The 57,671-nt window shown below is 57.8% G+C and carries 48 protein-coding genes and 2 tRNA genes; 18 read left to right on the forward strand and 32 right to left on the reverse strand.

The window, feature by feature from the left end; genetic code table 11:
* Positions 1-257: 257 nt before the first annotated feature.
* From msrQ to mrcB, 9 genes are all read right to left on the reverse strand, one after another.
* Positions 258-872, reverse strand: a complete 615-nt coding sequence (msrQ, locus tag GHO42_RS03845) for a protein-methionine-sulfoxide reductase heme-binding subunit MsrQ (RefSeq protein ID WP_095018779.1) — start codon at positions 870-872, stop codon at positions 258-260.
* Positions 872-1,885, reverse strand: coding sequence for a protein-methionine-sulfoxide reductase catalytic subunit MsrP (gene msrP, locus GHO42_RS03850; RefSeq protein ID WP_095002582.1), 1,014 nt, complete (start codon positions 1,883-1,885; stop codon positions 872-874). The genes msrQ and msrP overlap by 1 nt, the downstream gene beginning before the upstream one ends.
* A 63-nt stretch (positions 1,886-1,948) precedes the next feature.
* Complete coding sequence (gene pssA, locus GHO42_RS03855) at positions 1,949-2,806, reverse strand: CDP-diacylglycerol--serine O-phosphatidyltransferase (RefSeq protein WP_095002581.1); 858 nt, start codon at positions 2,804-2,806, stop codon at positions 1,949-1,951.
* 144 nt (positions 2,807-2,950) lie between these two features.
* Positions 2,951-3,967: a ketol-acid reductoisomerase gene (ilvC, locus tag GHO42_RS03860; RefSeq protein ID WP_095002580.1), complete on the reverse strand. Its 1,017-nt coding sequence runs from the start codon at positions 3,965-3,967 to the stop codon at positions 2,951-2,953.
* Between the two features lie 49 nt (positions 3,968-4,016).
* Positions 4,017-4,508 carry an acetolactate synthase small subunit gene (gene ilvN / locus GHO42_RS03865; protein ID WP_016783407.1) on the reverse strand — a complete coding sequence of 164 codons (492 nt, stop codon included), beginning with the start codon at positions 4,506-4,508 and terminating at the stop codon, positions 4,017-4,019.
* A 2-nt stretch (positions 4,509-4,510) separates the two neighbouring features.
* A complete protein-coding gene (locus GHO42_RS03870) occupies positions 4,511-6,235 on the reverse strand; it encodes an acetolactate synthase 3 large subunit (protein WP_095020695.1) in 1,725 nt (574 codons plus the stop codon).
* A 409-nt stretch (positions 6,236-6,644) separates the two neighbouring features.
* The gene (locus GHO42_RS03875) at positions 6,645-6,974 is read right to left on the reverse strand and encodes a YqcC family protein (protein WP_095002592.1); all 330 of its coding nucleotides are present in this window, start codon (positions 6,972-6,974) and stop codon (positions 6,645-6,647) included.
* Positions 6,975-6,979: 5 nt separating this feature from the next.
* On the reverse strand, positions 6,980-7,717 hold the full coding sequence (locus GHO42_RS03880) for a M48 family metallopeptidase (protein ID WP_095002579.1): 738 nt from the start codon (positions 7,715-7,717) through the stop codon (positions 6,980-6,982).
* A gap of 16 nt (positions 7,718-7,733) precedes the next feature.
* Positions 7,734-10,058 (reverse strand): penicillin-binding protein 1B, encoded by a 2,325-nt coding sequence (mrcB, locus tag GHO42_RS03885; protein ID WP_095020690.1) that lies wholly within the window; start codon positions 10,056-10,058, stop codon positions 7,734-7,736.
* A 116-nt stretch (positions 10,059-10,174) separates the two neighbouring features.
* Between mrcB and GHO42_RS03890 the strand changes: the two genes are divergently transcribed.
* Positions 10,175-11,731: a bifunctional aminoglycoside phosphotransferase/ATP-binding protein gene (locus GHO42_RS03890; protein ID WP_178126959.1), complete on the forward strand. Its 1,557-nt coding sequence runs from the start codon at positions 10,175-10,177 to the stop codon at positions 11,729-11,731.
* Between the two features lie 312 nt (positions 11,732-12,043).
* Positions 12,044-12,316 carry a TfoX/Sxy family protein gene (locus GHO42_RS03895; protein ID WP_095002576.1) on the forward strand — a complete coding sequence of 91 codons (273 nt, stop codon included), beginning with the start codon at positions 12,044-12,046 and terminating at the stop codon, positions 12,314-12,316.
* 221 nt (positions 12,317-12,537) lie between these two features.
* Here the strand turns inward: GHO42_RS03895 and GHO42_RS03900 are convergent, their stop codons facing one another.
* The 3 genes from GHO42_RS03900 to GHO42_RS03910 are packed head-to-tail and all read right to left on the reverse strand — an operon-like array spanning position 12,538 to position 15,214.
* Positions 12,538-13,305: a heme ABC transporter ATP-binding protein gene (locus tag GHO42_RS03900; protein WP_095002575.1), complete on the reverse strand. Its 768-nt coding sequence runs from the start codon at positions 13,303-13,305 to the stop codon at positions 12,538-12,540.
* Positions 13,305-14,288 carry an iron ABC transporter permease gene (locus GHO42_RS03905; RefSeq protein ID WP_169917069.1) on the reverse strand — a complete coding sequence of 328 codons (984 nt, stop codon included), beginning with the start codon at positions 14,286-14,288 and terminating at the stop codon, positions 13,305-13,307. Before GHO42_RS03905 ends, GHO42_RS03900 begins: the two co-directional genes overlap by 1 nt.
* Positions 14,289-14,338: 50 nt before the next feature.
* Entirely contained in the window at positions 14,339-15,214 is an 876-nt protein-coding gene (locus GHO42_RS03910; RefSeq protein ID WP_138738790.1) for a hemin ABC transporter substrate-binding protein, read from the reverse strand.
* Between the two features lie 166 nt (positions 15,215-15,380).
* Between GHO42_RS03910 and GHO42_RS03915 the strand changes: the two genes are divergently transcribed.
* Positions 15,381-15,719, forward strand: coding sequence for a Rieske 2Fe-2S domain-containing protein (locus tag GHO42_RS03915; protein ID WP_095002572.1), 339 nt, complete (start codon positions 15,381-15,383; stop codon positions 15,717-15,719).
* Here GHO42_RS03915 and sfsA read toward each other — a convergent pair.
* Together sfsA and GHO42_RS03925 are read right to left on the reverse strand one after the other, a co-directional pair.
* On the reverse strand, positions 15,702-16,409 hold the full coding sequence (sfsA, locus tag GHO42_RS03920) for a DNA/RNA nuclease SfsA (protein WP_095002571.1): 708 nt from the start codon (positions 16,407-16,409) through the stop codon (positions 15,702-15,704). The genes GHO42_RS03915 and sfsA overlap by 18 nt on opposite strands.
* A complete protein-coding gene (locus tag GHO42_RS03925; protein ID WP_095002570.1) occupies positions 16,409-17,581 on the reverse strand; it encodes a pyridoxal phosphate-dependent aminotransferase in 1,173 nt (390 codons plus the stop codon). The genes sfsA and GHO42_RS03925 overlap by 1 nt, the downstream gene beginning before the upstream one ends.
* A 322-nt stretch (positions 17,582-17,903) precedes the next feature.
* Here GHO42_RS03925 and dksA point away from each other — a divergent pair, with 322 nt between their 5' ends.
* From dksA to GHO42_RS03995, 14 genes are all read left to right on the forward strand, one after another.
* Positions 17,904-18,344, forward strand: a complete 441-nt coding sequence (gene dksA / locus GHO42_RS03930; RefSeq protein WP_016783419.1) for an RNA polymerase-binding protein DksA — start codon at positions 17,904-17,906, stop codon at positions 18,342-18,344.
* A gap of 169 nt (positions 18,345-18,513) precedes the next feature.
* Positions 18,514-19,401, forward strand: a complete 888-nt coding sequence (gene gluQRS / locus GHO42_RS03935; protein ID WP_095025613.1) for a tRNA glutamyl-Q(34) synthetase GluQRS — start codon at positions 18,514-18,516, stop codon at positions 19,399-19,401.
* Positions 19,402-19,479: 78 nt separating this feature from the next.
* Positions 19,480-19,656, forward strand: coding sequence for a hypothetical protein (locus tag GHO42_RS03940; protein ID WP_003176118.1), 177 nt, complete (start codon positions 19,480-19,482; stop codon positions 19,654-19,656).
* Positions 19,640-22,594 (forward strand): sensor histidine kinase, encoded by a 2,955-nt coding sequence (locus GHO42_RS03945; protein WP_176464293.1) that lies wholly within the window; start codon positions 19,640-19,642, stop codon positions 22,592-22,594. Before GHO42_RS03940 ends, GHO42_RS03945 begins: the two co-directional genes overlap by 17 nt.
* A gap of 22 nt (positions 22,595-22,616) precedes the next feature.
* A complete protein-coding gene (locus GHO42_RS03950) occupies positions 22,617-24,050 on the forward strand; it encodes a sigma-54 dependent transcriptional regulator (RefSeq protein WP_095002567.1) in 1,434 nt (477 codons plus the stop codon).
* A 735-nt stretch (positions 24,051-24,785) separates the two neighbouring features.
* Positions 24,786-26,180, forward strand: a complete 1,395-nt coding sequence (locus tag GHO42_RS03955) for a polynucleotide adenylyltransferase PcnB (protein ID WP_095002566.1) — start codon at positions 24,786-24,788, stop codon at positions 26,178-26,180.
* Between the two features lie 3 nt (positions 26,181-26,183).
* Positions 26,184-26,666 carry a 2-amino-4-hydroxy-6-hydroxymethyldihydropteridine diphosphokinase gene (gene folK / locus GHO42_RS03960; RefSeq protein WP_095024433.1) on the forward strand — a complete coding sequence of 161 codons (483 nt, stop codon included), beginning with the start codon at positions 26,184-26,186 and terminating at the stop codon, positions 26,664-26,666.
* Positions 26,667-26,888: 222 nt separating this feature from the next.
* Complete coding sequence (gene panB / locus GHO42_RS03965) at positions 26,889-27,689, forward strand: 3-methyl-2-oxobutanoate hydroxymethyltransferase (protein WP_095018772.1); 801 nt, start codon at positions 26,889-26,891, stop codon at positions 27,687-27,689.
* The gene (gene panC / locus GHO42_RS03970) at positions 27,686-28,546 is read left to right on the forward strand and encodes a pantoate--beta-alanine ligase (protein ID WP_095002563.1); all 861 of its coding nucleotides are present in this window, start codon (positions 27,686-27,688) and stop codon (positions 28,544-28,546) included. Before panB ends, panC begins: the two co-directional genes overlap by 4 nt.
* Positions 28,547-28,811: 265 nt before the next feature.
* Positions 28,812-30,476 carry a glucose-6-phosphate isomerase gene (gene pgi / locus GHO42_RS03975; protein WP_095024432.1) on the forward strand — a complete coding sequence of 555 codons (1,665 nt, stop codon included), beginning with the start codon at positions 28,812-28,814 and terminating at the stop codon, positions 30,474-30,476.
* 52 nt (positions 30,477-30,528) lie between these two features.
* Positions 30,529-31,398, forward strand: coding sequence for an oxygenase MpaB family protein (locus GHO42_RS03980; protein WP_133144027.1), 870 nt, complete (start codon positions 30,529-30,531; stop codon positions 31,396-31,398).
* Positions 31,399-31,555: 157 nt separating this feature from the next.
* Positions 31,556-32,737 (forward strand): acetyl-CoA C-acetyltransferase, encoded by a 1,182-nt coding sequence (locus GHO42_RS03985; protein ID WP_095002560.1) that lies wholly within the window; start codon positions 31,556-31,558, stop codon positions 32,735-32,737.
* 177 nt (positions 32,738-32,914) lie between these two features.
* Positions 32,915-33,928 carry a class I SAM-dependent rRNA methyltransferase gene (locus GHO42_RS03990; RefSeq protein WP_153327286.1) on the forward strand — a complete coding sequence of 338 codons (1,014 nt, stop codon included), beginning with the start codon at positions 32,915-32,917 and terminating at the stop codon, positions 33,926-33,928.
* A gap of 88 nt (positions 33,929-34,016) precedes the next feature.
* The gene (locus tag GHO42_RS03995; protein WP_153327289.1) at positions 34,017-36,932 is read left to right on the forward strand and encodes a DUF748 domain-containing protein; all 2,916 of its coding nucleotides are present in this window, start codon (positions 34,017-34,019) and stop codon (positions 36,930-36,932) included.
* Between the two features lie 252 nt (positions 36,933-37,184).
* On the opposite strand, the gene GHO42_RS04000 is transcribed toward GHO42_RS03995, so the two are convergent.
* The 16 genes from GHO42_RS04000 to rlmE form a co-directional block, all read right to left on the reverse strand.
* The gene (locus tag GHO42_RS04000; RefSeq protein ID WP_095002557.1) at positions 37,185-37,538 is read right to left on the reverse strand and encodes a BON domain-containing protein; all 354 of its coding nucleotides are present in this window, start codon (positions 37,536-37,538) and stop codon (positions 37,185-37,187) included.
* A gap of 287 nt (positions 37,539-37,825) precedes the next feature.
* The gene (pnp, locus tag GHO42_RS04005; protein ID WP_095002556.1) at positions 37,826-39,931 is read right to left on the reverse strand and encodes a polyribonucleotide nucleotidyltransferase; all 2,106 of its coding nucleotides are present in this window, start codon (positions 39,929-39,931) and stop codon (positions 37,826-37,828) included.
* Positions 39,932-40,155: 224 nt separating this feature from the next.
* Positions 40,156-40,425, reverse strand: coding sequence for a 30S ribosomal protein S15 (gene rpsO, locus GHO42_RS04010; protein WP_016783433.1), 270 nt, complete (start codon positions 40,423-40,425; stop codon positions 40,156-40,158).
* A 161-nt stretch (positions 40,426-40,586) separates the two neighbouring features.
* Positions 40,587-41,504, reverse strand: coding sequence for a tRNA pseudouridine(55) synthase TruB (gene truB, locus GHO42_RS04015; protein WP_095018769.1), 918 nt, complete (start codon positions 41,502-41,504; stop codon positions 40,587-40,589).
* A gap of 3 nt (positions 41,505-41,507) precedes the next feature.
* A complete protein-coding gene (rbfA, locus tag GHO42_RS04020) occupies positions 41,508-41,909 on the reverse strand; it encodes a 30S ribosome-binding factor RbfA (RefSeq protein WP_016783435.1) in 402 nt (133 codons plus the stop codon).
* Positions 41,910-42,067: 158 nt separating this feature from the next.
* Positions 42,068-44,572 (reverse strand): translation initiation factor IF-2, encoded by a 2,505-nt coding sequence (infB, locus tag GHO42_RS04025; protein ID WP_095002554.1) that lies wholly within the window; start codon positions 44,570-44,572, stop codon positions 42,068-42,070.
* A 27-nt stretch (positions 44,573-44,599) separates the two neighbouring features.
* Positions 44,600-46,081, reverse strand: coding sequence for a transcription termination factor NusA (nusA, locus tag GHO42_RS04030; RefSeq protein ID WP_016783437.1), 1,482 nt, complete (start codon positions 46,079-46,081; stop codon positions 44,600-44,602).
* A 47-nt stretch (positions 46,082-46,128) separates the two neighbouring features.
* Positions 46,129-46,587, reverse strand: a complete 459-nt coding sequence (gene rimP, locus GHO42_RS04035; RefSeq protein ID WP_016783438.1) for a ribosome maturation factor RimP — start codon at positions 46,585-46,587, stop codon at positions 46,129-46,131.
* Positions 46,588-46,728: 141 nt separating this feature from the next.
* Positions 46,729-46,805 (reverse strand) — tRNA-Met (locus tag GHO42_RS04040).
* A gap of 96 nt (positions 46,806-46,901) precedes the next feature.
* Positions 46,902-46,987: transfer RNA gene (locus GHO42_RS04045), tRNA-Leu, on the reverse strand.
* A gap of 29 nt (positions 46,988-47,016) precedes the next feature.
* On the reverse strand, positions 47,017-47,400 hold the full coding sequence (secG, locus tag GHO42_RS04050) for a preprotein translocase subunit SecG (protein WP_003439612.1): 384 nt from the start codon (positions 47,398-47,400) through the stop codon (positions 47,017-47,019).
* Positions 47,401-47,402: 2 nt separating this feature from the next.
* On the reverse strand, positions 47,403-48,158 hold the full coding sequence (tpiA, locus tag GHO42_RS04055; RefSeq protein ID WP_095002552.1) for a triose-phosphate isomerase: 756 nt from the start codon (positions 48,156-48,158) through the stop codon (positions 47,403-47,405).
* A 65-nt stretch (positions 48,159-48,223) separates the two neighbouring features.
* Positions 48,224-49,561, reverse strand: coding sequence for a phosphoglucosamine mutase (gene glmM / locus GHO42_RS04060; RefSeq protein ID WP_153327291.1), 1,338 nt, complete (start codon positions 49,559-49,561; stop codon positions 48,224-48,226).
* 16 nt (positions 49,562-49,577) lie between these two features.
* Complete coding sequence (folP, locus tag GHO42_RS04065; RefSeq protein WP_095002550.1) at positions 49,578-50,429, reverse strand: dihydropteroate synthase; 852 nt, start codon at positions 50,427-50,429, stop codon at positions 49,578-49,580.
* Between the two features lie 8 nt (positions 50,430-50,437).
* Positions 50,438-52,345, reverse strand: coding sequence for an ATP-dependent zinc metalloprotease FtsH (gene ftsH / locus GHO42_RS04070; protein ID WP_016783442.1), 1,908 nt, complete (start codon positions 52,343-52,345; stop codon positions 50,438-50,440).
* Between the two features lie 193 nt (positions 52,346-52,538).
* Positions 52,539-53,189 (reverse strand): 23S rRNA (uridine(2552)-2'-O)-methyltransferase RlmE, encoded by a 651-nt coding sequence (gene rlmE / locus GHO42_RS04075; RefSeq protein WP_016783443.1) that lies wholly within the window; start codon positions 53,187-53,189, stop codon positions 52,539-52,541.
* Positions 53,190-53,296: 107 nt separating this feature from the next.
* On the opposite strand from rlmE, the gene yhbY reads away from it, so the two are divergent.
* The gene (yhbY, locus tag GHO42_RS04080) at positions 53,297-53,605 is read left to right on the forward strand and encodes a ribosome assembly RNA-binding protein YhbY (protein WP_003439595.1); all 309 of its coding nucleotides are present in this window, start codon (positions 53,297-53,299) and stop codon (positions 53,603-53,605) included.
* A gap of 279 nt (positions 53,606-53,884) precedes the next feature.
* Here the strand turns inward: yhbY and greA are convergent, their stop codons facing one another.
* Both greA and carB read right to left on the reverse strand, forming a co-directional pair.
* Complete coding sequence (gene greA, locus GHO42_RS04085; protein ID WP_016783444.1) at positions 53,885-54,361, reverse strand: transcription elongation factor GreA; 477 nt, start codon at positions 54,359-54,361, stop codon at positions 53,885-53,887.
* Positions 54,358-57,579 carry a carbamoyl-phosphate synthase large subunit gene (gene carB, locus GHO42_RS04090; RefSeq protein WP_153327295.1) on the reverse strand — a complete coding sequence of 1,074 codons (3,222 nt, stop codon included), beginning with the start codon at positions 57,577-57,579 and terminating at the stop codon, positions 54,358-54,360. The genes greA and carB overlap by 4 nt, the downstream gene beginning before the upstream one ends.
* Positions 57,580-57,671 lie beyond the last annotated feature (92 nt).

Consider the following 57,671-nt stretch of genomic DNA (forward strand, 5'->3'; position numbering starts at 1 on the left):
GCGGTTATTTTAAGATGTTTTCAAAGTTTCCTCTGTAACATCAACCACTTGCGCTTTCGATCTCTCGTTAGCGGGAGTCGAATTCTACAGCGTTACACGCTGCTGTCAACACCTCATTTCCTGCTTCGATGACTTGAAGCTGACACCGCGGAAAACCGTCCAACTCATTGAAACTCAAGGAGTTTTCCGTTTCGACTGCGCCGGAAGTGGGGCGAATTATAGGCCGTTTGAATCTAGGGTCAAGCACTAATTTGAACTTAAATCGCAGAAGCTGATTTCTTCTTATATAGACGCGGAATCCGGCTCTTCACCATCGGTATGCGCAGTGCCAGCAGACCTACACCTATACAGGCATAAATCGACCATTCCTTGAGGTCCGCCCGCACTATCCAGAGCATATGCAGCAACCCCAAGCCCACTACCACATACACCAGACGATGGAGCTTCTTCCAGCGCGTGCCCAAGCGTCGCTGACTGTAGCGATTCGACGTCACCGCCAACGCCAGTAAACACAAGAACCCCAGGCTGCCGACAATAATGTAGGGACGCTTGCTTAGCTCAACACCCAACTGCGACCAGTCAAACCCCAGCACGAAAGTCAGGTAGGCACACAGATGCAGCACCACATAGGCAAAACACCACAAGCCGAGCTGTCGACGCACCGTGACCCAGCCCGACCAGCCCGTCAGTCTATGCATCGGCGTCATGCTCAACGTCACCAACAGCAGTATCAACGTTCCCAGCCCCAGACGATCGACCAACACCTTTCCCGGGTCTGGCCCCAAGGCAAAGATCCAGGCCTCGTACAACCAATACAAAGGCCAGATGGCCACCACGATAAAGACGCCAAGGCGCCAAGGTAGATGCTTCATCAGTAGTTCTTCCGCAGATCCAGGCCTGTATATAAAGAAGCAACCTCATCGGCGTAACCGTTGAACATCTGCGTATCGCGCACATTGGGACTGAACAGACCGCTCGGCAAGCGTCGCTCACGCGCCTGTGTCCAACGCGGATGATCAACTTGCGGATTCACGTTGGCATAGAAGCCGTACTCATCCGCAGCAATGCTTTGCCAGGTGGTTTTTGGCTGATCCTCGACCAGACTGATACGCACGATGGATTTCACGCTTTTGAAACCATACTTCCAGGGCACCACCAACCGTAGCGGCGCGCCATTTTGATTGGGCAATTCGCGGCCATACATGCCCACCGCCAAAATCGCCAACGGATTCATCGCCTCATCCAGCCGTAACCCTTCTACATACGGCCAGTCAATCAATGCAAAACCCGAACGCTGCCCCGGCATGACCTTGGGATCCTGCAATGTTTCAAAACGGATGTACCTGGCTTTGGAGGTTGGCTCCACCTGCTTGAGCAATGCCGAAATGGGAAATCCCATCCACGGGATCACCATCGACCAGGCCTCTACACAACGCAGACGATAAATCCGCTCCTCCAACTGATAAGGCTTCATGAAGTCTTCCAGCGCGTAACGACCCGGTTTGCCCACCTCCCCGTCGACTACCACAGTCCAGGGCTCGGTTTTCAAGGCACCAGCATTTTGCGCCGGATCCCCCTTGTCAGTGCCGAATTCATAGAAGTTGTTGTAGTGGGTCGCATCCTTGAAAGGCGTGATCGCCTCCCCCTTCACCGTGACGGCCTGCCATTTGGTCTGCGCTAGCTTGTCGGCAAACCAGGCTGGAGCCTTGCCCGGTTCAACATCTGCATAGCGCACCGCATCTTCGGCACTGGCCAAGCGTGGAAGCGCGCCCACAGCCAATCCGGCAAGCGAACTGCCCAACAATGCACGACGGGATAAATAGAAGGATTCAGGCGTAACGTCCGACTCTTTGCAGTCGGACGCTTTAGGCAGCTTGATGAGCATGACAACTCCGCAGTATTGGAGGGCTGATGCACCAATAGACTACGGAGTATGGGAGAAATTACATCACTCGGCGTTTTTGTTACGACGCAAACGCAGCAAGTACTGGATCGGCCCCGATGCCGCATATGCCAGGAAGGCCAGCAACAGAATGCGCGGCGGATCGCTGAACACAACCGCGAAGACCAGCACCACAGCCAGAATCGCCACAAAAGGAACACGCCCTTTCAAGTCCAGTTCCTTGAAGCTGTTGTACTTGATATTGCTGACCATCAGCATGCCGGCAGCCGCTACGAGCAAGGCAACCAGGAACGACATTTTCGACCCCTGAATACCGTAATCACTGAATGCCCATACGATACCCGCCACCACACCAGCCGCCGCCGGGCTGGCCAGGCCGATAAAGTAGCGTTTGTCCGCTGTACCTACCTGGGTATTGAAACGCGCCAGACGCAACGCCGCGCCCGCAACATAGATGAAGGCAACCATCCAGCCGACCTTGCCCATGTCCCCCAGTGCCCAGCCAAAAGCCAGCAACGCAGGGGCAACACCAAAGGCAACCATGTCCGACAAGGAATCGTACTCGGCACCAAAGGCACTTTCGGTATTGGTCATGCGGGCTACACGGCCATCAAGGCCGTCGAGCACCATGGCGACAAAAATGGCGATGGCTGCAAAGGCAAAGTATTTGCTGGCCCCAGCAGTATCACCCGCACTCATGGCACTTTGCGCACTCATGGAACTGATGATGGAGTAAAAACCGGCGAACAGGTTCGCAGTGGTGAAAAGGTTCGGCAGCAGATAGATACCACGATGCCGGACTTTTCGGCCTTCGGCGTCATGCCCTTCTTCGACATGCTCATCGATAGGCAGCAGGCTATCGGCGTCTGAAGCCGCTTTTGGCTCTTCGGGACGTTCGCTCATGGACATTACCTTGCAACGATATGGAAAGTTTCGGTAGAAGCTTGGGGCCAACACGCACCCGCAAACGATCCTGCTTTATACCAGAAGCCGCCGCTTAAACGAAAAAACGCGGCCTAGGCCGCGTTTTCTCTACAGGCTGGGAACTTAGTTCTTTGCCTGGTCAACGATTTTGTTGGCGCCGATCCAAGGCATCATCGAGCGCAGTTGCCCGCCAATGACTTCGATACCGTGAGCGGCGTTGTTGCGACGCTTGGCAGTCATCGAAGGGTAGCCGGTAGCACCCTCGCTGATGAACATTTTCGCGTATTCACCGTCCTGGATGCGTTTCAGAGCGTTACGCATTGCCTGACGGGATTCAGCGTTGATGACCTCAGGGCCAGTCACGTACTCGCCGTATTCGGCGTTGTTGGAGATCGAGTAGTTCATGTTGGCGATACCGCCTTCGTACATGAGGTCAACGATCAACTTCAATTCGTGCAGGCACTCGAAGTAAGCCATTTCTGGCGCGTAACCGGCTTCAACCAGAGTTTCAAAGCCAGCCTTAACCAATTCAACAGTACCGCCACACAGAACTGCCTGCTCGCCGAACAGGTCGGTTTCGGTTTCGTCCTTGAACGTGGTTTCGATGATGCCGGTACGACCGCCGCCTACGCCCGAAGCATAAGACAGGGCCAGGTTCTTGGCGTTGCCCGACGCATCCTGGTAGATAGCGATCAGGTCAGGGATACCACCGCCACGTACGAACTCGGAACGAACGGTGTGACCTGGCGCTTTTGGCGCGATCATGATCACGTCGAGGTCGGCACGCGGCACAACCTGGTTGTAGTGAATCGCGAAACCGTGGGAGAAGGCCAGGGTGGCGCCCTTCTTGATGTTCGGTTCGATTTCATTTTTGTACAGCGCGGACTGGAACTCGTCCGGGGTCAGAATCATGACCAGGTCCGCAGCGGCAACAGCGCTGGCAACGTCAGTTACTTTCAGGCCATGAGCTTCAGCCTTGGCGACAGTGGCCGAACCCTTGCGCAGGCCAACGGTAACGTCAACGCCGGAATCTTTCAGGTTGCAGGCTTGAGCGTGACCCTGGGAGCCGTAACCGATGATGGCTACTTTTTTGCCCTGGATGATCGAAAGGTCGCAGTCTTTGTCGTAATAAACTTTCATGATTTTCCCTTATATCCAGGCCATTCAGGCCAATTAGCACTTGTTAGTTTTAGATGCTGAGTACTTTGTCGCCACGGGCAATCCCGGTGACGCCACTGCGAACTGTTTCCAGGATCGAGGCGGTTCCAATCGACTGAATGAAACTGTCGAGCTTCTCACTGGTGCCTGTCAACTGCACGGTATACACACTGGCGCTGACATCAACGATCTGCCCACGGAAAATATCCGTGGTGCGTTTGATTTCTGCACGCTGTGCACCCGTTGCCTTGACCTTGACCAACATCAGTTCGCGCTCGATGTGAGCGCTTTCCGACAGATCCACCAGCTTGACCACTTCGATCAGCTTGTTCAGGTTTTTGGTGATCTGCTCGATCACTTCATCATGCCCCACCGTGGTCAGGGTCAGACGCGACAGGGTCGGGTCTTCTGTTGGTGCCACGGTCAGGCTTTCGATGTTGTAGTTGCGTTGCGAAAAAAGCCCGACAACGCGAGACAATGCGCCCGGTTCGTTTTCAAGAAGCAAGGAAATAATGTGCCGCATGATTAAGTACGCTCCGTCTTGCTCAGCCACATGTCGCGCATGGAGCCATCTTTGATCTGCATCGGATAAACGTGCTCACTGGTATCAACCTGAATATCCAGGAACACCAGGCGATCCTTCATGGCAAAGGCTTCTTCCATTTTCGGCTTGAGGTCTTTCAGATCGGTGATCCGGATACCTACATGCCCGTAAGCTTCAGCCAGCTTGACGAAATCAGGCAGCGATTCCATATACGAATGGGAGTGACGACTGCCGTAGTTCATGTCCTGCCACTGACGCACCATCCCCAGCACTCCGTTGTTGAGGCTGACGATTTTGACGGGCAAGCCGTACTGCAGACAGGTGGACAATTCCTGAATGTTCATCTGAATACTGCCCTCGCCTGTCACGCAGGCAACGTCAGCATCAGGGAAGCTCAGTTTTACCCCCATCGCAGCCGGGAAACCGAAGCCCATGGTGCCCAGGCCTCCGGAGTTGATCCAGCGGTTGGGCTTATTGAAGCGGTAGTACTGGGCCGCGAACATCTGGTGCTGCCCCACATCGGACGTTACATAGGCATCGCCCTTGGTCACTTCGCAGAGCATCTCGATAACAGCCTGAGGCTTGATCTGGCTGCCGTCACCCTTGTTGTAAGGGAACAGGTCACCGTCTCCGCGCCACTCGTCGATTTGCTTCCACCAGTTGGCAACCGCTTCCGGGTTTGGCTTGTCGCCGATGTCCTTGAGGATGGCGACCATTTCGGTCAGCACGCTCTCAACAGGGCCTACGATCGGCACGTCCGCCTTGATGGTTTTGGAGATGGACGCCGGGTCGATATCGATATGGATGATCTTGGCATTCGGGCAGAACTTGGACGGGCCGTTGATGACCCGGTCATCGAAGCGCGCACCTACCGCAAGGATCACGTCTGCGTTGTGCATCGCCATGTTGGCCGTGAAGCTGCCATGCATGCCAAGCATGCCGATAAACTGACGGTCGGTGCCAGGGTATGCACCCAGACCCATCAGCGTATTGGTCACGGGCACGTTGAGCATTTTTGCCAGCTCGGTCAGTGGCTCCGAGCCACCGCCCAAAATAACCCCGCCGCCTGCGTAAAGCACAGGGCGCCTGGCCGCCAGCAGCATCTCTGCCGCCTTGCGGATCTGGCCGGAGTGGCCACGCAAGGCCGGGCTGTAGGAGCGCAGCTTGGCTTTTTTCGGGAAAACGTATTCGAATTTTTCGGCCGGGTTGGTCATGTCTTTCGGGATATCGACCACGACCGGACCAGGACGGCCGGATTGCGCCAGGTAGAACGCCTTTTTCATGACTTCCGGGATTTCCGAAGCATGCTTGATCATGAAGCTGTGCTTCACGATGGGCCGGGAGATACCGATCATGTCGGTTTCCTGGAAGGCATCAGTTCCGACCATGGTACTAGGCACCTGGCCCGAAATGATCACCATCGGAATGGAGTCCATGTAGGCAGTGGCAATACCGGTGATGGCGTTGGTAGCACCCGGCCCGGAAGTCACCAGTACTACACCGGCTTTACCGGTGGCACGGGCGTAGCCGTCAGCCATATGGGTTGCAGCTTGTTCATGACGAACCAGGATGTGGGTAACTTCCGGCTCTTTGAACAGTGCGTCGTAGACATGCAGGAGAGCACCACCTGGGTACCCGTAGATATATTTGACACCTTCGTCGCGCAAAAAGCGGACGAGCATCTCACCACCAGACAAAAGCTCCACGTTGTTCACCTCTAAAACGCCAGAATACCGTCCACAAAAATACGAACGGGTCTTAATAGGTTTACTTTTCAGCAGAGCATGAGCGACGGTGGTCGCCGACTACGTCAGCACTGACTGAGCAAGTATTGGGAACTCCCCAAGTATTGCGGGGGTTTCCCACCCAGCGCGAGGTAACGCGTTGCGGGTGTAACAGGTCGGCGCGGGTGTGCGCCTCATGATCTGCTGAGAGAGCCTGCTTCTGGCAGCCCCTCTACAGCGGGAGTTCGATTCTTGTCATTAGGCCTGTCCAAGTCAAGCCATCAATTCAATTTATTTGCATAAATCGACAGGAACGCACAAAAAAACGCGCAAAATGACAGAAGCCAACAAGAAAATGGATGGCTGCCAGTAAAAACTGGCAGCCATGACCTCAGGAGGCAGGGCTGATCAGGTGGTCAAAGTCTTGGAAATGCTTGAGCAAGGGTTTCCAGTTGCCACGACGCTGGGCAAACACATGCTCAGCCATATGCCAAATACCCGAGACACTGGGCAGAGGCTGCCCCCGTTCGACGATGGTTTTCATCTTCGGCAGGAAGATCCACTGCACCCATTGCTCAAAATCCAGGCGATCGACACTGAACGGCTCCAGGCTGGAAAGGTCGTGTTCGGTCGGGACCTTGTCACTCCACAAGCCCTGGGTGCGCATTTCGTGTTCGATCAGCAGCAGGAACCCGGCAACTTCAGATGTGCGTGCATCCATGACCATCAGAGGCTCACCTTGGCTTTTTGACGGGCCAATGCAGCGCCAGCGGCATCACCTTGTTTCTCACGGGCCTGGGCAATCAAACCCCACAAGCTCGCCTGCAAATCCGGACGACCGCTGGCGAACGTCAAACCACGGCGGGCAAACTGCTCAGCCTGGGCGGCATCGCCCTGGGCCATACGCACCTGAGCCAGACGATAAAGCACCTGAGGCTCACGAGGGGCCACGCGCTGGGCACGTTCAAGGCTCGATGAAGCGCCGTTCAAGTCGCCGCTCGCCTGTTGTTGCTGAGCGGTGGTAAGCAGCGCCAGCACCGGGCCATCCAGTTGCTCGTCGGCAGCCAGGCCGCCGCTGTTCGACGGAATGCCGCTGGGGGTAATGGCCGTCGGGGCACTGTAGGCCGCGCCCGGTGTGTAGCTACCCGTGCTGATGGGGGCTGCGGCAGGGCCGGGGGTGATCGGCCCCGGCGTAAATGGCTGGGTGCTGATCGGCGTCGACACGCTGGCAGCGCCGCCCGGAATCATCACCACAACCCCCGAGTCCTCGGTAATCGTACGTGCCTGAGCGGCACGCGGCGCAGTGGCCTGTGGATAATTCCCCGCCGTACGCTGGGCCGAAACACGCTCGTTATTCGACACCGCAACACCAGAATCGACCACAGGGATGGACCCCTGCGGCACGCTGGCACAACCATTGAGCAAAGCCAGGGCTGAAACAGCCGCAATCCACAACTTATTCACGTCATACCCTCTTTGCTTAATTCAACCAGCCCTTGACCCAATCCATCACGGCTTCACCGGTGGCGGGCTCTTGCCCACCACAACTGGCACCAGCTGGCGGTTCACTGCCGCGAATATACGGCATCTGTACCGCGCCAGGGCAGCCGGCATCCGATCCTTGACCGGTATGCGGATCAATCCAGGCCTGCACAATGTTATCGGGCTGAGGCATGTCGAGCGGCAGCGGGTCAGCCTTCTTCATAAAGCTGGTCCACACCTGCAAGGCACCGGTTGCCCCCGTGAACGGGGTTTTGCCGTTGTCATCGCGCCCCAGCCAGACCACTGCCAGCAAGTCCTGGCTAAAGCCGGCAAACCAGCTGTCACGAGAATCGTTACTGGTGCCGGTCTTGCCCGCCAACGCGAGACTCTTGGGCAGCACGTTATAAACCGAGCGCCCCGTACCTTCGCGCATCACATGCTGCATGGCGTTCTGGATCAGAAAGATCGAGCCCGGATCAAAGCGTTGCTGGATCTGGAACGGGTAACGTTTGAGCGGCTCGCCTTCGGCTGTCAGCACGCTGCGAATGCCGCGCATCGGCGTATTGAAGCCGCCGTTGGCCAAGGTCTGGTACATGGTCGCCACTTCCATCGGGCTCAAGGCACCAGCCCCCAGCAACATGGACGGGAATGCCGGAAACTCGCGCTCCACACCCAGTCGCGCCAGGGTCTTGAGTACATTAGGCACGCCGACTTCCTGCCCCAGCCTTACCGTACCGAGGTTGTAGGAGTTCATCATGGACTGATAGAGGAAAATCGTACCGTGAGAGCGGCGGTCATAGTTCTGAGGCTTCCAGATCTGACCATCAGCGCCTTTGATCGACAATGGCTCATCCGACAGCCAACTGGTCAGCGTGTACTTGCTCGGCCGCTCAAGTGCTGTGAGATAGACCGCAGGCTTGATCAGCGAGCCAATCGGTCGCACCGCATCCAGTGCACGGTTGAAACCTGCGTAGCCTGGCGCACGACTGCCGATCAGTGCCTGGACTTCGCCGGTTTCAGGGTTGGTCACCACCATGGCGGCTTCCACTTCATCCGCGCCCTTGCGCCCGGCCAGACGCTTGAAGGTCTCGCCCACCGCAGCTTCGGACTTCATCTGCAGGATCGGGTCGAAGCTGGTGAAGATTCGCAGCCCTTCTTCGGTCAAGTCTTCGTCGCGGTAGTCTTCACGCAGCTGACGCTTGACCAGATCCAGGAACCCCGGGAACGAGCTGTCTGCCAGACTGCCGCGCTTGGTCACGCCCAAAGGCATTTTTTTCGCTGCAGCCACTTGCTCGGGCGTTGCAACACCTTGCTGCTCGAGCAGGTCGAGCACCAGATTACGTCGTACAAGCGCACGCTCGGGGTAACGCCGCGGGTTATAGGCCGAGGGCCCTTTAACCATACCGACCAGCAGTGCTACCTGGTGCAACTTGAGCTCGGCCAGCGGCTGGCTGAAGAAGAACTGGCTGGCCAGACCGAAACCGTGCACCGCGCGTTGACCGTCCTGGCCGACAAACACCTCGTTGAGGTACGCCTCAAGGATTTCGCGCTTGTCATAGTGCAACTCAAGCAGCAGCGCCATCATTGCTTCGGTCAGCTTGCGGCTCAGGCTGCGTTCGTTGGTCAGGTAGAAGTTCTTGACCAGTTGCTGGGTCAAGGTACTGCCGCCCTGGCGCATTTGCCCGGCCGAGGTATTGACCCACATGGCGCGTGCAATCGACTTGGGCGACACCCCGAAATGGTGATAGAAGTCCCTGTCCTCGACGGTGACCAGGGTTTCCAGCAGAAACGGCGGTACCTGATCAATATTGATCAGGATCCGGTCTTCAAGGTTTTTCGGGTACATGCCGCCAATCAGCAGCGGCTCAAGGCGCACCACCGGCAGTTTGGAACCATTGGTCGAGGAAAGCTCGGCAACATAGTCGCCAGAAAATCTTACCCGCACCGGCTGCGCCTGCTCGGCACCTTCATAAAACTGAAAGCCACGGGTATTGAGGTCAACCGTGTTGCCATTGACGGATGCCGCGCCCGGGCCGTTGGCCACGCTTTCACGGCGATAACCCAGCGCATCGAGCTCGGTGAGGAAGTCGTTCTTGCTCAGCTTCTGGCCGACGAACAGCTCCAGCGGGCGCGCATACACCTTGGCCGGGATGGTCCAGCGCTTTCCGGAGAATTTCTCCTGAACGATGGCATCCAGATAGACGGCAAAACCTGCCAGCACCACCAGGCCGACCAGACTGAGCTTGATTGCCCAGCCCAGCCAGGGCCTGAGGCCGCCAGAGGGACGTTTGGAACGGGAACGAGGAGATCGGGTACGAGTCATGGCGCGAGATTATACGCACTTTATTCATGTTCATCATGCGCAGCCCGGCGGTTTGCACTCCCGCTGCCAGCCGCCATAATGGCGCATCGAATATTCCCGACCTTGAAGGATCAACCGTGAGCCAGAACCTGATTGCCGCCCTGCAAAACCCGGACCTCTATCCCCATGAAGTCGAAGGATTTCAGGTTATCGAGACGCATATCTCCTGGGTCATCCTTACCGGGCCGTATGCCTATAAATTGAAGAAACCGGTCAACTTCGGCTTTCTTGACTTCACCGAACTCAGTGGCCGTGAACACTTCTGCAATGAAGAGTTGCGTCTCAACCAGCGCCTGACCGAAGGCCTGTACCTGGACGTGCTGCCGATCACCGGCAGCGCCGACGTACCAGCATTCGGTGGTGAAGGCCCGGCCATTGAATACGCGTTGAAAATGCGCCAGTTCCCGCAAAGCCAGCTGCTGAGCACACTGCAAGCCAATGGCGAACTGAATGCCGGCCATGTCGACGAAATGGCCCAGCAGATCGCCCGCTTCCACATGCAGGCGCCCCATGTGCCTGCTGCACACTACCAGGGCACGCCTGAGGCGGTAATGGACCCGGTTCGTCAGAACTTCGAACAAATTCGCCCGTTCCTTTCGGACAAAGCCGACCTGTTGCAACTGGAAGCACTCCAGGCCTGGGCAGAGGCCAGCTTCACCCGCCTCAAGCCGCTGTTCGAACAGCGCAAGGCCCAAGGCTTCATTCGCGAATGCCACGGTGACATTCACCTGGGCAATGCCACGATGATTGACGGCAAAGTAGTGATTTTCGACTGCATCGAGTTCAACGAACCGTTCCGCTTCACCGACGTCTACGCCGATACCGCCTTCCTGGCGATGGACCTCGAAGACCGCGGCCTGAAATGCCTGGCCCGCCGATTCGTCAGCCAGTACCTGGAACTGACCGGTGATTATCAGGGCCTGGAGCTGCTGAACTTCTACAAGGCCTACCGCGCACTGGTTCGCGCCAAAGTCAGCCTGTTCAGCATGCCTGCCGAAGCCAGCCCGGTGCAGCGCGCAGCCACTCTGCGTCAATACCGCAACTACGCGAACCTGGCAGAGAGCTACAGCACGATTCCTTCGCGTTTTCTGACCATTACGCACGGTGTTTCGGCTGTAGGTAAAAGCTCGGTAGCCATGCGACTGGTTGAAGCTTTGGGGGCGATTCGCCTGCGCTCAGACGTCATCCGCAAGCAACTGTTCGGTCAGCAGACGGCAGAAAACGCAGTCGGCGATGGCATCTACAACGCCGACGCCAGCGCAGCTACCTACAATAAACTGCATGAACTGGCCGGCATCGTCCTGCGTGCGGGCTTCCCGGTGGTGATCGATGCCACCTACCTCAAGCGTGAGCAGCGCGATGCGGCCGCCAAAGTGGCCGAAGCGACAGGTGTTCCTTGCCTGATCCTTGACTGCACCGCCCCGGACGCCGTGATCGAAGGCTGGCTGGCCCATCGCAAGTCCGTGGGTACCGACCCGTCTGACGCCACCCTGGAAGTAGTCAACGCTCAGCAAGCCAGCCGCGAAGCGCTGGGCGCTGATGAAATCCTGCGCAGCAAGCGAGTTGAAACCCACAACAGCAAAAGCCTCGACACTCTGATTGCCGACATTCGCCAGCGCTTGCCGGGCCTGTAAGGTCCATGTTCGCCGTGGAACCGCAACGGTTTCACGGCGTTTACCTGCGTAACATCGCCCGTTAACACAAATACGACATCAGCTCCGGCGCTGGCGTTTCACAGTCGCCAAGGTCGATTGAATGGCCATGGGCGCTCTACCCTCTTGGGTCCAGGGAACTGATTTGCGCCTTACTACTGCACATTCGCTCAATTCCAACTCCGCCTTGTTCCAAAACCGACTAACGGACTACGAATTTCCTACTGAGCGCTACACTCAATAGAGTCAACATACCCCGTAAACGCTGAGCTCACGCCGTCGCAAGGAGAGCTGATGAACGATGAACTCCAGCATTTGAAAAATCTTGGCAAGACCTCTTCACAATGGCTGCACGCTGTTGGCATTCACAGTGCCGCGGACTTGAAGCGCCTGGGCGCAGTGGATGCCTACCGGGCGGTGAAGGCCCGAGGGTTCAGAGCCTCCAAAGTACTTTTATATGCTATCGAAGGTGCCCTGCTGGATGTTCACTGGAACGATATTCCTGCAGAACGCAAAGAGGCCCTCAATCAGCAAGTCGAGCATCTGGCCACACTGAAAAAGGCCTGATACGGCAGGCTGGCAACGAACACGATGAACGGTAAAAAACAGTTGCTGACTTGGTAATGAGAATTGTTATGATTACGCCATCTGGTCGCGAGACCAGTCGATCTTCTGAAAGGCCCTTGGTTCGGACTCTCAGAAAATCTCCTCATCAGGCTAATCACGGTTATTTGACCCGGCTCTTGCCGGGTCTTTTTTTGCCTGTGGAAAAGTGCTTGGGCGGCTGCTCAGCGAGCAATTACCATCGGGCAACCCAGCTCCGGGTGCGGCTGCACTAAAACATCGAGCCCAAACACGGCCTTGAGTTCATCCGGCTGCAATACCGCTTGCGGGCAATCCAGAGCCCGTGGGCGCCCCTGTTCCAGCAAGAGCAAGCGGTCACAGTAACGCGCCGCCAGGTTAAGGTCATGCAGGATGATCAACACCGCAGCGCCGCGATCAGCAAATGCCCGAATGGCCTTGAGCGTGGTGTGCTGATGCAAGGGGTCGAGCATTGAAGTGGGTTCATCAAGCAACAGGGTCTGCCCGTTTTGCCCCGGCCATAATTGCGCCAGTACCCGTGCCAGATGCACACGCTGACGCTCGCCCCCCGATAAGGCCAGGTAACTGCGCCCCGCAAGATGCTCAACATCGGCGGCCTGCAATGCCTCATGGATTATTTCGGCGTCGCGAGTGCGACCCGTCTGATGAGGCAGTCGGCCCATGCCCACCACTTCTTCAACGCGAAAGGCAAAATCCAGGGTCGAGGTTTGCGGCAGGACAGCGAGGCGTTGTGCCCGCTGCGCGCCCTTCCAGTGGCTCAAGGCCAGCTCATCCAGCCAGACCTGCCCGCCACTCGGCGCCAGCTCCCCGCACAAGGCCGCCAGCAGGGTACTTTTACCCGCGCCATTGGGGCCGAGCACACCCAGTACTTCCCCCGGGCGTACATCAAGGGTGACATCCGCCAGCACGATTTTCTGATCGCGACGGATCTGCAGGTTTTCCGTACGCAGCATCAGTGGCGTCCTCGCATCAGCAAATACAGGAAGAAAGGTGCACCGAGAAACGCAGTAACAATCCCGATGGGCAGTTCGGCTGGCGCCAGCGCGAGGCGAGCGATCAAGTCGGCAAACAGCAACAAGGTGGCCCCCGCCAGTACCGAAGCAGGCAACAGCACCCGGTGATCAGGCCCCGCCAGCAGTCGTACCAGATGCGGCACCACCAGCCCGATAAAGCCAATCATGCCTGCCGCTGCCACAGCGGCCCCCACCCCCAGGGCCGTGCAGAACACCAGTTCGCGCTTCAGGCCTTCAACGTCGATGCCCAGGTGATTGGCTTCGGATTCCCCCAACAGCAGTGCATTGAGCGCGTTCGCCCGCCGGGGCAGCCACAGTGCGACCCCCACCGTCACAATCAACAGTGGCCACAGCCGTGCATAGCTGGCGCCATTGAGACTGCCCAGGTTCCAGAATGTCAGGGTGCGCAAGGTCGCGTCATCGGCGAGATAGGTAAACAAACCCACAGCAGAACCAGCCAAGGCTGTCAGGGCAATGCCCGCAAGCAACATCACCGCCACATTGGTCTGACCGTTGCGCCGGCCCAACCGATACACCAGCGCCGTCACCCCCAAACCACCGATAAACGCACACAGCGACAGCAAGTACGGGCCCATCACTTCCGGCAACCCGCCAAAAGCAGCCCCGCCGACAATCGCGATCGCCGCCCCGAGGGCTGCGCCACTGGATACGCCGACCAACCCCGGATCGGCCAGCGGGTTGCGAAACAACCCCTGCATGGCTACACCTGAGAGCGCCAGCACGCCACCCACCGCCAGCCCCAACAAGGTTCGCGGCAAGCGGATCTGCCCCAGGATCAATTCGGCCTGCTCCAGGCCTTCACCCGCAATCGGCACCCCGATCAGGCGCAGTGCCGCGCGCAAGGTGTCAAACAACGGCAGGCTCACCGGCCCCAGTGCCAGCGACAGCCAGATCGACAACAGGCACAACGCGCTCAAACCTGTAAACAGGGCCCGGGGTTTAACCAACGTCCTCATTGGCTGACCGGAGCCGCGGGATAGAACTCAGCCGTCAGTTGCTTCAGACGTTCCGGCAGACGCGGCCCCAGGCCACCCACCAGCAGCGTCGGGTCCAGCTCATAGACACGGCCATTTTTAGCGGCGCGTATAGATGCCAATACCGGGTTTTCTTTCATAAGCGCTTTGCGCGCCGCCTCACCGGTCAGGCTGCGATCGGCAAATACCAGCACTTCAGGGTTGAGCCCCGCCAGCGCTTCCACAGAAAACGGCTTGTAACCGCTGTGGGTCGCCAAGTTATGTCCCCCCGCTTGCGTCAGCAGCCAGTCCGCCGCCGTATCTTTGCCAGCAATCATCGGTTTACCACCGGCATGGCCCAACAGTAGCAATACCCCGGGTGCCTGATGACTGGCTTGTGCGGCCTTGACCTGCTGTTGATGCTCTTCCAGTTGCTGCTGGTAGTCCTTGAACACTTGCGCTGCCTGCGCCTCATCCCCCAGCAGGCGCCCCAAATGCTGCAAGGTGCCCTCAAGGCTGGCAAGGTCTGCCTGGGCCGAAAACATCTCCACCGGCACACCGGCACCGCGAATCTGCAACAACACCGCGGCCGGGCCCATTTCTTCAGTGCCGATCAGCACATCCGGCTTCAGGCTCAGGACACCTTCTGCCGAGAGTTGGCGCTGATAGCCGATACTGGGCAGCGACTTGAGTGATTCAGGATGCTGGCTGGTGGTATCGACCCCAACCAATTTAGACTCCGCACCCAATACGCTGACCCACTCCGAAAGCGCTCCTCCGGCGCTGACCCAACGTTGTGGCAACTCGCCAGCCAGGCTGACATGACTGATCATAAGGCCTGCACAGAACGTAATCAGGCGGGTACTCAGGCGCATACAGAGGCTTTCCTTGAATAAAGAGGGCTCACAATTTCCACGCTGTGAAAACAGCACATGCAGAGCAAGCCGCCATTTGATAATTGTTTGCATTTGCACGTCAACCTGTTAACCCGCTCAGAAACGCGTCATCGACTCAACCGTTTAGCTGTTATTAAGGATTGTCATGAAGTTTTTATGCTCATCGCACGCACTGAGCGAAGGTACCAGCCGTGGCTTTGAGCTGGATGAAGTGCGGCTGCTGATCACTCGCCGGGAGGGCCGGGTGTATGCCTACAAAAACCGCTGTCCCCATCGCGGGGTGGCACTGGAATGGCAACCCGACCAGTTTCTCGACCCCAGCGCCAGCCTGATCCAGTGTTCAACCCACGCAGCATTGTTCCTGATCGAAAGCGGGGAATGCGTGGCCGGGCCCTGCGCGGGACAATTTCTGACAGCCCTCGACTGCCGTGAAGACAGCCAAGGGATCTGGATTACACCGCAAGCCTCAGAGGATGACGTCTAGACGGCGATCAACCACTACAGCATCCGATGTCAGGCTGACCCCATATGCCAGCACCTGCACCCCGGCCGCCACAGCCTCGCGCAGGGCAGCGGCATAACCCGGGTCGATTTCTTCAGCCGGACGCACCGCATCGATCCCCGTCAGGTTGACGCAATACAACTGCACTGCACGCACGCCTTCCTTCGCCAGTGTCGCCAGCTCGCGCAGATGCTTGGCGCCACGCTGGGTCACGGCATCCGGAAATGCCGCGACACGGGAACCGTCAAACCCCAGGGTGACACTCTTGACCTCGACATAGGCAAAGCCCTGCGGGTACTCAAGGCGAAAATCGATGCGACTTTTTTCCTGCCCGTAAGGGACCTCGCGCTTGAGCGCGGTAAAACCCTCCAGCTCGGTAATCACCCCGGCCAGCAGCGCCTCTTCGATCAAGTGATTGGCGCGCCCGGTGTTCACGCACGCCAGCCTTCCTTGCGGGGTTTGGCTGATTTCCCAGGTACCCGGCAACTTGCGCTTGGGGTCGTTGGAACGACTGAACCACACCTGACCACCCTCGACCATGCAATTGAGCATGGAACCGGTGTTCGGGCAGTGGATGGTCATCAACTCGCCGGCGCTGGTTTCGATATCCGCCAAAAAGCGCTTATAGCGCTTGATCAGGCGCCCTTCTTCCAGTTCAGGTGAAAAACGCATCAGCCCTTCCAGCTCTTGAGGCCACGGGCAATCCGCTCAACAGCTTCCTGCAGGCGTGGCAAATTTTGGGTATAGGCAAAGCGTACGTGATGCCCGGATTTGTAACGGCCGAAATCCAGGCCTGGGGTAAAGGCGATGTGCTGGGTTTCCAGAAAATGCTGACAAAACGCGAAGGCATCACCGCCAAACGCGCTGATGTCGGCATACAGGTAAAACGCACCTTCAGGCTCAACCGCAATGCCAAAGCCCAGCTCGCGCAAGGCCGGCAACAGGAAATCGCGACGACGGCCAAACTCGGCCCGACGCTCTTCCAGAATCGCCAGGGTCTGCGGTTCGAAGCAGGCCAATGCTGCGTACTGGGCCATGCTTGGCGCGCTGATATAGAGATTCTGTGCGAGTTTCTCCAGGTCGGCCACTGCCTCAGGCGGCGCCACCAGCCAGCCCAGGCGCCAGCCGGTCATGCCGAAATACTTGGAAAAACTATTAAGCACAAACGCGCTGTCATCAACTTCCAGCACACTCGCCGCATCACAGCCATAGGTCAGGCCGTGATAGATCTCATCCACCACCAGATGCCCATTGCGGGCCTTGACCGCTGCAGACAGGGCTGCCAGTTCGTCACGACTCAACAGTGTGCCGGTCGGATTGGCCGGGGACGCCACCAACGCGCCTACGCTGTCCTGGTTCCAGTGGCGTTCGACCAGTTCGGCTGTGAGTTGATAGCGCACATCGGGACCTACAGGCACCAGTTGGGCCGCCCCCTCTACCAAACGCAGGAAATGTCGGTTACATGGGTAGCCTGGGTCTGCTAGCAACCAGTGTTTACCCGGATCAACCAGCAGGCTGGAAGCCAGTAACAGGGCACCAGAACCACCGGGCGTTATAAGAATTCGCCCGGGGTCGATATTCAAGCCATAGCGCTGCCGGTAAAACCCGCTGATCGCTTCACGCAGTTCCGGCAGGCCACGGGCGGCGGTATAACGGGTTTTGCCGGCGGCCAGGGCAGCCTGGCCGGCAGCAATGATCGGCTCGGCCGTGGTGAAGTCCGGCTCGCCGATTTCCAGGTGAATCACATCGTGCCCGGCAGCCTGCAACTCATTGGCCCGCGCCAACAACGCCATCACGTGGAACGGTTCGATTGCGCGGCTGCGCGCACTGTATGACTGAGCCATGAGCCTGCCTTCCTGGGTAAGCAAAAAGCCGATTCTACCCAAGCAGTGCTATAAGAGAGAGCTAATTACGGTCTTAGCCCACTTGCCGATAGAACCAAACAACCCGGCCTTTAGTCATAGCTCGACTAAAATTATTAATTAGCCACTAATCTCAAGCACCACAGGCTCTGCACACATACCCTGAGAACGGGCTGGACATGCGGGAGTAGCGCAGCCCGATTTGATCTGGTAAGTTCGCCCGCTTGCAGCCGCAGGGCCGGCAGGTGTCGGTGATGTTGCAATCCTGCGCAATGGATTAGAAGAATGAGAGGCGGTCCATTTCATGCCCACACAAGCAAAGCAACAGAATACTCAACTTAGCGGCTTCGAACCCTACGTTGAAAAGAAGGGTGAAGAGTACATGGGCGAGCCCATGCGTAAACACTTCACCAAGATTCTGCAAAAGTGGAAACAGGACTTGATGCAGGAAGTCGACCGCACCGTTGATCATATGAAAGACGAAGCGGCAAACTTTCCTGACCCATCCGACCGCGCGAGCCAGGAAGAAGAATTCAGCCTGGAACTGCGCGCCCGCGATCGCGAGCGCAAGCTGATCAAGAAAATCGACAAGACGCTGCAACTGATTGAAGACGAAGAATATGGCTGGTGCGAATCCTGCGGCGTCGAAATCGGTATCCGTCGACTCGAGGCCCGCCCTACTGCCGACATGTGCGTAGACTGCAAGACCTTGGCTGAAATCAAGGAAAAACAAGTCGGCAAGTAATCGCCAACTTGACCAGATGGGGCGTGCGAACGCCCCATTTTTGTTTGTGAAATTTCAGTGCCCTGCGTGGGAGCGGGCTTGCTCGCGATAGCATCACCGCGCCAAAGGTTCAAAACCGGGTTGCCCCATCGCGAGCAAACCCGCTCCCACAAGAAATCGGCCCACGTCCATGACTGCACCCTCCTATATCGGGCGCTTCGCCCCAACGCCCAGTGGCCATCTGCATTTTGGCTCGTTGGTCGCCGCCCTTGCGTCATACCTCGATGCCCGCTCCGTAGGTGGCCGCTGGTTGCTGCGCATGGAAGATCTCGATCCGCCGCGGGAAATGCCCGGCGCCCAGGCCGCGATTCTCGATGCCCTTGAGCGCTACGGTTTTGAATGGGACGGCGAACTGGTCCGTCAAAGCGAGCGCCACGAAGCCTATGCGCACGTGCTAAACCGACTGTTCAGCATGGGCCTGGCCTACGCCTGCACCTGTTCACGCAAACAGCTGGAAGGTTACAACGGCATTTACCCCGGCTTTTGCCGCAATGCCGGGCACTCAATGGATAACGCAGCCATCCGCATTCGCGTCCCTGAGCTGGAATATGCCTTCACCGACCGGGTTCAGGGCGAGTTCCGCCAGCACCTGGGGCGCGATGTCGGTGATTTCGTGATTCGTCGCCGCGACGGACTCTATGCCTACCAATTGGCGGTGGTGCTCGATGATGCCGCCCAGGGTGTGACCGATATCGTGCGTGGCGCCGACCTGCTCGACTCCACCCCGCGCCAACTTTACCTGCAAGAGTTGCTGGGTTTGTCACAACCGCGCTATCTGCATGTGCCGCTGATCGTGCAGCCTGATGGCCACAAACTCGGCAAATCCTATCGCTCACCGCCCCTGACCCCGGAGCAGGCCACCCCGCTGCTGCTGCGGGCCTTGCGTGCTCTGGGTCAGAAAACAGAGCAACACTTGAACGACGCAACCCCGCGTGAGGTGCTGGATTGGGGCATTGCCCACTGGAACGCCGCCAATATCCCACGCACACTGACCCTCGCCGAGGCGCAATTACGCTGACAGCCCTTGCAGGTTGCCAGCCATCCGTTACCATCGCCGCACGTTTTTGGGCATGCGGCCTGTAAAAGTGAGGGCGGGATGTATATCTATCGATTGGTCCTGTTGCTGGTTGTCGGGATCTACCTGTTTTCTCCCGCCATCATGGATTGGTGGATCGATGCGACAGGCGCCTGGTACCGGCCCTATCTGCTCTGGCTGATTCTGATCGTTGTGACCTTTATTCTGCAGAGCCAAAAAGATGCCGATGAGCTTTAGCCTGACCCAGATGATCCTGATCAGCGCCGCCTACCTGCTGGTGCTGTTTGGCGTGGCCTGGATCAGTGAACGCGGCATGATCCCGCGCGCAATCATTCGTCACCCGCTGACCTACACCCTGTCTTTGGGCGTTTACGCCAGTGCCTGGGCGTTCTACGGCACAGTGGGGCTGGCTTACGAATATGGCTACGGCTTTTTGTCCAGCTACCTTGGGGTTTCCGGGGCTTTTCTGCTGGCGCCTGTGTTGCTTTACCCCATTCTAAAAATCACCCGCACCTACCAGCTCTCATCGCTGGCCGACCTGTTCGCCTTTCGCTTCCGCAGCACCTGGGCCGGAGCTCTGACCACGATTTTCATGCTGATAGGCGTGTTACCGCTATTGGCCCTGCAAATCCAGGCCGTGGCCGACTCCATCAGCATCCTCACCCGCGAGCCGGTGCAACACCGCGTAGCCCTAAGCTTCTGCGCACTGATCACCCTGTTTACGATCTTCTTCGGCTCTCGGCATATAGCCACCCGTGAGAAACACGAAGGCCTGGTATTCGCCATTGCCTTTGAGTCGGTGATCAAGCTGATCGCCATTGGCGGTGTGGGTCTTTACGCGCTTTATGGCGTGTTCGATGGCCCGCAACAGCTGGAAGTCTGGCTGCTGCAAAACCAGACCGCCCTCGCCGCACTGCACACACCACTTCAAGAAGGGCCATGGCGCACCCTGCTGCTGGTATTTTTCGCCTCGGCCATTGTGATGCCGCACATGTATCACATGACCTTCACCGAGAACCTCAACCCGCGCGGGCTGGTCAGCGCCAGCTGGGGCCTGCCGTTGTTCCTGTTGCTGATGAGCCTGGCCGTGCCGCTGATCCTGTGGGCCGGCCTCAAGCTGGGCGCCACCACCAATCCGGAATACTTCACACTCGGTATCGGTATTGCCGCCAACAGCAAACCCCTGGCGCTGCTGGCTTATGTGGGCGGGCTTTCGGCCTCCAGCGGGCTGATTATCGTCACCACCCTGGCGCTTTCGGGCATGGCCCTCAACCACCTGGTGCTGCCGCTTTATCAACCGCCCGCCGAAGGTAATATCTACCGCTGGCTGAAGTGGACCCGCCGCGCCCTGATCGTTGCCATTATCATGGCCGGCTACGGCTTCTACCTGCTGCTGGGCGCCGAGCAGGATCTGGCCAACCTCGGCATCGTGGCCTTTGTCGCCACGTTGCAGTTTTTGCCGGGCGTGCTCTCGGTACTGTACTGGCCGACGGCCAACCGACGTGGCTTTATTGCCGGTCTGCTGGCCGGGATACTGGTGTGGATGGCGAGCATGCTGTTCCCGCTGATCGGCAACTTCCAGGGCTTCTATATCCCGTGGTTGAACATGATCTATGTGCTGGACGATACCAGCTGGCACATGGCAGCCATCGCCTCGCTGGCGGCCAACGTGCTGATGTTCACCCTGATTTCCCTGTTCACCAACGCCAGCCCTGAAGAAGCCAGTGCCGCCGAAGCCTGTGCTGTGGATAACGTACGCCGCCCGCAACGTCGCGAGCTGCACGCGGCCTCCCCGCAGGAGTTCGCTACTCAGCTGGCCAAACCTCTGGGCGCCAAAGCGGCGCAAAAAGAAGTCGAACAGGCGCTGCGTGACCTTTTCCTGCCTTTCGATGAACGTCGCCCCTATGCCTTGCGACGCCTGCGCGACAGGATCGAAGCCAACCTTTCCGGCCTGATGGGCCCCAGCGTCGCACAAGATATGGTCGAAACCTTTTTGCCCTACAAGTCCGGCGGCGAAAACTACGTTACCGAGGACATTCACTTTATCGAAAGCCGGCTTGAGGACTACCACTCACGCCTTACCGGGCTGGCAGCCGAGCTCGACGCCTTGCGCCGTTATCACCGCCAGACCCTGCAAGAGTTGCCGATGGGCGTGTGTTCACTGGCCAAGGATCAAGAGATCCTGATGTGGAACAAGGCCATGGAAGAGTTGACCGGCATCCCGGCCCAGCGCGTGGTGGGTTCGCGCCTGGGTACCCTGGGCGATCCATGGCGCGAGTTGCTGCAAGGTTTTATCGACCTGCCGGACGAACACTTACACAAGCAGCACCTGGCCCTTGATGGCCAGACCCGCTGGCTCAACCTGCACAAAGCCGCCATTGACGAGCCGCTGGCACCGGGTAACAGCGGCCTGGTGCTGCTGGTCGAGGACCTGACGGAAACCCAGATGCTCGAAGACAAGCTGGTGCACTCCGAGCGCCTGGCCAGCATCGGGCGGCTGGCGGCAGGGGTGGCTCACGAAATCGGCAACCCGGTCACCGGCATTGCCTGCCTGGCGCAGAACCTGCGCGAGGAACGCGAAGACGATAGCGAACTGACCGAAATCAGCAGCCAGATACTTGAACAGACCAAACGCATCTCACGCATCGTCCAGTCTCTGATGAGCTTCGCCCATGCCGGCAGCCATCAACACAATGACGAGCCCGTCTGTCTGGCCGAAGTAGCCCAGGATGCCATTGGCCTGCTGGCCCTGAACCGACGCAATTTCGAAGTGCAATTCTACAACCTGTGCGACCCGGACCACTGGGTCGACGGCGACCCGCAGCGGCTCGCCCAGGTATTGATCAACCTGCTCTCCAACGCCCGCGACGCGACGCCTGCCGGCAGTGCCGTACGGGTCAAGAGCGAGGCCAGCGAGCACACCGTCGACCTTATCGTGGAAGATGAAGGCACTGGCATTCCGCAGAACATCATGGACCGGTTGTTCGAACCGTTTTTCACCACCAAGGACCCTGGCGAAGGTACAGGTCTGGGCCTTGCACTGGTCTATTCCATCGTTGAAGAGCATTATGGACAAATCACCATCGACAGCCCGGCTGACATTCACAGCCAACGCGGAACCCGTATCCGGGTGACACTACCGCGTCATGTCGAAGCGACGTCCGCTGTGAACTGAGACCGTCGAGAGAACCGAATCAATGCCGCATATTTTGATCGTCGAAGATGAAACCATCATCCGCTCCGCCCTACGCCGCTTACTGGAGCGCAATCAATACCAGGTCAGCGAGGCTGGCTCGGTGCAAGAGGCGCAGGAGCAGTTCAGCATCCCGTCGTTTGACTTGATTGTCAGCGACCTGCGCCTGCCCGGCGCTCCGGGGACCGAGCTGATCAAGCTTGGCCAGGGCAAGCCGGTGCTGATCATGACCAGCTATGCCAGCCTGCGCTCGGCCGTGGACTCGATGAAAATGGGCGCGGTGGACTACATCGCCAAACCTTTTGATCACGACGAAATGCTGCAAGCGGTGGCGCGCATTCTGCGTGACCGGCAAAACACCCAGAGCGCGCCGGCCGAACGCCCTGCCAAAGCAGGCACCGCTGACAAAAACACGGTGGATAACAGCAACGGTGAAATCGGCATCATCGGTTCCTGCCCGCCAATGCTGGACATGTACAGCAAGATTCGCAAAGTAGCGCCCACTGACTCCAATGTGCTGATCCAGGGTGAATCCGGCACAGGTAAAGAGCTGGTAGCCCGCGCCCTGCACAACCTGTCGCGCCGCGCCAAAGCACCGATGATCTCGGTCAACTGCGCGGCCATCCCGGAATCCCTGATCGAGTCCGAACTGTTCGGCCACGAAAAAGGCGCGTTTACCGGCGCCAGCGCTGGCCGTGCCGGTCTGGTTGAAGCGGCCGATGGCGGCACGCTGTTCCTCGATGAAATCGGCGAATTGCCGCTTGAGGCCCAAGCCCGACTGCTGCGCGTGCTGCAGGAAGGCGAGATTCGCCGGGTTGGCTCGGTACAGTCGCAAAAGGTCGATGTTCGCCTGATTGCCGCGACCCACCGCGACCTGAAAAGCCTGGCCAAGGTAGGCCAGTTCCGCGAAGACCTGTACTACCGCCTGCACGTTATCGCGCTCAAGCTGCCTGCGCTGCGTGAACGTGGCGCTGACGTCAACGAAATCGCCAACGCCTTCCTCGCCCGCCAAAGTGCTCGCGTGGGTCGCACCGACCTCAAATTCGCCCCCGATGCCGAACGGGCGATCAGCCATTACTCATGGCCGGGTAACGTGCGCGAGCTGGAAAACGCTGTGGAGCGCGCGGTGATCCTCTGTGAAAGCCCGGAAATCTCGGCTGAACTGCTGGGTATCGATATTGAACTGAGCGACCTGCAAGACGATGACTTCATCGGCCTGGCCCCGCAGCAGAGCATCAGTAATGGTAACACCAGCCTTGATCCCACCGAGGACCTGTCACTGGAAGACTACTTCCAGCACTTCGTCCTTGAGCATCAGGACCATATGACCGAGACCGAACTGGCTCGAAAACTGGGGGTCAGCCGCAAATGCTTGTGGGAGCGACGTCAGCGTCTGGGAATCCCGCGACGCAAAACCGGCGTGCCAAGCGAGGGCTAGGTAACAGCGCCAGAGGTAACCAACTGTTACCTCTGTTAAATCACGTAACAAAAGCCGGGTCTTACGGTAACGATGACCCGGCTTTTTTTTGCCCGGAAAAAGGCCAAAACCCTGAAAACCCCTTATTTTGCTGGGCCGCACAAAAGTTGGCACGCACCCTGCTATATGTATTCGTACAAGAACAATAAGAATCACAGCAGCACACAATAAAAATAAGACGTATCGGCTCACGCATAACAAGAACAACACGGCGGAGGCGCAGCTAACTGATTGTTTTGGAGAGGTGTTGTAAATGGGGCTTGCCCCGCGACCAGGCAGAGAACAACAAAAACTGCACTTAAAGCAGAGCCTGAACTGGTTGGATCATTGATCACATCAACGCAGCGACCAAAGCAATCCGTTTGCTCTTATCTCCCGATTGGGAGGGTTGCACAGGCAAGACCTTTGTAACTAGGGCGATTAACAAAAACAAAAAGCCCGCAATCAATAATAAAAATAGAGCACGCAACTAATTCTGGGGGAGCTTCGGCTCCCCTTGTGGTTTCTGCGATTTAACAAATCCCCTAGCAACCGTCTAAACCGCGCCTCTTACAGCTATTTATGCTTACGGCTTGCAGCTTCGCTCGCAAGAGCGGCTAAGCGTCCTACACCATCCCCTGACTAAATGCTAGAATCCCCGCCCATCATGCGGTCATTCTTCGTTTTGGCCGAACATTCCTTCAAACAGTGCATCCCATGCTGAAGAAGCTGTTCCAGTCATTCCGTTCTCCCAAGCGTCGTACGCAACAACTGCGCAGCACCCCTGAAGTGCTCAACAGCAGCCAACACTCGCTGCAACGTGCCCAGTTCAGCCGCTACGCGGTCAATATCGTCGAACGCCTGCAGAACGCCGGTTACCAGGCCTATCTGGTTGGCGGTTGCGTACGCGACATGCTGCTCAATATCACGCCAAAAGACTTTGACGTCGCCACCAGCGCCACGCCCGAGCAAGTGCGCGCCGAATTTCGCAATGCGCGAATCATCGGTCGTCGTTTCAAGTTGGTGCATATCCACTTTGGCCGCGAAATCATTGAAGTCGCGACCTTCCGTGCCAATCACCCGCAAAACGACGAAGAGGAAGACAGCAACCAGTCCTCGCGTAACGAAAGCGGGCGCATCTTGCGCGACAACGTCTACGGCACCCTTGAAGAAGACGCCCAGCGTCGTGACTTCACGATCAACGCCCTGTACTACGACCCGGTCAGCGAGCGCATCCTCGATTACGCCAATGGCGTACACGATATCCGCAACCGCTTGCTGCGCCTGATCGGCGACCCGCAACAGCGCTACCAGGAAGACCCGGTTCGCATGCTGCGCGCCGTGCGCTTTGCCGCCAAGCTCAACTTTGGTATCGAAAAGCACACCGCCGAACCAATCCGCGAACTGGCGCCGATGCTGCGGGAAATCCCTTCCGCGCGCCTGTTCGAAGAAGTGCTCAAGCTGTTCCTCTCCGGTAACGCTTCCGACACCTTCGAGATGCTGGTTGACCTCGAGTTGTTCGACCCTCTGTTCCCGGCCAGCGCCGAAGCACTGGAGCACAACCCGACCTACACCCACACCCTGATCAGCGAAGCCTTGCGCAACACTGATCTGCGCATCAAACAGGGCAAACCGGTGACCCCGGCCTTCCTGTTTGCCGCCCTGTTGTGGCCCGCGTTGCCTGCACGCGTATTGCGCCTGCAAGATCAAGGCATGCCGCCCATTCCTGCCATGCAGGAAGCCGCCCATGAACTGATCGCCGAGCAATGCCAGCGTATTGCTATTCCCAAGCGCTTCACCATGCCGATTCGCGAGATCTGGGATATGCAGGAGCGCCTGCCGCGTCGCAGCGGCAAACGCGCCGACATGTTGCTCGACAACCCGCGTTTCCGTGCCGGGTATGACTTCTTGCTCTTGCGTGAAAGCGCCGGCGAGCAGACCAATGGCCTGGGCGAATGGTGGACCGACTATCAGGACGCCAATGACAGCGGCCGCCGCGAGATGATCCGCGACCTGAGCAACGCCAAGGATGACGGTACCGGCCCTGCACCGCGCAAACGTCGCCGTACCAGCGGTGCCAAGCGTAAACGCAGCGCCGCAGCGGACGAGTAAGCGATGGAACGCGTCTACATTGGAATGGGCAGCAATCTGGCTGACCCGGCGGATCAATTGCGCAGTGCTGTCCAGGCCCTGGCGCAATTGCCGGACTCCCGATTCATCGGGGTTTCAGCATTTTATCAAAGCGATTCGCTGTTGCCTGGCCAGCCGCGCTACACCAATGCCGTAGCGGCCATCGACAGCTCGCTGGCGCCGCTGGACCTGCTCGATGCCCTGCAGGCCATCGAACTGGACCAGGGACGCGAGCGTCAAGAACGTTGGGGCCCGCGCACTCTGGACCTGGACATCTTGCTATTCGGCGATCGACTGATCGACGAGCCCCGCCTTAAAGTCCCGCACTACCACATGCACGCCCGGCCTTTTGTGCTGTATCCGCTGGCCGAACTGGCGCCTGCATCGCTGAAACTCTCCGATGGCCGCACGCTCGCGCAATTGCTCGATGACTGCCCATTTATCGGGCTTGAGCGAATCCCCTCTTAAGCTGAATCGAATCAATACCCGGGTAACACCATTGCGGTAACACCCGGAATTGACTTCCAGTGCCCTCGTCACGACTATAGGCATCCCGCAGCCATCCACAGGATGGTGCAATGTGAAAAGCAGGCTTTATAAGCGCCCTCTATAAAGGTGTGCCTGTTCATAACGATGAATCACACGCGTTACTCGCAGTGGTTACCACACTGCCTGACGAGGATCCTTTTCATGCCAGCTATTACCCTGACCACCCTGCAAGGCCTTAAGCAAAAAGGTGAAAAAATCACCATGCTGACGTGCTATGACGCCACCTTCGCCCACGCCTGCAATCAGGCCGGTGTTGAAGTGCTATTGGTAGGCGACTCCCTGGGCATGGTTCTACAAGGGCATGACAGTACATTGCCTGTGACGACCGCTGACATGGCCTACCACGTGGCCTGCGTCAAACGCGGTAACCAGGACGCTCTGATCCTGGCGGACATGGCCTTTATGGCCAACGCCACCCTGGAACAAAGCCTCAACAACAGCGCGGTGCTGATGAAGGCCGGCGCGCATATGGTCAAGGTCGAAGGCGCCGTGTGGCTGGCCGAGTCGATCCGGGCCATGACTGAACGCGGCATCCCCGTGTGCGCGCATATGGGCCTGACCCCGCAGACCGTGAACGTGCTGGGGGGTTACAAGGTACAAGGCCGCAACGAAAACCAGGCGCGCCAGATGCGTGCCGATGCCATTGCCCTGGAACAGGCAGGAGCGGCCATGCTGCTGCTCGAATGTGTACCCAGCGAACTGGCAAAAGAGATCACCCACGCGGTCAAGATCCCGGTCATCGGCATCGGCGCCGGCAGTGACACCGACGGCCAAGTCCTGGTGCTGCACGACATGCTGGGCCTTTCACTGACCGGCCGCGTGCCCAAGTTCGTGAAAAACTTCATGAGCGGCCAGCCCGATATCCAGTCCGCCCTGCGCGCCTACGTCACTGAAGTCAAAGCCGTCAGCTTTCCTGCTACCGAACACGGATTCTCTGCATGAACACAGTTAAAACCGTTCGCGAACTGCGCGCCGTCATCGCCCGCGCACGCCGTGAAGGCAAACAGATAGCACTGGTCCCGACCATGGGCAATCTGCACAGTGGCCATGGCGCACTGGTAACCACCGCCGCACAACAAGCCGATTTCGTGGTGGCGAGCATTTTCGTCAACCCGCTGCAGTTTGGCGCCAACGAAGATCTGGATACCTATCCGCGCACCCTGGCAGCCGACCAGGAAAGGCTTCTGCAGGCAGGCTGTGACTTGCTGTTTGCCCCGACCGTTGAAGAAATGTACCCCAACGGCATGGACGGCCTGACCCGTGTTACTGCTGCCAAATTAAGCAATGAACTGTGCGGCAGCCGTCGCCCGGGGCATTTCGATGGTGTGACCACCGTGGTCAGCAAGCTGTTCAACATGGTTCAGCCCGACCTGGCGATTTTTGGGCAAAAAGACTACCAACAGCTGGCAGTCATTCGCGCAATGGTCAACGATCTGAACTTCCCGATCCAGATCATCAGCGAACCCACCGTGCGCGCCGAAGACGGCCTGGCCCTGTCCTCGCGCAATGGTTACCTGAGCGAAGAGCAGCGAGCCCTGGCGCCAGCGCTGTACCGTCACCTGAGTGAAATGGCGCGCGCCATCGAAGCCGGTGAGCGCGACTACCCGGCCCTGGTGCGCCAGCATCTGGCGCAAATCGAAGCCATTGGTTTTCGTCCGGACTACCTGGAAGTGCGCCACGCACAGACCTTGCTACCGGCACAGGCGACTGATCGCGACCTGGTAATTCTGGTTGCGGCCTTCCTGGGTGCCACCCGTTTGATCGACAACGTACATCTTAATCTCGACAGCGCGCTCTGACAGAGTCGCCTGTGCGGAACCGCGGAATGACCCGCACTCCATAAAGAAACACTGAAACGTTTCACCTGCTGTGACGTAACTGTGACAAAAGTTACTTCTCGGTGTCAGACAAAGCCAAGACAGAAGCAGGCGCGAAGGTTACTGTAATCGCCCTGCTTCCAGTTAACGTGCAGAATCAGACCGACCGAACGCCTGAACAAGAAAAACCAGGCGCAGGTGTTTTCAGTGTCCAAAGGCAGTTCAAGCAAAAAGGATATCCGCAGCGATGGCGTACTACCGCACCCCTCACGACGTTACCGCTCTGCCCGCTTGGCAAGCGTTGAAACTTCACCGTGCCAGCATGCAAAACTTCAGCATGCGTGACGCGTTTAACAGCAACCCGAAACGTTTTGAAGAATTCACCCTGAGCAGCTGCGGGCTGTTTCTGGACTACTCGAAAAACCTGATCACCAACGAGACCCGCGATCTGCTGGTCAACCTCGCCAATGAGGTCGACCTCAAAGGCGCAATCAAGTCGTTGTTCAGCGGTGAAATCGTCAACGCCTCTGAAGGTCGCCCGGCCTTGCACACCGCGCTGCGTCGCCCGGTTGCCGACAAACTGTCGGTCAACGGCGTGAACATCATGCCCGAGGTGCATAAAGTCCTGAACCAGATGACCGAGCTGGTCGGCCGGATTCACGACGGTCTGTGGCGCGGTTACACCGAGAAGCCAATCACCGACATCGTCAATATCGGCATCGGCGGCTCGTTCCTCGGCCCTGAGCTGGTTTCTGAAGCGTTGCTGTCCTACGCGCAAAAAGGTGTGCGCTGCCATTACCTGGCGAACATCGACGGCAGTGAGTTCCATGAACTGACCGCAAAACTGCGCGCTGAAACCACCCTATTTATCGTTTCGTCCAAATCATTCAATACCCTCGAAACCCTGAAAAACGCCCAGGCGGCACGAGCCTGGTACCTCGCCCAGGGCGGTTCGGAAGCTGAGCTGCATCGCCACTTTATCGCCGTATCGAGCAACAACGCGGCAGCCGTGGCATTCGGTATTCGAGAAGAAAACATCTTCCCGATGTGGGACTGGGTCGGCGGGCGTTACTCGCTGTGGTCGGCCATCGGTCTGCCAATTGCCCTGGCCATCGGCATGTCCAACTTCAAAGAGCTGCTGTCCGGTGCCTACAGCATGGACCAGCACTTCCAGACTGCTCCGTTCGAGCAGAACATGCCGGTACTGATGGCCGCACTGGGTGTGTGGTATGGCAACTTCTGGGGCGCGCAAAGCCACGCGATCCTGCCGTACGACCACTACCTGCGTAACATCACCAAACACTTGCAACAGCTGGACATGGAATCCAACGGCAAGAGCGTGCGCCAGGACGGCACTCCGGTGTCAACCGATACTGGCCCGGTGATCTGGGGTGGAGTGGGCTGCAACGGTCAGCATGCGTACCACCAATTGCTGCACCAAGGCACCCAACTGATCCCGGCCGACTTTATCGTGCCGATTGTCAGCTTCAACCCGGTGTCCGACCACCATCAATGGCTGTATGCCAACTGCCTGTCGCAAAGCCAGGCGCTGATGCTGGGTAAAACCCGCGCAGAAGCCGAAGCTGAACTGCGCGACAAGGGCATGAGCGAAGAAGAAGTTAAAAAACTGGCGCCGCACAAGGTGATCCCGGGCAACCGCCCGAGCAATACCCTGGTGGTGGAACGCATCAGCCCGCGCCGTCTGGGTGCACTGGTGGCGCTGTACGAACACAAAGTGTTTGTGCAAAGCGTGATCTGGGGCATCAACGCCTTCGACCAATGGGGTGTTGAACTGGGCAAGGAGCTGGGCAAGGGCGTATACAACCGCCTGACCGGTATCCAGGAAGAGCCTGCCGACGATGCGTCGACCCAGGGCCTGATCAACTACTTCCGCGGCCGTCACCGCGGGTGATTGATAGCCAGCCAGTTTTCATCGACTGGCTGGCACCATCGAGAAAGGCATAATGGAATTTATCCGCCGCCCCATCGAGCGCCAGATCATGAGCCTGACCGGGCTTTCCCTCGGCAAGCTCGACCTCGAAAACCCCAAGGGCGACCCCGGCCTGTTCGGCCCGGACTCCATCAGTTGGCAGGTCCACGGTGACTTCACCAGCATGCTGATTGGCGGCATCAGCGCCTTGATGCTGCAAGCCTTGCACCCACTGGCCCTGGCCGGGGTGTGGGACCACTCCAGTTTCCGCGAAGACATGCTGGGTCGGCTACGCCGCACCGGGCAGTTCATTTCAGGTACCACCTTCGGCGCCACTGGCGATGCCAACTGGCTGATCGACAAAGTGCGCACCATCCACCTGCAAGTCAGCGGCACCGGTCTCGATGGCCGCCCCTATGCGGCCAGCGACCCCGAGCTGCTGACCTGGGTGCATGTGGCCGAAGTCAGCAATTTTCTCGCCGCCCACCTGCGCTATCGCAACCCGCATTTATCCGCTGAAGATCAGGACCGCTACTACGACGAAATCGCCATGATCGCTGAACGCCTGGGCGCCACCCACGTACCGCGCTCACGTCAGCAAGTAGCCGATTACCTCGACAGCGTTCGCCCGCAATTGCTTTGCGATGAGCGCAGCCGTGAAGTCATTCGCCTGCTGCTCAACGCCCCTGCCCCCAGCCTGCTGGCCAAACCATTTGGTGCATTGATGATGCAGGCCGGGATCGATTTACTGCCCGACTGGGCCAGCGATCAATTGGAGCTGCATCAAGGCCCGATGGTTCGCAAAGGGGTGCGGGCCGGGGTCAACAGCACCGCGCCAATCCTGCGCTGGGCCGTACGCAACGGTTCGGTACAACGGGCGCGACGGCGCATGGGGCTTGGCTGAAAACCGCTACGTTGGCATCGCGGGCAGGCCCGCACCCACAGGATCTGTGGTGCTCTTGTGGGAGCGGGCCTGCCCGCGATGAACTCAACACCGATTTATGCCACCATGCCCGCCTGAATCCGGACACAACACTCCAAGAATAAAGAGGACTCAAGCAATGCAAGACGTCGTAATCGTTGCGGCTACCCGCACCGCCGTTGGCAGCTTTCAAGGTTCGCTGGCCCATGTACCTGCCGTGGAACTGGGTGCCGCCGTCATTCGCCAATTACTCGCACAAACCGGCCTGGATGGCGCCCAGGTCGACGAAGTGATCATGGGTCAGGTACTGACCGCCGGTGCCGGGCAAAACCCTGCCCGCCAGGCGGCAATCAAGGCCGGCCTGCCGTTTGCGGTACCGGCACTGACCCTGAACAAGGTTTGCGGGTCGGGCCTCAAGGCCCTGCACCTGGGGGCCCAGGCCATTCGATGCGGCGATGCCGAGGTGATCATCGCCGGCGGCCAGGAAAACATGAGCCTGTCCAACTACATCATGCCCGGTGCCCGCACCGGTCTGCGCATGGGCCACAGTCAGATCGTCGACACCATGATCAGCGATGGCCTGTGGGATGCGTTCAACGACTACCACATGGGCATTACCGCCGAAAACCTTGTGGCTAAATACGACATCAGCCGTGAAGCGCAAGACGCCTTCGCTGCCGCCTCACAGCAAAAAGCCACTGCGGCGATTGAAGCCGGGCGCTTTGTCGATGAAATCACCCCCGTCCTGATCCCGCAGCGCAAAGGCGATCCGATCGCATTCACTACCGACGAGCAACCGCGCGCTGGCACCACCGCCGAATCGTTGGCAAAACTGCGTCCCGCATTCAAAAAAGACGGCTCTGTCACCGCAGGTAACGCCTCCTCACTCAATGACGGCGCAGCCGCGGTCATGCTCATGAGCGCCGCCAAGGCCAAGGCCCTGGGCTTGCCGGTGCTGGCCAAAATCGCGGCCTACGCCAATGCCGGCGTGGATCCGGCCATCATGGGCATCGGCCCGGTCAGTGCCACCCAGCGTTGCCTGAGCAAAGCCGGCTGGACTTTGCAGCAACTGGACCTGATCGAAGCCAACGAAGCCTTCGCCGCACAAGCGCTGGCCGTGGGCCAGGAACTGCAATGGGACGCGAGCAAGGTCAACGTCAATGGCGGCGCAATTGCCATTGGCCACCCTATTGGTGCGTCAGGTTGCCGGATCCTGGTGACCCTGCTTCACGAAATGCTCAAGCGCGACGCCAAAAAAGGCCTGGCCACCTTGTGCATCGGCGGTGGTCAGGGCGTAGCGCTGGCGATCGAGCGGGAGTAATGCAAAACGTGTAGATACTCTGTTGCCGGTCAAGCCATCCTGTGGGAGCGAGCCTGCTCGCGAACGACCTTCGCGAGCAGGCTCGCTCCCACAGCGGCTACAAGAGCAACGCAGCAATAATCACCAGCCCTATTCTGCTAAACTGCCGCGCCTTATCTGTCCCCCAAGGCGCAATGCATGTCTTCCTTGAATCAGGCGCTGCGCGCCGCCCTCGATAATCGTCACGACCTGTTGGCCGAGCTGCACGCCCAAGGCACCGACTGCTATCGCCTGTTCCACGGCAGCCAGGAAGGCGCCGGCGGCCTGACCATCGACCGCTACGGCCCGCAACTGCTGGTACAAAGCTTTCATCAACGTCTTGAGCGCGATGATTTGCTGCAACTGCACGAAGCCATCAATCGCCACCTGGGCCTCGACCTGCTGCTGGTCTACAACGACCGCTCCCAGGGCAACTCGCGTATCGACCGCGAAGACACCGTGTACCGCGCCGAAGACGCCGCCCTTGAAGACACCGTCGGCCACGAATGGGGCCTCAAGTACCGGGTGCGCGGCCGCCATGCCGGGCAAGACCCGCTGTTGTTTCTCGACCTGCGCAACGCCCGTGGCTGGGTCAAGCAGCACAGTGCCGGCAAAAGCGTGCTCAACCTGTTCTCCTTCACCTGTGGTGTTGGCCTGAGTGCCGCTGCAGGTGGAGCCAGCGAAGTCTGCAACCTCGATTTCGCCGAAGGCAATCTGGCGGTTGGTCGCGAAAACGGCCTGCTGAACCCTGAACTGCCAAAAATGAAATTCGTACAGTCCGACTATTTCGCGGCCATCCGCCAATTGGCCGGTCTGCCAATCATTCAGCGTCGTCACAAGCTGCCTGCCTACCCGCGCATGGATCAGCGTGAATACGACCTCGTGCTGCTCGACCCGCCTGCCTGGGCCAAGAGTGCCTTCGGCACGGTCGATCTGCTGCGCGACTACCAAAGCCTGCTCAAGCCGGCCGTACTGACCACCGCACCAGACGGCGTACTGATCTGCTGCAACAATCTGGCAAAGGTCAGCATGGACGACTGGCGCGAGCAGGTTTTGCGTTGCGCCGAGAAAGCTGGCCGCCCGGTTCGCGACTGGCAGGTCATGAGTCCGGCCAGCGATTTCCCGTCCCTGGATCAGCAGCCACCGCTGAAAACCCTGATCCTTCAGTTTTAATCCATTCTCCCAATACGGCGTTCGTCTCGGAACCAGAAACGCGTGCCATACTCCAAGGCACTTCCGACTGCTATAGACGACGCCCCACATGCTCAAAGGATTGATCCGCGCCCTTGGCGCCGTGCTGATTGCCATCGCACTTTACAGCGTGCTTGGGTTCCTGATCTTGCCGGGCATCGGCCTGCGCATCATCAACCAGCAACTGGCCAACTACGCCACGGTGCCCGCCAGACTCGACCGGCTGGAGTTCAACCCCTTCAGCCTTGAGCTGACCCTGTGGGGGTTCAGAGTCGGCGAACCGGGCAAGGAACAGGTCGGCTTCGAGCGGCTGTACACCAATCTGCAAGCCGACAGCCTGTGGACAAAAGCCCTGCACCTGGCCGACGTGCAGCTGGATAAACCGAAAACCGAGCTGCTGTTCAACAAGGACGGTACGCTCAACCTGACACAACTGTTCAAGCTGCCCGAGAGCGAGCCCACCCCGGCCGATCCCGAGAGCAAACCGTTCCCGCTGCGTATCGACAACATCAAGCTGGCGGGTGGCTACCTGCACTTCATCGATATGCGTCCCAGCGAGCCCATCGAATTCCTCTATGACTCGATGGACCTGGAGCTGAAAAACCTCAGCACCCTGCCCGATGACAACGCCGATATGACCCTGGTGGCCGCAGGCCCTGCAGGCGGGCGGATCGACTGGACGGGCACCCTGAGCCTGGTACCCATCACCTCGACCGGCAAACTGAAAGTCACCGACGGCAAGATGAAAGTCTGGTGGCCCTATGTGCGCGATGCATTACCGCTGGCCCTGGAAGATGGCGTACTGAATTTCAGCACCGACTACACCCTGAACCTGTCCAAAGAAACCGAAATGCTCCTGAGCAATGCCACGGCCAGCATCGCACCGCTCAAGATCAATGCCCCCGATGGCCGCCCGCTGGTGCGTCTGGAGCGCCTGGATGTCAGCGACACCAGTGTCGACCTGGCCAAACAGGAAGTGGTGGTCGGCAAGATCAACAGCCAGAACCTCGAAACCTGGGCCGCCCGCGAAAAAGACGGCCAGCTTGACTGGCAAAAGCTGTTTGCCAGCCAGCCCGACAAACCATCGACCAAAACCGAAGAAGTGGTGACCGTCGAAGCACCGAAACCGGCCCCGGTGGCGCCGAGCAAACCCTGGGCCGTGCTGCTCAAGGATGTCGACCTGCGTGACTATCGCATCCACCTTGCCGACAAGGAGCCCAAACCCCCGGTGGAGCTGGAGGTCGGCCCGCTGAACCTGAACCTGAAAAACTTCGACAGCCTGAACCGTTCTCCTTTCACCCTCAACCTCGACACCGGCGTGGGCAAGCAAGGCAAACTCACCGCCAGCGGCGACGTCAGCCTGAGCCCGGTAAGCGCCAGACTCAAGGTCAACACCAAAGATATCGACTTGCGTATCGCCCAGGCCTATATCGACCCGTTTATCCGCCTTGAGCTGCGTAGCGGCATGCTTGGCAGCGACCTGGCGGTTGATCTGAAAAGCACCGCCCCCCTGGCCTTTACCGTGGCCGGCCGCGCCCAGATCGATCAACTGCACACATTGGACACCCTGAAAAACCGCGACTTCCTGAAGTGGCAAAAACTGGTGCTGGAGGATCTGAAGTACCAGCACGGCGATAGCCTCTCGCTTGCACGGGTCAATTTCGAAAAGCCCTATGTGCGCTTCATGATCAACGATGACCGCACCACCAATATCGATGACCTGCTGATCCCGCAACCTGCAGGCAGTACGTCGGCCAAAGGCACGGCCAGCAAGGAAAAACCGCTGGGCATTCACATCGGCGCAATTGCGATCAACGATGGTTCAGCGAATTTCGCCGACTTCAGCCTGACACCCAACTTCCAGACCGCGGTTCAACAGCTCAACGGCCTGATTGGCACCATCGACAGCCGTAACCCCAAACCTGCCCCGGTCAATATTGCAGGCAAGGTCGACCGTTATGCGCCGGTGACCATCAAGGGCAGCGTCAACCCGTTTGACCCGATGGCCAGCCTGGATATCGCCACCAGCTTCAAGCGTGTCGAACTGACCACCTTGACCCCCTACTCCGGGAAGTTTGCCGGTTACCGCATCCGCAAGGGTCGTCTCAACCTCGACCTGCATTACCTGATCACCAACGGCCAGCTCAAAGCCGAGAACAAACTCGTGGTCGAACAATTGCAGCTGGGGGAAAAGGTCGACAGCCCGGACGCCGTGGATCTGCCGATCAAACTGGCGATTGCCTTGCTCAAGGACACGGACGGCAAGATATCCATTGAACTGCCCATCAGTGGCGACCTCAACAACCCGCAGTTCAGCGTGATGCCGATTATCTGGCAAACGGTACGCAACCTGGTGCTGCGTGCCGCCCAGGCGCCCTTCAAGTTCATTGGCGGGCTGATCAGCGGTGGTGGAGCCGAGGACCTGGGCACCGTGTCATTCGCCCCAGGATCAAGCGAGCTGAGCCCTGAGGCACAAAAAGCCCTGACCACACTGGCCCAGGCCCTGAAAGAACGCCCGGCTTTACGCCTGGAGATCGAAGGTACGGCCGCACAGAGCAGCGATGGCCCTCTGATCGCCAAGGAACGTCTTGAGCGCGAGTTCCAGTACACCTACTACAAGATCCTCCAGCGTCGTGGCGACAAAGTACCGGCCAGCGCCGGCTTGCTCACCGTGCCGGACGATGAGAAAGGCCCGTTACTTGAAGGTATCTACCGCACGCGTCTCAAGCAGCAACCGCCTGCTGAATGGAAAGACCTGAGCCGTGACGAGCGCGCGGCCAAAATGACCGCGGCACTGATCGACTTCTGGAGCAAAAGCGAAGTGTTGTTGCGTCAGCTGGGGCAAGACCGTGCAAGCAGCATCAAGGACTACCTGGTGGACAAGGGCGGGCTGGCGGATGACCGCGTGTACTTTATCGATGCCACCCTGGGCCAAGCCGAGAGCGACGGCCGGGTAATCTCGCCACTGCATCTGGATAGCGAATAATGCACAACGTCGCTGATTTGTAGCAGCTGCCGAAGGCACGAGGCTGCGTTCGGCAGCTGCTACGCGGATTTTCGTAGCCCCAATCCCAAATAGACCCAATCCCAAATAGAACAGCCCCCGACGCAAGCGCCGGGGGCTGTAATGGCCACATCCGTGTGGCCGTCGCATGAACCTTTTTAACAATGCCTGCAGGCGTACTGCTTCAATCACCTGCCAGAACCTTGTTCCCCCGGTTCTACGAGAAAGGGTGCTTTATTCCGCTTTCAGGCCATCAGCCGATACAGCTTTAACGCCTTTGATCTTTTTGGTGATCGCAACAGCAATCTCTTTTTGCGCTTCAGTCACCGGTACCATCGAGGACAGGGAAACAACGCCTTTGTTGGTTTCTACCTTGATGTCCGTGCCCGGAATGCCTTTTTCAGTGACCAGGTCAGCTTTTACTTTGGTAGTGATCCAGGTATCAGAAGTAGCTTCCTTGGCTTTGGTTACTTCGCCTGCAGCCACCACCATGGGTGCCTGGGTGGTCGCCTGGGCAGCAAATGCAGCATTGGCCATAGTCAGGGTCAGAGCGGTGGCAGTTGCGGCAGCGATAGCGAACTTCTTCATACGAGTAACTCCTGTCTTCTTTAGAATCTGCGCCGTCTTGCAGCAGCAGGGTTATCAGTACTATTGCAGGCCGCGTGCCAACTTTTAAAAACAAATAAACCTATATAAATCAACAACTTACAAAATAGCCAAAATTGCCCCGTCGTGCAAAATGCATGGCGCCGGTTAATTCTGCATGCAAGTTGCGGCTTTCGACTCGTGGCCTATGGCCCTATGGTGCTGACTTTGCTCCAGGCATAAAAAAAGGACCCCGAAGGGTCCTTTTTCAAAGCAGGTGTCGAGAGCGATTAAGCTTCCGAAGCCTTGGCAGCAGCGACGTCCTTGATGGACAGCTTGATACGGCCGCGGTTGTCCACGTCCAGTACCAGTACTTCCACTTCCTGACCTTCTTTCAGAATGTCAGTCACTTTCTCAACGCGAGCATCGCTCAGCATGGAGATGTGAACCAGGCCGTCTTTGCCCGGCAGGATGTTTACGAATGCGCCGAAGTCGACGATACGCTCAACCTTGCCCACGTAGATCTTGCCGATCTCGGCTTCAGCGGTGATGCCCAGAACGCGCTGACGCGCGGCTTCTGCTGCTTCCTTGGACTCGCCGAAGATCTTGATCGAACCGTCGTCTTCGATATCGATCGAAGCCTTGGTTTCTTCACAGATTGCACGGATCGTCGCGCCGCCTTTACCGATAACGTCACGGATTTTGTCGGTGTCGATTTTCATCGCGATCATGGTCGGAGCGTTGGCCGACAGCTCGTTGCGCGATACGGCAATGATCTGGTTCATCTGGCCCAAGATGTTCAGGCGAGCGTCCAGGGCCTGGCCCAGAGCGATCTCCATGATTTCTTCGGTGATGCCCTTGATCTTGATGTCCATCTGCAGCGCGGTAACACCTTTGGCGGTACCGGCTACCTTGAAGTCCATGTCGCCCAGGTGGTCTTCGTCACCCAGGATGTCGGTCAGAACAGCGAACTTCTCGCCTTCTTTAACCAGACCCATGGCGATACCGGCAACCGGCGCCTTCATCGGCACACCGGCATCCATCAGTGCCAGGGAAGCACCGCAAACCGATGCCATCGAGCTGGAACCGTTGGATTCAGTGATTTCCGATACAACACGGATGGTGTACGGGAACACGTCGGCAGCAGGCAGCATGGCTTGAACCGAACGACGGGCCAGACGGCCGTGACCGATTTCGCGACGACCAGCGCCACCCATGCGACCACACTCACCTACCGAGAACGGAGGGAAGTTGTAGTGCAGCATGAACGGGTCTTTTTTCTCGCCTTCCAGGGTGTCCAGCAGTTGCGCGTCACGGGCAGTACCCAGAGTTGCAACAACCAGCGCCTGAGTTTCACCACGGGTGAACAGGGCCGAACCGTGGGTCTTCGGCAGAACGCCAACTTCGATGTTCAGAGGGCGAACAGTCTTGGTGTCACGACCATCGATACGCGGCTTGCCGTTAACGATGTTTTCGCGAACGGTGCGGTATTCGATTTCACCGAATGCAGCTTTAACTTCGCTGGCAGAAGGCTGGCCTTCTTCACCGGACAGCTTGGCAACAACCTGATCCTTCAACTCGCCCAGACGCGCGTAACGGTCTGCCTTGACGGTGATGGTGTAAGCCTGGGAGATCGCTTCGCCGAACTCGGCACGAATAGCGCCCAGCAGTGCGGTCGCTTCCGGGGCAGCAGCCCAGTCCCAAGTTGGCTTGGCAGCTTCGGCAGCCAGCTCTTTGACAGCCTGGATAACCACCTGGAATTCGTCGTGGGCGAACAGTACAGCGCCCAGCATCTGGTCTTCGGTCAGCTCTTTGGCTTCCGATTCAACCATCAATACGGCTTCCGAAGTACCGGCAACAACCATGTCCAGGCTCGAAGCGGCCAGTTGCTCGTAAGTCGGGTTCAGCAGGTAACCGGTGCTTTCGTGGTAAGCAACGCGGGCAGCGCCGATCGGACCATCAAAAGGGATGCCGGAAATGGCCAGGGCAGCCGAAGTACCGATCATCGCAGCGACGTCCGGATCGGTTTTCTTGCTGGTGGACAGAACGGTGCAGACAACCTGCACTTCGTTCATGAAACCTTCTGGGAACAGCGGACGGATCGGACGGTCGATCAGACGCGACGTCAGGGTTTCTTTCTCGGAAGGGCGACCTTCACGCTTGAAGAAACCGCCAGGGATTTTACCCGCGGCGTAGGTTTTTTCCTGGTAGTGAACCGACAGAGGGAAGAAACCCTTGCCTGGATCCGCTTGCTTGGAACCGACCACAGTCACCAACACGCTGACGTCGTCGTCAACGGTGACCAATACTGCGCCGGAAGCCTGACGGGCGATACGGCCAGTCTCGAGAGTAACGGTCGACTGACCGAACTGAAATTTTTTGATAACCGGGTTCACGGTGTCCTACCTTCTTTGTGGCTCTTGGGGAACGGGTTTCTTGCGAAAGTCATATGCAACATCGGGTATTGGCCCGACTCAAGATGCTTACGAAAACAGCCCTATAGGCAAGCTTTCGTAAGAATCCGGGTAGTCCAGATAAAACTTGAGGCTGGAAGCCTGCCATGAGACTGCGGGAAACCCGCAGACACACGATAGACAACCAGCCTCTAGCAACATCGCTATTAGCGACGCAGACCCAGGCGAGCGATCAGCGCTTTGTAACGCTCAACGTTCTTGCCTTTCAGGTAGTCCAGCAGCTTGCGACGCTGGTTTACCATGCGGATCAGACCACGACGGGAGTGGTGATCTTTGCTGTTAGCTTTGAAGTGACCTTGCAGCGTGTTGATGTTAAAGGTCAGCAGTGCAACCTGCACTTCTGGAGAACCTGTATCACCTGGAGCTTGCTGGTAGTCTTTTACGATTTCTGCTTTGTGTTCAACTGTAAGTGCCATTTGGCTTTCCTTTCAATTAGGGCCTGCTTGCGAACAAGACAGATCCAATAGGCCGAGGACAAATCCTCGTATTTAAATGTGAGATGTGACCGTGCCTAATAACAGCCACCCTCATTCCAGTCTGCGCCGGTAATACTACACCCGATGCAGCCTGGTTCCGGTCATTCCGACCGAATCAGTCGACGCGGCGCAATACGCCCGTCTTCGCTCACTTCACCGATACCGATAAAGCGACCGTTGTGATCCTGTACCCGCACCATACCGAACTTCGGAGCATCCGGAGCACGCACCGGTTGGCCATTGAGCCAATAAAACGAGCTGGCTTCCGAGAAGTGCAGCAATGGCCAGTCGAGCAAACCGCTGTCCGATGGCATCAGGAAGCGATCAACCGCTTCATTGCCGCCTTCGGCATGCACCGCCTCCAGCTCTTCCAGGGTAACCGTCTGGGCCAGGCTGAAAGGTCCGGCGTGGGTACGACGCAGTTCTGCAACGTATGCCCCGCACCCCAATTGCTCACCGATATCTTCCACAAGGGTACGGATATAGGTGCCTTTGGTGCAGTCGACGGCCAGGCGCGCAGTGTCGCCTTCGCTGGCCAGTAATTCGAGGCGGGTAATAGTAACAGAACGCGGTTCACGCTCCACCACTTCGCCTGCACGGGCCAGCTTGTAAAGCGGCTGTCCGTCACGCTTGAGCGCAGAGTACATCGGCGGTATCTGGCTGATTTGCCCACGAAAATTGGGTAAAACAGCTTCAATATCGGCGCGACCAACGGTCACCGGGCGAGTCTGCAAAACCTCGCCTTCAGCGTCTGCCGTGGTCGTGGTCTTGCCCAATTGCATCAGGGTTTCATAACCCTTGTCGGAATCGAGCAGGTATTGCGAAAACTTGGTGGCTTCGCCAAAGCACAGCGGCAATACACCGCTGGCCAATGGATCGAGGCTACCGGTGTGCCCTGCCTTCTCGGCATTGAGCAGCCAGCGAACTTTCTGCAGGGCCGCATTGGAAGTAAACCCAAGTGGCTTGTCCAGCAGGATGATGCCGCTGACGTTACGACGGATACGCTTGACCTGAGCCACCGGTTACTCCTTGGTGTCTTCGGGAGCAGTGGTTTCAGGGTGCTGATTGTCTTCAGCCACTGCACGCTCGATCAAGGCGGACAGATGAGCACCACGCACGACGCTTTCATCGTAGTGGAAGTGCAACTGCGGAACGCTGCGCAGCTTCATTTCACGCGCCAGTTGCATGCGCAGGAAACCCGCTGCCGAGTTCAGCACCTTGATGCTCTGGGCGATATCTTCAGCGCTGTCCTGACCCATCACGGTGATGAAGATCTTGGCGTGACCGACGTCACGGCTGACTTCAACAGCAGTAATGGTGACCAGGCCCACGCGCGGGTCTTTGACTTCACGACGGATCAGCTGTGCCAGCTCGCGCTGCATCTGATCGCCAATACGTTGGGTACGGCTATATTCTTTTGCCATGTCTTGTTACCTGTTACTCACCCATGGGAAACCCATGCGGTCTGAAAGCGGCAAACGCCCGGCACGACAGAAGCCGGACCGGGCGTTGCGTTTAGAGTCCAGGCCGAGCGCTGCGCATTTGCATGCGCGGGCTCGTCCTCGCTCTTGAGGCTCGCGAGTTAGAGGCTGCGAGCAACCTGGACCTTCTCGAACACTTCGATCTTGTCACCGACTTTAACGTCGTTGTAGCTCTTGACGCCGATACCGCATTCCATGCCGGCACGCACTTCGGACATGTCATCTTTGAAGCGACGCAGGGATTCCAGCTCGCCTTCGTAGATAACGATGTCTTCACGCAGTACGCGGATTGGACGGTTACGGTGAACAACACCTTCCAGCACCATGCAACCTGCAACCGCGCCGAACTTAGGCGAACGGAACACGTCACGGACTTCAGCGATACCCAGGATGTTCTCCCGAACGTCGCTGCCAAGCATGCCGGTAAGGGCTTTCTTGACGTCTTCGATGATGTCGTAGATGACGTTGTAGTAACGCATGTCCAGGCCTTCCTGCTCGACAATCTTGCGAGCGCCGGCATCGGCACGCACGTTGAAGCCAAACAGTACAGCGTTGGAGGCCAGTGCCAGGTTAGCGTCGCTCTCGGTGATACCACCGACACCGCCGCCCACTACGCGCACTTGCACTTCGTCGTTACCCAGGCCGCTCAGAGCGCCCTGCAGAGCTTCCAACGAACCACGGACGTCAGATTTGAGGACGATGTTAAGCGTCTTCTTCTCTTCCTGGCCCATGTTCTCGAAGATGTTTTCCAGCTTGCCTGCGTGAGCACGCGCCAGTTTCACTTCGCGGAACTTGCCTTGACGGAACAGGGCAACTTCACGTGCCTTCTTCTCGTCGGTCATTACGCTCATCTCGTCGCCAGCATCTGGCGTACCGTCCAGGCCGAGAATCTCGACAGGGATGGATGGACCGGCTTCCTTGATAGGCTTGCCGTTCTCGTCGAGCATGGCGCGGATGCGGCCGTAGTTGGAGCCGACCAGTACCATGTCGCCTTGGCGCAGGGTACCGTCTTGAACCAGAACGGTAGCAACAGGACCGCGGCCTTTGTCCAGACGGGACTCAACCACTACGCCACGGCCAGGAGCCGATGGAGTTGCCTTGAGTTCCAGAACTTCAGCTTGCAGCAGTACGGCTTCGAGCAATTCGTCAACGCCGGTACCCATTTTCGCCGAGACCGAAACAAACGGAGTGTCACCACCCCACTCTTCCGACGTCACGCCGTGAACGGACAGTTCGCTACGAATGCGATCGAGGTCAGCACCTGGCTTGTCGATCTTGTTCACTGCAACAACCAGAGGCACGCCAGCGGCTTTCGCATGCTGAACGGCTTCGATGGTCTGCGGCATTACGCCGTCGTCTGCAGCCACAACCAGAATCACGATGTCAGTCGCCTTGGCACCACGAGCACGCATTGCGGTAAACGCAGCGTGACCCGGGGTATCGAGGAACGTGACCATGCCGCGTTCGGTTTCAACGTGGTACGCACCGATGTGCTGGGTAATACCACCGGCTTCGCCAGCCGCTACCTTGGCACGACGGATGTAGTCGAGCAGGGACGTTTTACCGTGGTCAACGTGGCCCATTACGGTCACAACCGGTGCACGGGAGAACGACTCGCCTTCGAACTTCAGGGACTCGGCCAGGGAATCTTCCAGGGCGTTGTCGCTGACCAGAGTCACTTTGTGGCCCAGTTCTTCAGCAACCAGTTGGGCAGTTTCCTGATCCAGTACCTGGTTGATGGTTGCTGGAGTACCCAGCTTGAACATGAACTTGATGACTTCGGCAGCCTTGACCGACATCTGTGCGGCCAAATCGCCGACAGTGATGGTCTCGCCAATCTGCACGTCACGAACTACAGGGCCGGTTGGGCTCTGGAAACCGTGAGCGTTGCGCTTCTTCAGCTTGCCCTTGCCACGACCACCGCGACGGAAGCTGTCGCTTTCTTCGTCGGAAGTGCGCGGAGCAACACGTGGAGTCGGTGCTTTTTCTTTAACCGAGGCACGATGCGGAGCGTTTTTGCGATCGCCGTCACCACTGCCGCGACGATTGTTATCGTCTGCGCGTGGTTTGTCCGGGCGACGCTGTTCGTCACGCTTGCGTGCATCAGCGGCTGGAGCCGGTGCTGGCGCTGCGGCTTGCACAGGTGCAGGCGCTGCAGCGGCCGGAGCCGGTGCTGCAACAGGAGCAGATGCAGGCTGGCGGCGCGCTTCTTCTTCGGCGCGACGCTTGGACTCTTCTTCAGCCTTTTGACGTGCGGCATTTTCTACTGCACGACGTTCATCCATCTCACGTTTGCGCTCGGCTTCGATTTCTTCCGGGCTTTGCTGTACGAAGACTTTCTTCTTGCGTACTTCAACGCTGATGCTTTTGCTGCCAGCGACACGCAGGGTACTGGTGGTTTTACGCTGCAAAGTGATCTTGCGCGGTTCTTCCACTTTAGCCTTGTGGCTGCTTTTAAGGTGAGTCAGCAGAGCCTGCTTCTCACTATCGGTTACATTCTGCTCGGCGGCGTTGTGCGGCAGACCTGCCTCACGCATCTGCTGCAACAGGCGCTCAACCGGTGTTTTGACCTCATCGGCCAGTTGTTTCACCGTGACTTGCGTCATGCATTTCTCTCCTCAGGCCGCGCCTAATTACTCGAACCAATGGGCTCGGGCGGCCATGATCAACTTGCCGGCACGATCATCGTCAATGCCGTCGATGTCGAGCAGGTCGTCAATAGACTGCTCGGCCAGGTCTTCGCGGGTAATTACGCCGCGCACCGCCAGTTCCATCGCCAAATCCTTGTCCATACCCTCAAGCGAGAGCAGGTCTTCGGCCGGATGGGCGTCTGCCAGCTTTTCCTCAGTAGCGATGGCTTTAGTCAACAGTCGATCCTTGGCGCGAGCGCGAAGCTCGTTGACGGTATCTTCGTCAAAGCCATCGATGTTGAGCATTTCTTCCACCGGTACGTAGGCAATCTCTTCCAGGCTAGTAAAGCCTTCATCAACCAGTACCTGCGCCAGGTCTTCATCAACTTCCAGCTCTTCGATGAAGTTGCGCAGGATATCGCCGGTTTCTGCTTGCTGCTTGGCCTGGATGTCCGATTCGGTCATCACGTTCAGGGTCCAGCCGGTCAACTGGCTGGCCAGACGTACGTTCTGACCGCCGCGACCAATCGCCTGGGCCAGATTGTCTGCGCCAACGGCGATGTCCATTGCATGGGCATCTTCGTCGACGATAATAGCCGCCACTTCTGCTGGCGACATTGCGTTGATCACGAACTGCGCCGGGTTGTCATCCCAAAGGACGATATCCACTCGCTCTCCGCCCAATTCGCCGGACACTGCCTGGACACGCGAACCGCGCATACCAATGCAGGCACCTTGCGGATCAATGCGTTTGTCTTTCGAGCGAACGGCTATTTTAGCGCGTGATCCAGGATCGCGGGAGGCCGCCATCACTTCGATCAGGCCTTCGGAGATTTCTGGCACTTCAATGCGGAACAACTCGATCAGCATCTCTGGCGCTGTACGCGACAGGATCAGCTGAGGACCGCGGTTTTCAGTGCGGATTTCCTTGAGCAATGCGCGAAGGCGTACGCCAACACGGAAAGTCTCACGCGAAATGATGTCTTCACGGGCCAGCAACGCTTCAGCGTTGTTACCCAGGTCAACGATCACATTGTCGCGGGTCACCTTTTTAACGGTGCCGGAAATGATTTCGCCCAGACGCTCACGATAGGCATCGACTACTTGAGCACGCTCGGCTTCGCGAACTTTTTGCACGATGACCTGTTTGGCCGTCTGTGCAGCAATTCGACCGAATTCGATAGAATCGATTTTCTCTTCGATAATATCGCCGGCTTTCGCGCCTGGCTGTTTCGCCTGGGCCTGGTCTACAGCCAACTCGTATGCTGGATCATCCAGATCTTCGTCTTCGACCACAGTCCAGCGACGGAAAGTCTCATAGTTACCGGTGTGGCGATTGATTTCCACACGCAGTTCGACTTCGTCTTCAAAACGCTTTTTAGTAGCGGTGGCCAGAGCCAGCTCCAGCGCTTCAAAAATAACGTTTGCCGGTACGCCCTTTTCATTGGACACCGACTCAACAACCAGCAGTACTTCTTTGCTCATCGTACGCCTCGCCTTTCGCAAGCCATTGGATCCGCGGGATCCGCGTCTCAGTCAAAACTGGGAATAATGTTGGCCTTGTCGATCATATCGATCGGCAACAGGAACTCATGGTCTTCAACCTGCACCACGATGTCCTGCTCTTCTACGCCGCGCAGAAGGCCCTGAAAGTTGCGTCGCCCTTCAAAAGGCGAGCGCAGCTTGATCTTCACTTGCTCACCGACAAATTGGGCAAACTGTTCAAGGGTGAACAGCGGGCGTTCCATGCCAGGAGAAGAAACTTCAAGGGTGTATTCAACAGCGATAGGATCTTCGACATCCAGAACGCCGCTGATCTGACGACTCACGATAGCGCAGTCATCCACCAGTACGCCGCCTTCCTTGTCGATATACACACGCAACATTGAATGGCGGCCTTGAGCCGAAAATTCAATACCCCAGCATTCATAGCCAAGGGCCACGACCACCGGGGCCAACAAGTCCTGCAACTGTTCTAGCTTGCTCGACACCTGAACCCCCTAGTGCATGTTTGTGCATGCTGTGCAAAATGAAAAAATGGGCGAAGCGCCCATCTCTGAAACGTCGTTGAATACCGACGCTATAAAGTGTCCAGCTAACAAAAAGCCCCTGAAAAGGGGCTCCGCTGAAACTGGTTGCGGGAGCCGGATTTGAACCGACGACCTTCGGGTTATGAGCCCGACGAGCTACCAGACTGCTCCATCCCGCGACAAAGCTGGAGCGGAAGTATACGGTTGATCCCGTGACGGGTCAATCCAACCTTCCACATACAAGAAAGCCCGCTACTGCGGGCATTCTTGATAATTGGTACCGAGAAGGGGACTCGAACCCCTACACCCTATGGGCACAACCACCTCAAGGTTGCGTGTCTACCAATTCCACCACCTCGGCAATACAACGTTTACATCATGAAACCCGTTTTACTTTTGCTCTTGAGCTGGAGGTACGTCAGTCGCAGGAGTTGCCGACTTTTGCTCTTGAAGCACCGGAACATCATCTGAAGCCGGCTTTTGCACTGGAACTTCCAACACCGCTGGATTTGGCAAACCTACTTGAGTCAGCTGTTCAGCCTTCTCTTTAGCAAAGTAACCTAACCCCAAGCTGGTTATGAAAAAACCTGCGGCAAGTATAGCAGTAAACTTACTAAGAAAGGTAGAGGAACCTTGGCTTCCGAACACAGTATTTGATGCACCTGCGCCGAAAGATGCTCCAGCATCCGCTCCCTTGCCCTGTTGCAGCAAAACCAGGGCAATTACACCCAATGCTGTCAACAGATGAAACACAGTTACGACGTTATCCAGCATTTTCAGTTTCCTGCGGCACGAATGATCGCACCGAACTCATCTGCATTCAGGGAAGCCCCGCCAATGAGTCCCCCATCGATATCCGGCATGCTGAACAGTTCGACCGCATTGGCCGCCTTCACGCTGCCGCCGTATAGAAGCCGCACACCTTGTGCCACTTCAGAATTCTTTTGCGCCAGCTGTGCGCGAATGGCCGCATGCACATCTTGCGCTTGCTGTGGTGATGCGGTCAGCCCGGTGCCAATGGCCCAGACCGGCTCGTATGCAATCACGGCATTTACAAAAGCATCAATACCAAACTCGTCAATCACGGCATTCAGCTGACGCTCTACCACTTCCAGCGTTTGCCCCGCTTCGCGCTGCTCCAGGGTTTCCCCTATGCACAACACTGGCGTCAAGCCTGAGGCTTGTGCCGCTGCAAACTTGCGATTGAGTGTCTCGTCCTGCTCACCCAGTATCAGGCGGCGTTCGGAGTGCCCCACAAGCACCAGCTTGCAACCTGCGTCGGCCAACTGACTAGAGGAAATCTCGCCAGTCAGCGCGCCCTGCCCCGACTCCACTGCAGCATCCTGAGCACCGACCGAAATCGCTGCGCCTTGCAAGCCATTGATAACACGATCAATAAACAGCTGAGGCGGAAAAACTGCAACATCAACATCGTTTGGCAGGACCAGACCACGCAGACCGTCGATCAGCTCAGCGACGCTGGCGCGGGTACCGTGCATCTTCCAGTTACCAGCTACCATAGTGCGACGCATGCTTTACCTCGTCGGTCAAAGTGGGCGCAGATGTTACCCAACCAAATCAAAGCTGGCAAGCCGAATCAGGCACAAACTTCACTTACCAGTTTTGCCAGCTCTTCGGCGTAGCCGCGAACCATGTTTTCGTCATCGCCTTCGACCATCACGCGCACCAAAGGCTCTGTTCCGGACTTGCGCAACAACACACGACCACGGCCATTCATGGCAGCCGTCACTCGCGCGCACGCCTCCTTCACCGCCGGGTGCTCGACAGGGTCGACGCCACCGGCAAAACGAACATTCAGTAACACTTGCGGGCACTTGCGCAGCGCCTGACGCGACTGGGCCAGGCTTTCATCGCGACGACGCAAGGACAACAACACCTGCAGCGCAGCAATGATCGCATCGCCGGTGGTGGTGTGGTGGAAGCACACGATATGCCCGGAGTTCTCGCCACCTACCAGCCAGTTACGCTCTTGCAGGGCCGCGATAACGTAACGGTCGCCCACATTGGCGCGTACGAACTCGATACCCAGATCAGCCAATGCCAGCTCAAGGCCAAGGTTGCTCATCAGCGTACCGACAACGCCACCCTGCAATTTGCCACGCTCGTGCAGGTCACGGGCAATGATAAACAACAGCTCATCGCCATCGACCACAGCACCGGTATGGTCAACCATCAACACGCGATCGCCGTCGCCATCAAAAGCAATACCCAGGTCCGCACCTTGAGCCACCACGGCAGCCTGCAACTGACCCATATGGGTCGAACCGCAGTTTTCGTTGATGTTCAGGCCATCAGGCTGCGCCGACAGAACAACGACTTGAGCACCCAGCTCCTTGAACACACTTGGCGCAACCTTGTAGGTAGCACCGTGGGCGCAATCGAGAACAATCTTCATACCGCTGAATTTGGTGCTGCTTGGCACGCTGCTTTTACAGAATTCGATATAACGGCCCGGCGCATCATTGATCCGCGAGACCTTGCCGAGCTTGTCGGAATCGACAACGGTCATCGGCGCATCCAGCAACTCTTCGATCATCAGTTCAACGTCGTCAGGCAGCTTGGTGCCCTCGCCGGAAAAGAACTTGATGCCATTATCGTCGTGGGGATTGTGCGAAGCGCTGATCACGATACCCGCTTCCGCATGGAAGGTACGTGTCAGGTAGGCAATGGCCGGTGTCGGCATAGGCCCCAGCAACATCACATCAGCCCCGGCAGCCGACAAGCCCGCTTCAAGAGCCGACTCAAACATGTAACCCGAGATGCGGGTGTCCTTGCCTACCAGGATCCGGCAAGCGCCCTTGCTGCGAAACGCCATGCCCGCTGCCCAACCCAACTTGAGCATAAAGTCAGGGGTAATCGGATAAACGCCGACCCGACCACGAATACCGTCGGTGCCAAAATACTTCTTTGTCATAAGTGCTCCATCATTCTTAGTCGGCGGAATCTACCGCTGCGATCATCCGTACCACATCAACTGTTTCGGCAACATCATGGACGCGCAGAATGCGCGCACCCTTGGTCATCGCCAATGCTGCAAGCGCCAGACTGCCATAGAGACGCCCTGCAACTGGCCGGTTCAGTGTCTGCCCGACCATGCTTTTACGTGACACGCCCACCAGCAAAGGCCGACCCAGCGCATGCAAGGCCTCCATATGCTTGAACAGGCTCAAATTGTGCTGCAATGTCTTGGCAAAACCAAAGCCCGGATCGAGCACGATGCGTTCGGCCCCAATGCCAGCAGCAGCGCAACGCGCCATGCTGTCAGCGAGAAACGTCGACACCTCGCCCACCAGGTCTTCGTAATGCGGGTTGTCCTGCATGTCTCCAGGCTCACCGAGCATATGCATCAGGCATACCGGCAAGCCTGTCGCCGCAGCGGCCTGCAAGGCCCCTTCACGGCGCAGCGAGCGCACATCATTGATCAGCCCTGCTCCCAGGCGCGCAACCTCGGTCATGACGATTGGCGCGGATGTATCGACCGAAATAATCACATCCAGTTCCCGGGCAATTCGCTCGACAACAGGAGCAACCCGGTCGAGCTCTTCCTGCGGCAATACCACAGGAGCTCCGGGGCGCGTTGACTCACCGCCAACATCAATCAGGGTTGCACCCGCCTGCACCATCGCCTCTGCATGGCGCAGAGCTGCATCCAGGGCAGCAAAGCGGCCGCCATCGGAAAAGGAATCAGGGGTGACATTGAGGATGCCCATAACATGCGTATGGGCCAAATCAAGAACCCGGTTGCCGCAAGGCAACCGGGTTGAGGACTGAACAGAAGTCATTTCAAGCCTTATTGATCAGCAGCAGGGCCGCCGATAGGTGTTTCCGGGCGCTCGGTTTTATCCAGCGTAGGGGCAGTCGGGGTACCCGAGTTGCCATCTTCCCAGTCACGCGGCTCACGTGGCGGACGACCCGCCATGATGTCGTCGATCTGATCGGCATCGATCGTTTCGTACTTCATCAACGCGTCAGCCATTGCATCCAGCTTGTCGCGATTTTCGGTCAGGATCTGCTTGGCCGTGTTGTAGCACTGATCAATGATGCTGCGCACTTCCGAGTCGATCAGCTTGGCTGTCTCGCCCGACACGTTTGCAGACTGACCACCGCCACGACCCAGATAGGACTCTTCGTCTTCGGCATACATCAGCGGGCCGAGCTTCTCGGACAAGCCCCACTTGGTCACCATGTTGCGGGCAATCTGGCTGGCTCGCATGATGTCGTTGGAAGCGCCGGTGGTCACACCGTCAAAGCCCAAGGTCATCTCTTCAGCGATACGGCCGCCATACAGCGAGCAGATCTGGCTGATCAGCGCACGCTTGGACAAGCTGTAGCGATCTTCTTCCGGCAGGAACATGGTCACGCCCAGGGCGCGGCCACGAGGAATGATCGACACCTTGTAGACCGGATCATGCTCAGGCACTACGCGACCAACGATAGCGTGACCCGCTTCGTGATAGGCCGTGTTGCGCTTTTCTTTATCGGACATGACCATCGATTTGCGCTCGGCGCCCATCATGATCTTGTCCTTGGCCAGCTCGAACTCTTTCATTTCAACAACACGCTTGCCGGTACGCGCCGCGAACAGGGAAGCTTCGTTGACCAGGTTGGCCAGGTCGGCACCCGAGAAGCCCGGGGTACCACGTGCAATAACAGCCGGCTGGACGTCGTCGCCCATTGGCACTTTACGCATGTGTACTTTGAGAATCTGCTCGCGACCACGGATGTCCGGCAAGCCAACCACCACCTGACGGTCAAAGCGACCTGGACGCAGCAGCGCAGGGTCAAGCACGTCAGGACGGTTGGTGGCGGCAATCACGATGATGCCGTCATTCATCTCAAAGCCGTCCATCTCAACCAGCAACTGGTTAAGGGTCTGCTCGCGCTCGTCATGACCGCCGCCCATACCGTTACCACGGTGACGGCCGACAGCGTCGATCTCATCGATAAAGATGATGCAAGGCGCGTGCTTCTTGGCCTGCTCAAACATGTCACGAACACGGCTTGCACCAACGCCCACGAACATTTCAACAAAGTCGGAACCGGAAATAGTGAAGAACGGTACCTTGGCCTCACCCGCAATCGCCTTGGCGATCAGGGTTTTACCCGTACCTGGCGGACCCACCATCAGTACGCCGCGAGGGATACGCCCGCCCAGACGCTGGAACTTGCCCGGATCGCGCAGGAACTCAACCAGCTCGCCCACTTCTTCCTTGGCTTCATCGCAACCTGCCACGTCAGCCAGGGTCGTCTTGACCTGGTCTTCCGACAGCAGCCGCGCCTTGCTCTTGCCAAAGCTCATCGGGCCGCCTTTACCGCCGGCACCGCCCTGCATCTGGCGCATCATGAACATGAAGACCGCAATAATCACCAGGATCGGGAAGCTCGCAACCAGCAACTGGGTCCAGATGCTTTGTTGCTCAGGCAATTTGCCTTCAACGGTGACGTGGTTATCCACCAGGTCGCCGATCAAACCGTTGTCCTGAATCGCCGGACGGATGGTTTTGAAGGTATCGCCATCGCTGCGTTTGCCGGTAATCACGTAGCCATCCACGGCAACGCGCTCGACCTTGCCATCCTTAACTTGCTGGATGAAGTCGGAATAGTTGAGGGTTTGTGGCTCGTTTGGACTGGAGAAGTTGTTCATCACTGTCACCAGGACAGCGGCGATGATCAACCACAGGATCAGATTCTTTGCCATATCGTTCAATTAGCTACCCTCTGAAGCACAAGCCCCGCTACTGAAGCGTGCTTCGCATGATATTCACCGGCATAACTTACTACATTGCCTACAACCCTTGCAGGCTCCGTCTGTAACCCTTTGTGAAACTTTGCCTACACAATATTCGTTATGCCAGATCTGTAAAGCGATTCAAAAAAATCTATCGCCCTTGTTACAGACGTTCATCACTGGCCGAACCTTCAACACCGCGGAAGCCGCGCCCCAGCAAATACTGCTCGCGGGACCTGTCTCGCGACGAGGACGGCTTGCGCATCTGTACCTTGTCAAACAGCTTGCGAATGTCCTTGTGGTACTGATCGAAGCCTTCCCCCTGGAAAACCTTAATCAGAAAATCACCACCTGGACGCAGGACGCGACCGGCAAGATCCAGTGCCAATTCGCACAGAAACATCGCCCGCGGCATGTCGACAGCTGCCAATCCACTCATATTGGGGGCCATATCTGAAATCACAAGGTCTACTTGTGTATTTCCGACGGCCTCGAGGATCTGAGCAAGCACGGCGTCCTCGGTAAAGTCGCCCTTGATGAAGGTCACATCAGGGATGCTGTCCATGTCCAGGATGTCGGAAGCAATCAAACGCCCCTGACCACCGATCAGACGACTGGTCACCTGCGACCAGCCACCCGGGGCTGCACCCAGGTCGATAACGGTCATACCGGGACGAATCAGCTTGTCGCGCTCCTGGATCTCCAGCAATTTGTAGCTGGCACGGGAGCGATACCCGTCTTTTTGCGCCATTTTGACGTACGGGTCGTTGAAATGTTCTTTCAGCCAGTTAAGGCTAGTCTTGGAACGGGCCACGGGCCACCTCAAAAATTTTAAACGGGTCGTGATTAACTGGGCGGTCTGGGACTCGCTCGGGTAAACTGGCCGCCGCTTTTTACAAGATCAGACACAGGGGTCAGATTATGCCGCTCACTCAAGAGCAGAAGAAACAGTACAAATCCATTGGCCACCATCTGAAACCAGTTTTGACTGTGGCTGACAATGGTTTGACTGAAGGTGTTTTAGCCGAACTCGAACGCGCATTGGGCGATCACGAGCTGATTAAAATCAAAGTCAACATTCTGGATCGCGAATCCCGCCTGGAGGCCATTGCAGAACTGTGCAAGGCCGGCAAAGCGGAACTGGTACAGGTTATCGGCAAAATGGCGCTTCTGTACCGCAAGAACGTCAATGTAAACAAGCAACTGTCGAACATCCACCGTTTCAAGTGATGTAGACAAGGGTCAAGGGTGCGCCTGGCGCGCCCTGAAACTCTTCCAGGGCCAAAGCCCGAGAGTCATGCAAGCACTGCCCGCGCAACGCATCAGGCAGCCAGAGACGCCCAACGCACTACTTCCCCACTTGCTCCATGCCACTTCAACAGCTTCGCTGCCAACCGCATTGCGGCCAGCACCGGCAAACAATTCTGTGTGCAACAACCACAGGCCGCCAACCCGGAACACCCGGGCCGACCGCCAAAAAAGTGCGCCCGCACACGGCGGGCGCTCTTCTTAGATGTGACTTACTTTGACAATTTCGTACTCAATGACGCCGCCCGGTGTTTTCACCGCCACCACATCACCCTCTTCCTTGGCAATCAAGGCACGGGCAAGTGGCGAACCAACGGAGATCTTTCCGAGCTTGAAGTCAGCCTCATCTTCACCAACGATCTGGTAGGTCACGCTTTCGTCAGTTTCAACGTTGGCGATCTCGACCGTGGTACCGAAAATCACTTTACCGGTGTGAGGAATAGTCGTTACATCGATGATCACCGCGTTCTGCATGCGGCCTTCGATGTCACGGATACGCGCCTCAACCATACCCTGCTGCTCACGGGCAGCATGGTATTCAGCGTTTTCTTTAAGGTCGCCCAGCTCACGCGCCGTGCCGATATCCTGGCTCAGCTTGGGACGGACAACCTTGGTCAGATGTGCGTGTTCTTCTTCCAGGGCTTTGGCGCCCTGGACCGTCATTGGGTACTTGATCATGCCTTTAATCCTGCGTGTAGATCCTGCAAGCGACGTACGGTTTTTTCAGGACCGAATTTAAGCGCTTCACAGATCGCTTCGCCAGCAGCAATAGTCGTGGTGCAGTAGATCTTGTGCTGCAGCGCGTTGCGGCGAATGGAATAGGAGTCAGCAATCGACTGACGTCCTTCGGTAGTGTTGATGATCAAGGTTACTTCGTCGTTCTTGATCATGTCGACAACGTGCGGACGACCTTCGGTCACCTTGTTCACACGACGTACTTTCAAGCCTGCTGCTTCGATGAACTTGGCAGTGCCAACGGTCGAAACGATTTCAAAGCCCAGGCTGATCAGGTCGCGGGCAACGCCGGCAACCAGCGGCTTGTCGTCGTCGCGCACGCTGATGAAAGCAGTACCGCCAGTCGGCAGCACTTCGCTTGCACCCATCTGGGCCTTGGCAAACGCTTCGCCGAAGGTATCGCCCACACCCATCACTTCACCGGTGGACTTCATCTCAGGGCCGAGAATCGGGTCAACACCCGGGAATTTGGCGAACGGGAAGACCGCCTCTTTCACGCTGTAGAAGTTAGGAATGATTTCTTTGGTGAAACCGATTTCCTTCAGGGTTTTACCGGCCATTACGCGAGCTGCGATCATCGCCAGGGAAACACCGATGCACTTGGAGACGAAAGGAACGGTACGCGATGCACGCGGGTTCACTTCGATCACGTAGATATCTTCGCCCTGCAGAGCCAATTGCACGTTCATCAGGCCGACAACGCCCAACTCCAGAGCCATTTTCTTGACCTGCTCGCGCATCTCGTCCTGGATGTGCAGCGGCAGCGAGTACGGCGGCAGCGAGCAAGCGGAGTCACCGGAGTGAACGCCAGCCTGTTCGATGTGCTGCATGATTGCGCCGATCACTACATCAGTACCGTCGCAGACAGCATCCACGTCCATTTCGATGGCGCAGTTGAGGAAGTGGTCCAGCAGCACGGGGCTGTCGTTGGACACTTTCACTGCGTCACGCAGGTAGCGCTTGAGCTCGTCTTCTTCGTAAACGATTTCCATCGCACGGCCGCCCAACACGTAGGAAGGACGAACAACCAGCGGGTAACCGATCTTGCCAGCGGCACGAATGGCTTCGTCTTCGCTGCGCACAGTAGCGTTAGGTGGCTGACGCAGGTTCAGGCGCTCAACCATCTGCTGGAAGCGCTCACGGTCTTCTGCACGGTCGATCGCGTCAGGGCTGGTACCGATGATCGGCACGCCGGCTTCTTCCAGGGCACGCGCCAGTTTCAGCGGGGTTTGGCCGCCGTACTGGACGATCACGCCTTTTGGCTTCTCGACACGCACGATTTCCAGCACGTCTTCCAGGGTTACGGATTCGAAGTACAGACGATCCGAAGTGTCGTAGTCGGTGGAAACGGTTTCCGGGTTGCAGTTGACCATGATGGTCTCGTAACCGTCGGCACGCAGCGCCAGAGCGGCGTGAACGCAGCAATAGTCAAACTCGATACCCTGGCCGATACGGTTCGGGCCACCGCCCAGAATCATGATCTTGTCACGATCCGAAGGGTTGGCTTCGCACTCTTCCTCGTAGGTGGAGTACATGTAGGCGGTGTCGGTAGCGAACTCGGCTGCGCAGGTATCAACGCGCTTGTAGACCGGGAACACTTCCAGCTTGTGGCGGTGGCGACGCAGGTTCTTCTCGGTCACACCCAGCAGAACGGCCAGACGCGCGTCGGAGAAGCCCTTGCGCTTGAAGCGGTACATGGCATCGCGGTCGATCGATGTCAGCGCCATGGTCTTGATCTTTGCTTCGTCCTTGATCAGATCTTCGATCTGTACCAGGAACCAAGGGTCAATCATGTTCATGCCGAAGATATCTTCAACGGTCATGCCGGCGCGGAACGCGTCAGCCACGTACCAGATACGCTCGGCGCCCGGCACGGTCAGCTCGCGCTTGAGCACGGCCATGCTTTCCGGGTTGCTCAGGTCCAGCTTTGGATCAAGACCGCTGACACCTACTTCCAGACCGCGAAGGGCCTTTTGCAGGGATTCCTGGAAAGTCCGGCCGATGGCCATGACTTCGCCCACAGATTTCATCTGTGTGGTCAAACGGGCGTCAGCCTTGGCGAACTTCTCGAAAGCGAAGCGCGGCAGCTTGGTCACAACGTAGTCGATGGACGGCTCGAAGGACGCAGGCGTAGCGCCGCCGGTGATTTCGTTTTGCAGCTCGTCCAGGGTGTAACCGATCGCCAATTTGGCAGCGATACGAGCGATCGGGAAGCCGGTGGCTTTCGATGCCAGCGCCGACGAACGCGATACACGCGGGTTCATTTCGATCACGACCATACGGCCGGTGTCCGGGCAGATACCGAACTGAACGTTGGAACCGCCGGTTTCAACGCCGATCTCACGCAGTACCGCCAACGAGGCGTTACGCATGATCTGGTATTCCTTGTCCGTCAGGGTCTGTGCCGGAGCAACGGTGATCGAGTCACCGGTGTGCACGCCCATCGGGTCGAAGTTTTCGATCGAGCAAACGATGATGCAGTTGTCTTTTTTGTCGCGGACAACCTCCATCTCGTACTCTTTCCAGCCGATCAGGGATTCGTCGATCAGCAGCTCTTTGGTTGGCGACAGGTCCAGACCACGGGTGCAGATCTCTTCGAACTCTTCACGGTTGTAAGCAATACCGCCACCGGTGCCGCCCATGGTGAAGGACGGACGAATGATGCACGGGAAGCCCAGTCGCTCGAGGACCGCATTGGCCTCTTCCATGGTGTGGGCGATACCGGAGCGCGGGCAATCCAGGCCGATGGACTTCATGGCCTTGTCGAAACGCGAACGGTCTTCAGCTTTGTCGATGGTGTCAGCGTTGGCGCCGATCATTTCTACGCCGAACTTCTCGAGCACGCCTTCGCGCTCCAGGTCCAGTGCGCAGTTCAGAGCTGTCTGGCCGCCCATGGTTGGCAGCAGTGCATCCGGACGCTCTTTTTCGATGATCTTGGCAACGGTCTGCCACTTGATCGGCTCGATGTACGTGGCGTCAGCCATGTCCGGGTCGGTCATGATAGTGGCAGGGTTGGAGTTCACCAGGATGACGCGGTAACCCTCCTCGCGCAGGGCTTTGCAGGCCTGGGCGCCGGAGTAGTCGAATTCACACGCCTGGCCGATAACAATCGGGCCAGCGCCGAGAATCAGGATGCTTTTTATGTCTGTACGTTTTGGCATGGGTTTGTCACTCAAATCCGCAGGTCAGTCGGCAAGCTGTCAATCAGGTTCCTGAAGCCCCCTGGGGGCCACCGAAATTCGGGGCCGCCACA

It is taken from the genome of Pseudomonas sp. FSL R10-0056 (genome assembly GCF_009600105.1).
Taxonomy (GTDB): domain Bacteria; phylum Pseudomonadota; class Gammaproteobacteria; order Pseudomonadales; family Pseudomonadaceae; genus Aquipseudomonas; species Aquipseudomonas bubulae.

What these genes read in the sequence shown, in the direction of transcription:
- GHO42_RS03980 (WP_133144027.1), top strand. Translation starts at nt 30,529, where the DNA reads ATGGAATTTATCCGCCGCCCCATCGAGCGCCAGATCATGAGCCTGACC.
- nusA (WP_016783437.1), bottom strand. Translation starts at nt 46,081, where the DNA reads ATGAGCAAAGAAGTACTGCTGGTTGTTGAGTCGGTGTCCAATGAAAAG.
- rpsO (WP_016783433.1), bottom strand. Translation starts at nt 40,425, where the DNA reads ATGGCACTTACAGTTGAACACAAAGCAGAAATCGTAAAAGACTACCAG.
- greA (WP_016783444.1), bottom strand. Translation starts at nt 54,361, where the DNA reads ATGATCAAGTACCCAATGACGGTCCAGGGCGCCAAAGCCCTGGAAGAA.
- GHO42_RS04000 (WP_095002557.1), bottom strand. Translation starts at nt 37,538, where the DNA reads ATGAAGAAGTTCGCTATCGCTGCCGCAACTGCCACCGCTCTGACCCTG.
- GHO42_RS03915 (WP_095002572.1), top strand. Translation starts at nt 15,381, where the DNA reads ATGAAGTTTTTATGCTCATCGCACGCACTGAGCGAAGGTACCAGCCGT.
- GHO42_RS03895 (WP_095002576.1), top strand. Translation starts at nt 12,044, where the DNA reads ATGAACGATGAACTCCAGCATTTGAAAAATCTTGGCAAGACCTCTTCA.
- panC (WP_095002563.1), top strand. Translation starts at nt 27,686, where the DNA reads ATGAACACAGTTAAAACCGTTCGCGAACTGCGCGCCGTCATCGCCCGC.
- sfsA (WP_095002571.1), bottom strand. Translation starts at nt 16,409, where the DNA reads ATGCGTTTTTCACCTGAACTGGAAGAAGGGCGCCTGATCAAGCGCTAT.
- gluQRS (WP_095025613.1), top strand. Translation starts at nt 18,514, where the DNA reads ATGACTGCACCCTCCTATATCGGGCGCTTCGCCCCAACGCCCAGTGGC.
- pgi (WP_095024432.1), top strand. Translation starts at nt 28,812, where the DNA reads ATGGCGTACTACCGCACCCCTCACGACGTTACCGCTCTGCCCGCTTGG.
- GHO42_RS03925 (WP_095002570.1), bottom strand. Translation starts at nt 17,581, where the DNA reads ATGGCTCAGTCATACAGTGCGCGCAGCCGCGCAATCGAACCGTTCCAC.
- pssA (WP_095002581.1), bottom strand. Translation starts at nt 2,806, where the DNA reads ATGAGCGAACGTCCCGAAGAGCCAAAAGCGGCTTCAGACGCCGATAGC.
- infB (WP_095002554.1), bottom strand. Translation starts at nt 44,572, where the DNA reads ATGACGCAAGTCACGGTGAAACAACTGGCCGATGAGGTCAAAACACCG.
- GHO42_RS03955 (WP_095002566.1), top strand. Translation starts at nt 24,786, where the DNA reads ATGCTGAAGAAGCTGTTCCAGTCATTCCGTTCTCCCAAGCGTCGTACG.
- GHO42_RS03945 (WP_176464293.1), top strand. Translation starts at nt 19,640, where the DNA reads ATGCCGATGAGCTTTAGCCTGACCCAGATGATCCTGATCAGCGCCGCC.
- panB (WP_095018772.1), top strand. Translation starts at nt 26,889, where the DNA reads ATGCCAGCTATTACCCTGACCACCCTGCAAGGCCTTAAGCAAAAAGGT.
- secG (WP_003439612.1), bottom strand. Translation starts at nt 47,400, where the DNA reads ATGCTGGATAACGTCGTAACTGTGTTTCATCTGTTGACAGCATTGGGT.
- yhbY (WP_003439595.1), top strand. Translation starts at nt 53,297, where the DNA reads ATGCCGCTCACTCAAGAGCAGAAGAAACAGTACAAATCCATTGGCCAC.
- GHO42_RS03900 (WP_095002575.1), bottom strand. Translation starts at nt 13,305, where the DNA reads ATGCTGCGTACGGAAAACCTGCAGATCCGTCGCGATCAGAAAATCGTG.
- GHO42_RS03990 (WP_153327286.1), top strand. Translation starts at nt 32,915, where the DNA reads ATGTCTTCCTTGAATCAGGCGCTGCGCGCCGCCCTCGATAATCGTCAC.
- GHO42_RS03985 (WP_095002560.1), top strand. Translation starts at nt 31,556, where the DNA reads ATGCAAGACGTCGTAATCGTTGCGGCTACCCGCACCGCCGTTGGCAGC.
- glmM (WP_153327291.1), bottom strand. Translation starts at nt 49,561, where the DNA reads ATGACAAAGAAGTATTTTGGCACCGACGGTATTCGTGGTCGGGTCGGC.
- msrP (WP_095002582.1), bottom strand. Translation starts at nt 1,885, where the DNA reads ATGCTCATCAAGCTGCCTAAAGCGTCCGACTGCAAAGAGTCGGACGTT.
- GHO42_RS03875 (WP_095002592.1), bottom strand. Translation starts at nt 6,974, where the DNA reads ATGGATGCACGCACATCTGAAGTTGCCGGGTTCCTGCTGCTGATCGAA.
- dksA (WP_016783419.1), top strand. Translation starts at nt 17,904, where the DNA reads ATGCCCACACAAGCAAAGCAACAGAATACTCAACTTAGCGGCTTCGAA.
- msrQ (WP_095018779.1), bottom strand. Translation starts at nt 872, where the DNA reads ATGAAGCATCTACCTTGGCGCCTTGGCGTCTTTATCGTGGTGGCCATC.
- tpiA (WP_095002552.1), bottom strand. Translation starts at nt 48,158, where the DNA reads ATGCGTCGCACTATGGTAGCTGGTAACTGGAAGATGCACGGTACCCGC.
- GHO42_RS03910 (WP_138738790.1), bottom strand. Translation starts at nt 15,214, where the DNA reads ATGCGCCTGAGTACCCGCCTGATTACGTTCTGTGCAGGCCTTATGATC.
- GHO42_RS03950 (WP_095002567.1), top strand. Translation starts at nt 22,617, where the DNA reads ATGCCGCATATTTTGATCGTCGAAGATGAAACCATCATCCGCTCCGCC.
- folP (WP_095002550.1), bottom strand. Translation starts at nt 50,429, where the DNA reads ATGACTTCTGTTCAGTCCTCAACCCGGTTGCCTTGCGGCAACCGGGTT.
- ilvC (WP_095002580.1), bottom strand. Translation starts at nt 3,967, where the DNA reads ATGAAAGTTTATTACGACAAAGACTGCGACCTTTCGATCATCCAGGGC.
- ilvN (WP_016783407.1), bottom strand. Translation starts at nt 4,508, where the DNA reads ATGCGGCACATTATTTCCTTGCTTCTTGAAAACGAACCGGGCGCATTG.
- folK (WP_095024433.1), top strand. Translation starts at nt 26,184, where the DNA reads ATGGAACGCGTCTACATTGGAATGGGCAGCAATCTGGCTGACCCGGCG.
- GHO42_RS03940 (WP_003176118.1), top strand. Translation starts at nt 19,480, where the DNA reads ATGTATATCTATCGATTGGTCCTGTTGCTGGTTGTCGGGATCTACCTG.
- carB (WP_153327295.1), bottom strand. Translation starts at nt 57,579, where the DNA reads ATGCCAAAACGTACAGACATAAAAAGCATCCTGATTCTCGGCGCTGGC.
- mrcB (WP_095020690.1), bottom strand. Translation starts at nt 10,058, where the DNA reads ATGACTCGTACCCGATCTCCTCGTTCCCGTTCCAAACGTCCCTCTGGC.
- GHO42_RS03995 (WP_153327289.1), top strand. Translation starts at nt 34,017, where the DNA reads ATGCTCAAAGGATTGATCCGCGCCCTTGGCGCCGTGCTGATTGCCATC.
- rbfA (WP_016783435.1), bottom strand. Translation starts at nt 41,909, where the DNA reads ATGGCAAAAGAATATAGCCGTACCCAACGTATTGGCGATCAGATGCAG.
- ftsH (WP_016783442.1), bottom strand. Translation starts at nt 52,345, where the DNA reads ATGGCAAAGAATCTGATCCTGTGGTTGATCATCGCCGCTGTCCTGGTG.